We start from the raw sequence: 57671 nt of genomic DNA, 5'->3' as shown, positions 1-57671 counted from the left end.
AAAATAGGTGATATTATAGGACTTGATGCTTTAAAGTTGCTGAAAGATAAAAACTTCGCCATCTTTTTTATCTCATCTATTCTTATTTGTATTCCTCTTGCCTTTTATTATCAAAATGCACATCCATTTTTAACAGAAGCTGGAGTTGAAAATCCTACAGGAAAAATGGCAATCGGTCAAATATCGGAAGCCTTATTTTTATTATTGATTCCTGTATTTTTTACACGTTTCGGTTTCAAGAAAACGATCTTGGTTGGAATGTTAGCATGGGCAATTCGTTATGTTTTATTTGCCTATGGTAATGGAGGCGATTTAAGCTTCATGCTTATTATAGGTATTGCTTTACACGGTATTTGCTATGATTTCTTTTTTGTTTCGGGTCAAATTTATACTAATTCAAAAGCGGGAGAAAAATATAAAAGTGCTGCTCAAGGTCTAATCACATTAGCTACTTACGGAGTTGGTATGTTGATTGGTTTTGCAGTTGCAGGTTGGATAACAGACAATTATAAAATGTTAGATGGTGCTATAAATTGGGAAATGGTTTGGATTATTCCCGCCGGAATTGCTTTAGCAGTATTCTTGCTTTTTGCAGTTTTATTCAATGAAAAAAACAAAGTAGAAGAAACTTCTTCTGCTGCATAAAATATAAACAAATGAGTACTAATTTAAATAGAAGATCCGCAATAAAAGGATTACTTGCGACAACAGCTGCTTTTGGAATTCCTTCTGGATTTTCTGCTTTGGCTATGCCAAAAAATGAAACAGAAACACAATTGGGTATATTGAAAGGAAATATAAACCATTCTGTTTCCCGTTGGTGTTTTAGTGACATCGATTTAGATAAGTTATGCATCGAGTCCAAAAAAATGGGGATTACCGGGATTGATTTAGTTGGACCAAAAGATTGGCCTACTCTAAAAAAATATGATTTGGTTTCCACAATGTGTAATGGCGCAGAGATTAATTTAGTAGATGGTTTCAATGATATTAAATTTCATGAAACGCTCCTGAAAAATTACACTGAAATGATTCCGCTTGTCGCAAAAGCCGGTTATAAAAATCTAATTTGCTTTAGTGGAAGCCGAAGAGGTAAAACGGATGAAGAAGGTTGGAATAATTGTGTTATTGGTTTGCAAAAACTAATTCCTTTGGCCGAAAAGCACAATGTAATCCTTGTCATGGAATTGCTAAACAGCAAAATTGACCATAAAGATTATCAATGCGACAGAACCTCATGGGGAGTAGAATTAGCGAAACGATTAAATTCTGAAAACTTTAAGTTACTTTATGATATTTATCACATGCAAATTGATGAAGGTGATGTGATTAGAAATATAAGAGAGAACCATCAATATATTGCACATTACCATACTGCAGGTGTTCCTGGACGAAATGAAATTGACGGAACTCAGGAACTAAATTATTCTGCAATTATGAAAGCGATTGCGAAAACTAGTTTTAAGGGATTTGTTGGACAAGAATTTCTTCCCAAGAACCCAGATAAACTGGCCTCATTGAAACAGGCTATCACAATTTGCGATATTTAACTAATTCAAAAAATAACCCATGATAAAAAGAAGAGAATTTTTAATTAATGCTGGTTTAGCATTAGGCGCATTAGCCATTGCTCCTACATTTGCTTTTGATTCAAAAAAGAGAGCCATCGGAATTCAATTATGGACGCTCCGTGATACTTTACCAAAAGATGTAAAAGGAGTATTAGCTCTAGTTGGAAAAGCTGGATTTACAGAAGTAGAAACTTTTGGTTATTCGATAGACAAGGGCTTTTTTGGAACTTCAGTTCATGATTTTAAATCGATGCTTGATGATAATGGTTTGAAAGCTACGAGTAATCATTTCGATTTTAATTCTATGATTAAAGATGGTTCTACTGATCTTGTAAAATCATATATTGAAACAGCAAATCACCTTGGAAGTGAATATATAACAGTTCCATACATAGTTTCAGAATTGCGTGGAACAAGTGGGGATAATTATAAAAAACTAGCTTTACAGTTAAATAAAATTGGAGAAATTTGTAAAGCAGAAGGTTTAAAATTAGCCTATCACAATCATGATTTTGAATTCACAAAATTTGGACCAACGAATGGATATGAGATTTTATTGAATGAGACCGATAAAAACTTGGTTAATTTTGAAATGGATTTGTACTGGGTAGTTCGTTCAGGAAATGATCCATTGCAATTATTCAAAAAATATCCGGGACGTTTCCCAATGTGGCATGTAAAAGATAAGGATAAAGTTAATCCGGATTGGAATGCAGAAATAGGAACTGGAACAATAGATTTCAAATCGATTTTTGCTCAAGCTGAACTTTCTGGAATGAAACGTTTCTTTTTGGAACACGAATCAAACTATAAACCAAATCCAATAGAATCTGCTGTAAAAAGTTTTAATTACATTAAGAAAAACTTAATTTAATTATTTTTCTATCCTAATAACTTTTTTCTAGTTCGTTCTTGATCGATACCATTCAAGAAAAAGCAAAAAGGCTGTATCTCTTACTTTATTTAAGAAATACAGCCTTTTTTATTAGTTTAATTCTTTACAGTGTTATATTAAAACTGGCAACATAAAAGTTTTTGTCTATTTCCAGTTTTGAATTTTCAGTATTTGTTGGAACACTTTTCCATTCTGTTTCTGGTTGCAGTACTTCTTCTTTTCCATTCAGAGTTACTTTAACAGGCATATTAAAACCAGAAACACAATTCGTCCAGCGATAACCAACTTGATTATCTTTGAAAAAATATTCTAATGTTGGGATTCTGGTGTCTCTTAAATATTGATTGAAAACAGTTGATAAATTTATTCCAACTTCCTGACTTAAATAATCTTCAATTTGTTTCGTAGTTACCGTTTGGTGATAAAAAGTGCTATTTAAACCTCTTAATATTCCTCTCCATTTCTCATCATTATTTACAATTTGGCGTAAAGAATGCAACAAGTTCCCTCCTTTTGGATACATATCACCAGAACCTTCGCTATTAACATCGTAGTTCCCTATAATTGGTTTGTCATTGTTTATTCCTTTTCTTGTCCCTCTCACATATTCAAATCCGGCTTCTTTTCCATAGTAATATTCTACAAAAAGACTTTCTGAATAGTTTGTAAAACTCTCGTGAATCCACATATCAGCAATATCTTTATACGTGATATTATTGGCAAACCACTCATGACCTGATTCGTGTATAATGATAAAATCAAATTTTAATCCCCAACCTGTTCCGCTTAAATCTCTACCGCGATACCCATTTTGGTATCCATTACCATACGTCACACTGCTTTGATGTTCCATTCCTAAATACGGAGCTTCGATTAACTTGTAGCTGTCTTCATAAAATGGATACGGTCCAAACCAATGTTCAAAAGCTTTCAGCATTCTTGGAACATCTTGGAACTGTTTTTTGGCTTTCGCCAAATTGTCTCTTAAAACATAATAAGTACAATCTAAATCGCCTTTCTCGCCTTTATATTTTTCTGAAAAGGAAACATAATCACCAATATTGATATTTACACCATAATTATTGATTGGATTTGATACATACCAATTGTAAGTTTTAGTTCCATCTTTTAATTGTTTAACACTTTGCAGACGACCATTAGAAACATTCGTCAAATTTTTAGGAATATTAACGCTGATAAGCATAGTATCCACTTCGTCATACATATGATCTTTATTAGGCCACCAAACACTGGCACCCAATCCTTGACAAGAAGAAGCTATAAAATGATTGCCATTACTGTCTTTTTTCCAAGTGATTCCTCCGTCCCAAGGTGGATTTACTGCAACTTTTGGTTTTCCACCATAAAATACGGTAAGTTCTTTTATTGCACCTTTTGTTTGAGGAGCAATTAATTCAATAAAAAATGCATTTCCTTCTCTTCTATATTTTAAAACTTTTCCATCCTGAATGACTTTATTAATTTCCATCGGATTTTGCAAGTCAATTTGCATACTGTTGTATTCCTGAATTACTTGATATTTTATTGTATTTGAACCCGTAATAGTGCTGTCTGCAGGATTTACTTTAATGTCGAGATGATAGTATTTTGCGTCCCACCACGCTCTTTCTTTAGTGATGCTACCTCGCAAAGTATCTTGTCTGGTGAATATTTGCTCCGATTTTCCTAGTAAACCTTGTGCATTTACACCATTAAAAAATAGAAATGTGATAAAAATAATACTAAACTGGTTTTTCATAATTAATCATTTTGAACAAAAATAAACTTTATAATTTTATAAATAAATAGGACTCTAAAAAATTATTTTTCAGAATATACCTGAACATATTCTTGAATAAATTTATTTTCTTTTCCACGAATTTCCATAATCACTTTATTATTTTTAAAATCAAATTTTAATAGACCAAAGTTCAACTCTTTAACTACTTTTCCTTTCACATAAGGATTTTCTTCACTTGTGAAAGATGTGTAAATATGAGTCAGTCCACTTGAAGTAAAATCTACTAAGGGATAGGATAATCCAGTAACATTTTTTGAAGAGAAAGTAGCAATATGACGATCTCCAGATATTATAAAAGTGCCTTTCGCTTTGGTGGAAACGATCAATTTCTCTAATTTTTCTATTTCATGAGGAAAATTTCCCCAGGCTTCAAAACCATGCTTATCTGATAAAAATTGAATACTGCTGACAATCACATTAAATTGTGCATCGGATGATGTAAGTTCTTTTTCTAGCCATTTCCATTGCGCGGTGCCTAATACTGTACCTTCTCCATATTTATTAGGTTGAAAACGTTTTTTTGAATGTATGGCTTTAGTCAAGGATGTTCTAAAAAATCGCGAATCCAATACAAAAATTTTTATTTTATTCCCATTTACAACAATAATTTTAGCAGTATAAACGCCATCTCTTTTTCGCTCAGGAGCATTCGTTGAAGTGCCTAAAAAATCCAATAATAACTGTTGGCTTTCTCTTTTAAAAGGATATTCTTCACCTCCGTCATTTGCTCCATAATCGTGATCGTCCCATGTTCCTAATATGATTTTGTCTTCAATAAACCTGAGATAATCAGGGTCTTGTTTCTGAATTTCATAATTACTTTTAAGAAAACCCATAGTATTAGTATCCGAATATACATTGTCACCTCCCCAAATCCAAACTGAAGGATGATTGTTATCTATCGCTGACCACAGTTCATTTTTAATCTTCTGATTATCGCAGGAACCAAAAGCAATGGTATAATATTCATTTTGAACCGGTTTTTGAGATTCAATTAAACTAGTTGTATCGTATGTTTTACAACTGATTAATCCTAAAAAGCTAAAAATAAGAACTGTTTTTTTCATGTGAGAAAGAAGTGGAAACCGTTGTTTTTTTATAGAAAATTTCAACGAAGATATAAAAATATGCCAATTTAAAGTTTAAGTAAACTTTAAATAAAAAAGCGACTATCTCTATTGAAATAGTCGCTTTTTTATTTAATCCATTAAAAATTAATGCAGGTTGGTTACCTTAATTTGTTCTACTACAGCAGTAAAATCATTAACAAAACGATTCCCATAATCTTCTAATAGTTCTAAAACTCTTTCTTGATTATCTGATTTGACAATAAGTCCTGCATGATATTCTAAAGAAACTCTGAAACAAACTTCCGGATCTGAAAACGAAGATAAATTAGGATGCTGAAATTTTGATAAGGTCAAAACAATTCCGGCATATCCTTTTTTTACTTTTGGTAAAACGTATTTTGTTCCTTTTGCCAATGCGTCTTCAATAGCCGCCCATTCCTTCCATAGATTAATATTGGAAGCTTCGGCAACCATTTCAGCCAGATGCGCTCCTCCTACTCTTGAAGAAGTCTCCAGAAAATAAATTTGACCATCTTCATTGCTCTTGATGAATTCCGTATGAGCGGCACCATGTTTCAATCCAAAGCCTTTCATTACTTGCTCATTTAACTTTTTTATAGCTTTATCATCTTCTGAATTGTATTTAATAGTAGCCGAACGAAAAACACCGCCACTTTTGGAAATTTCCATTGGTGTGGCTAAATATTTTGAAGTCAAACTAAAGATTACTTTGCTATCCGAAATTAAACTATCACAATGATACACATCACCGGGCTTAAATTGTTCTAATAAATATTTGAATCTGTTATTTCCCATTTCATTGATATGGATCCACAAACTCTCTTTGTCATCTATTTTTATAATTCCTGCTGCCGAAGCTTCTGATCGTGGTTTCAAAACCCATGGAGCTTGAATCGTATCTGCAAAGGTATTGATGTCATGATCATTAAATAACGAACAAAAAGGCGGAATAGGAATCCCACAACTTTTTGCTCTCATGCGCATGGCAAGTTTGTCTCTAAAGTAACGTCCTGTAGTTTGTCCCATACCGTCAATACGGAGGTTTTCCCTGAGATACGTGGCTTTTTCAACATCATAATCATCCAAAGCAACGATAGCATCAACTTTAGTTGACTTCATAAAATTACCAACGCCTAACAACAGATGTTCTAAATTCCAATCGACATCTTGACCTTCCATATAAAAAATCTCATCAATATGTTGATGCGGCCATGGTTTGTCTCTCAGTTTTTCGCTCGTCACTAAATAGACTTTGTTGCCTAACTTTTTTAAATTAATTAAAAAATCGGCACCCTTGAAATAATTTGAAATACAAAGGAAGGTTTTAGAGTTTTCCATAGGTTATAAATTTTCAATAAATTTGGTTAATAAATGAACTCCATACCCGGTTGCATGTTTACTTTTAGCAAATTCATCATCGCCAAATGCTACACCTGCAACATCAAGATGCGCCCAAGCTTTATGTTCTTGGGTAAAATATTCTAAAAATTTAGCTGCGCTTATTGCTCCCGCAACTGGTTTTCCACTATAATTTTTTACATCTGCAATATCACTTTCAATATCTGATTTATAAACATCCCAAAGCGGTAAAGGCCACAAACGCTCTCCTATTGCATCTCCATTTTCTTGTAATTTCTTAGCCATTTCTGTATTATTGGTAAACAAAGCACCACATTCATACCCAAAAGTACCAACGCTACTTCCGGTAAGTGTAGCGATGTCAACAATATATTCCGGTTTGAAATTTTTAATTAAATACGACAATCCATCCGCTAAAACGAGTCTGCCCTCAGCATCTGTATCGATAATTTCTATCGAATGTCCGCTGTAACTGTGTATTACGTCGCTAGGTAAAAATGATTTGGCATCCACAGAATTTTCGGCACAAGGAACAATTGCGGTTACTTTTACAGGTAATTGTAAATCAGCAATCAATTGCATCGCCCCAAAAACAGCACCTCCACCAGCCATATCACACTTCATATGAAGCATTCCGGCTGTTTTAATATTTAATCCTCCGGTATCAAAGGTAATTCCTTTTCCTACCAATCCAACGTGTTTTATATGCTTCACCTGGGCTGCAGGAGTGTAATTCATAATGATAAATTGTGGCTCATTTTCACTTCCTTTTCCAACTGCCAAAAAAGCACCAAGTCCTACTATTTTTGAAGCATCATGGCCTAAAACTTCTACTTCAAATCCATATTTTTCACCCGTTTCTTTAGCCCAATTTGCGAGATATTTTGGATTAACAGTATTAGGTGGTAAATCAACTAAATTATGGATGGCCAGTTGCGCTTTGGCAATTTTAATTCCTTTTTTGGCTGTAGCCAAATAATCTTTTTCAGAAAGCAAATTCAAAGTAAAATCAGGGTCTAAAAAAGGATGTGCATTTTTCTCTGATTTGAAATGACCTAAATCATACGTTCCTAAAAGCAACCCAGAAACGATAGCTTCAATCTGATCCTCAATAAATTGTTCCGGTATAACTAAAGCAACATTTGAACTAAAATTTTCTTTTTGTTTTGATGAAATACGACGAAAAATAGTTTTCAATGATTTATAGTCTATCTCTTTTCCCAAGCCAATAAAAACGTATGTATTGTTATTTTTTTCGGCTAAATAATGAGTGTCTTTTTTTCCGGAAAAAACTTTTGATGTTACTTCTAATCCATTAAAAGTTATAGGAACAATACTTTTTGAATACGTTTCAAAAACCGGAATCAAAATTGTTCCTGAAAAATCAGTTAAGTTCTGTAATGTATTTGTTTTCATTTGTTCTTTTCTTTTTCCCTTATTAATTGAATATACTATAAATCTTGTAGCTACGTTTCTTTTGTATTAAAAAATAACCATTCTATTGCTTTAGGAAATTCATCACTCCAATAGGTTTCGCTATGTTTCCCTTGCCTGTTGATGCTTAGATTAATCTTTGATTTGTCTTTTACAAATTCGCTTGAAACCAAATTATCTTTGAAACTTTTTATGTGTTCAATCATCGTTTCGCTTTCATCTCCACCAGCATACAAATAGATTTTGGTATCGGCCGTATTGGCTTTTACAGCATTTATTTTTAGTTCTGGAACTACCCAAAGTGATGGTGAAAAAATCATCAATTTTCCATACACTTCAGGATTTCTCAATCCACTGAAAATACTGACTAACCCGCCCATCGAGCTTCCTCCTATTCCAGTAAATTCCCGTTCTTTTTTAGTTCGAAAATTACTGTCAACAAATGGTTTTAGCGTATCAGTTACAAATCGGATGTATTTCTTGCCTTGTCCTTTCCCTAATACTGTTTTCCCAACATTATATTCTTTTATGCGATCTTCTTCGGCGTGTTCTATGGCAATAATTATAATTTTTCCAATTTTATACTCTGACATAACAGCCAGTTTTTTGTCAATTTCCCAATTGCCAAATTCGGCTGATTCATTGAATAAATTCTGGGCATCCTGTAAATACATGACAGGATAACTTTCACTTGAATTGTCATAATCATGAGGCAACAAAGCCCAAATCTTTCTGGTTTTATTGAGTTGCGGGATTATAAATTCATCTGAAATTAACTGAACTTGTGGCAAAAAAGATTGTTTAAAAGGCAACCAATTTTTTCTCCATCTGGCAACATGTTCTTTTTGAATACCCGTATGATTAAGCGTTGAACGGTTCTCCGTACGAGTGCCGTCGCTGTCAATCTCTACTTCACTCCAATCTCCTTTCGTAAATTTATACAAAAGCTTGACAGGATAATCAAAATCATGTAAAAATTTATAATGGTATACGTTATTTCCAATTTTTTCCATCATAAACTCTTTGTCCTGAGTACGCCAATTATTGAAATTCCCTGAGATATAAACAGGTCTTGCATCGTCTTCGTCAGTTGTAAGGATTATATATAATCCCGTATTTAGTATTGGATCGTTTAATTCTTGTGTCAATGTGGTATTATCTAAATTCATCACTTGCATTGTAGTACTTTAATTTTAAAATAATAGTAAATATAGTGGATTGCTATTTGAAATAAAAGAAAAAAGAAAACCCAATAGTATATTATTTACTATTGGGTTTTCTTGCTGGAAAATGTTTAAAAGGAATTTCTATTTCTGACGACTTTTTAGGACTTCAACAACATCATTTAGCTTAAATCCTTTGGCTTGCAACAGAATAAGATAATGAAAAAGCAAATCAGCACTTTCGCTCAAAAATAAATCGTCATTGTCATCTTTCGCTTCAATAACAACTTCTATTGCTTCCTCGCCTACTTTCTGTGCAATTTTGTTCATCCCTAATTTAAATAAGGATGCCACATAACTTTTTTCAGAATCCGCATTTTCTCTTCGAAGTTGGATTGTATCTTCCAAATTTGAAATAAAGCCATAATCGGGTTTGTTTTCGCCGGCCCAACACGTATCAGTTCCTTTGTGACACGTTGGTCCTTGCGGTTTTACCTGTATCAATAAAGTGTCATTGTCACAGTCATTTTTGATGTCAATCAGATTCAGAAAATTGCCGCTTTCCTCTCCTTTTGTCCAAAGTCTTTGTTTCGTTCGACTATAAAAAGTCACTTTTTTAGTGTCAACCGTTTTTTGATACGCTTCAGCATTCATGAAACCCAACATCAAAACCGTTTTGGTTTCGCTATCTTGAATTATGGCAGGAATTAATCCGTCTGTGTTTTTTGAGAAATCTATATTCATATTTTGTCTAAAGTTTTAAAGTCGAATGTCATAAAGAAATCTAAATTCGTACTTCTATGTTATTGTTTTTCAGTTCTTTTTTCAATGTTTTGATTTCAATTTCCTTAAAATGAAATACACTTGCCGCTAATGCTGCATCCGCTTTCCCAACTACAAAGGTATCTACAAAATGTTGTATGTTTCCCGCGCCACCAGAAGCGATTATAGGAATATTTACTAAATCCGAAAGTTTAGCCAAAGCTTCATTAGCAAAACCGTTTTTAGTTCCGTCATTATCCATGGAGGTAAACAGAATTTCACCAGCGCCTCTTTGCTCCACTTCTTTAGCCCAATCAAATAAATTTAATTCTGTAGGCACTTTTCCACCCACTAAATGAACAATCCATTGTCCGTCAATTTGTTTAGCATCAATGGCTACAACGACACATTGACTCCCAAATTTCTGCGCCAAATCATTAATCAACTGGGGGTTTTTCACAGCCGATGAATTAATGGAAACCTTATCTGCTCCATTTTGCAACAATATTTCTACATCAGAAACGGATGAAATTCCACCACCAACGGTAAACGGAATATTAATAGTCGAGGCGACTTTTCGCACCAAATCAACCAACGTTTTTCTTCTTTCTTCCGTTGCCGAAATGTCCAAGAAAACCAGTTCATCAGCACCTTCATCCGAGTATATTTTTGCTAATTCCACAGGATCACCTGCGTCACGTAAGTCTACAAAATTAACACCTTTTACGGTTCTTCCGTTTTTTATATCGAGACAGGGAATAATTCTTTTTGTAAGCATTTTATTTATTTTTAAAAGTCTTTTTATTCAAATACAGGGCGCAAAAAGGTTCTTTCATAGCTCAATATGCATCTTGCATCTTCTGCAATTTTAAAAGCTTCTATACATTCTTGATCTTCCAAAATTAGTTTTCTGTAATTTTCATATTCGGATAAACTAGGAAATGAAAACATTGCAAATGCTATGTTGTTGGCTCCTTCAGAAGGCATAAAATAACCGTGATGCTGTCCTCCAAAACGATTAACTAATTTAATCCATCTTTTACCATAATCTTCAAAAACATCTAATTGAAAAGGATCGATAGTATATTTTAAATAACAAGTTATCATGTTTTATATTTTGAATTTAACTATTTGCTAATTATATAATTCTCCAATTGTTTCAACGAAATTCGTCCTTCATAAATTGCTTTTCCTATTATTGTTCCTTCACAACCCAATTCAGCTAGTTTTGGCAATTCGTCAAAAGTAGAAATTCCTCCCGAAGCAATCAATTTTATGCCATTGGCTTCCGCCAAAATTTTAGCGTATAAATCAAAAGATGGACCTTCAAGCATACCGTCTTTGGCAATATCTGTACAAATTACATGCTGGATTCCTTTACCTTGATACTTTTGGATAAATGGAATCAAATCTTCATTAGAGTCTTCTAACCAGCCGGAAACCGCTACTTTTTCATTGTTAGCGTCCGCTCCCAAAATAATTTTATCAGAGCCATATTCTGCAATCCATTTTTCGAATAATTCTCTGTTTTTAACGGCAATGCTTCCGCCGGTAATTTGGTTTGCACCACTTTCGAAAGCAATTTTTAAATCGGAATCCGATTTTAATCCACCACCAAAATCAATTTTCAACTTGGTTTGTGTCGCTATTTGTTCCAATATTTTATAATTAACAATTTGGCTTGACTTTGCACCGTCTAAATCAACCAAATGCAAGTATTCAATTCCGTGTGCTTCAAATGATTTAGCCACTTCAAGCGGATTTTCATTGTATATAATTTTGGTATTGTAATCGCCTTTTGACAAGCGAACACATTTTCCGTCTATGATATCTATTGCGGGTATTATTCTCATTTGTTTTTAATTTAAAGATTTAAAAATTGAATTATTTAAAGATTGGTAATATTGATTAAGAAGTATTTGATTCCTTAATTTTTTAATCTTTAAATTTTTCAATCATTTAATTTTAAGAAATTTCCTAAAATTTGTTCTCCAATATCCCCACTTTTCTCAGGATGAAATTGAGTTCCGTAGAAATTATCCTTCTGTAAAGCTGAGGCATACTCTACTTCATAATCCGTTGTAGCAATGGCTTCGGGACAACTGGGAGCATAAAAACTATGCACTAAATACATGTATTCATTTTCACTGATCCCTTCAAACAACGGAGATTTCAGATTGTATATTTGGTTCCAGCCCATTTGTGGCACTTTCACTTTTGGCGTGAATTTAATCACATCAACATCAAAAATCCCCAATCCTTTTGTATTCCCCTCTTCCGATTTGCTGCACATTAATTGCATGCCCAAACAGATTCCTAAAACGGGTTGTTTCAAGGTTGGAATTAGTGCATCCAAACCACTTTCTAAAAGCATTTTCATTGCTGAACTTGCCTCACCAACGCCGGGAAAGATTACTTTATCGGCGGCTTTAATTTCGTCAGGATTATTGCTCAAAACTGCTTTGAATCCCAATCTTTCTATGGCAAACATAATGCTTTGAATATTTCCTGCTCCGTAATTTATGATTACTATTTTCATTTATATTAGTCTTAAAGTTGTAAAGTCAATAGTCATAAAGTCAATACTAAAGTACTTTAAGACTTTAAGACTTTCGTCTTTCGACTTAATTAAAGCATTCCTTTTGTTGAAGGTAAAATCATTTTCTCCGTATCCCGTTTTACCGCTACTTTTATTGCTTTCGCAAAAGCTTTAAAGATGGCTTCAATCTTGTGATGTTCGTTTGTTCCTTCCGCTTTGATATTAATGTTTGCTTTCGCACCATCTGAGAATGATTTGAAGAAATGATAAAACATCTCCGTAGGCATTTTTCCTACCATCTCCCGTTTGAATTCGGTTTCCCAAACCAACCAATTTCTACCTCCAAAATCAATAGCAACCTGTGCTAAACAATCGTCCATTGGCAAACAAAAACCGTAGCGTTCTATACCTAATTTATTGCCTAATGCTTTTGCAAAAACTTCTCCAAGTGCAATTGCCGTATCTTCAATGGTGTGGTGTTCATCAACTTCCAAATCTCCTTTTACAAGAACTTCCAAGTCCATTTGTCCGTGACGCGCGATTTGGTCCAACATGTGGTCAAAAAAAGCAATTCCGGTATCGATTTTACTTTTCCCGGTTCCGTCAAGATTTAAATTGATTAAAATATCCGTTTCGTTTGTTTTCCTTTCTATCGAAGCGGAACGTTCTTCTAATTTCAAAAATTCATAAATTGTTTTCCAATCCGTAGTTTGTAAAGCAATAACCGAGTCAAGTTCTTCTCTTTTGGAAGCAATTTCATCACTACCCAAGGCTTCATCCGTATTGATGAAAATCGCTTTTGAGCCTAGGTTTTTGGCCAATTCAACGTCGGTTATTCTGTCTCCAATTACGAATGAATTTTCTAAATCATACTCCGGATTATCAATATATTTTGTCAATAAACCTAACGCAGGTTTGCGAGTTGGCGCATTTTCGTGCGGAAATGTTTTGTCAATTAATACTTCTTTGAAAACAACGCCTTCATTTTCAAAAGCTTTCATGATTAAATTATGTACTGGCCAAAAGTTAATTTCCGGATGAGAATCAGTTCCCAGACCATCTTGATTAGTAACCATCACGAGTTCAAAATCCAACTCTAAAGCAATTTTTCCTAGGTATTGAAACGCTTTTGGGTAAAATTCTAATTTTTCGAAACTGTCTAATTGATAATCATTTGGTTCCAAAACCATTGTTCCATCACGATCTATAAAAAGTATTTTTTTCATTATATAATTATTTAAACTAAGCGTTGAGGCTTTGTAATGCTGCTATTAATTTTTTATTTTCAATTTCGGTTCCAACGGTCAAACGCAAACAATTATCGCATAACGGCTGGGTTGTTCTGTTTCTAATTACGATTCCTTTTGCAATCAATTCATCGTATCTTTTATTGGCATCGTCCACTTTTATCAAAATAAAATTGGCTTCAGTCGGATATATTTTTTTTGCAAAATTAATATCAAGTAATGCTTTAAGTAACTCTTCTCTTTGCGCTATTATAGATTCAATTTCAAGTTTTATTTTATCTGAATTATCTAATCTGTCCAAAGCTCTTTTTTGAGTCAGTTCATTGACATTATACGGTGGTTTTATTTTGTTTAAAACCGAAATTACTTCCGCAGCTGCATAACAAATCCCTAATCGTATTCCGGCCAAACCATACGCTTTAGATAGCGTTTGCGTAATGACTAGATTTGGATATTCGTCTAATTCATTGATCCAACTTTCCTTTTTTGAGAAGTCAATATACGCTTCGTCAATCACAACCAAACCACTGAAGCTTTTCAACAAATAGGCCACGTTTTCATCCGAAAATGAATTACCGGAGGGGTTATTTGGAGAACATAAAAAGATGATTTTTGTGTTTTCATCCACAGCTTCCATTATTTTCTCAATTTGTGGTTGAAAATCCTCGGAAAGCAAGACTTCTTTATTTTCAACCGCATTGATATTGGCCAAAACACCATACATTCCGTAGGTTGGCGGCAAAGTGATTACATTGTCTGTTTTTGGTTCACAAAAAGCTCTGAATAATAAATCCAATACTTCATCACTTCCGTTTCCCAATAAAATTTGATTGGTTTTGACATTTTTTTGTTTTGCCAAAATTCCTTTTACACTCATTTGTTGTGGATCCGGATACCTGTTTACACCATTTTCAAACGGATTTTCATTGGCATCCAAAAAAATCATATTCGCAGTATCAAAATCTTCAAATTCATCACGAGCTGAGGAATATGGCTTCAATTGCTTTACGTTTTCTCTAACTAAATTATTTATATCGAAATTATTTTTCATTTTCAATCGCTTTTAATCGTAATGTAACTGCGTTTTTGTGCGCTTGCAATCCTTCCGCTTCAGCCATGATTTCTATCGCTTTACCTATATTTTGCAATCCTTTTGGTGATATTTTTTGAAAAGTCATTGCTTTAGTAAAACTATCCAGATTTACACCGCTATAATTTTTTGCATAACCGTTGGTTGGCAAGGTATGATTGGTTCCTGACGCATAATCACCGGCGCTTTCTGGAGTATAATTTCCTATGAATACAGAACCCGCATTTTGTACGCCATTGCTGTAAAAATCATCAAATTCAGAACAAATAATAAAGTGTTCCGGTCCGTATTCATTGATTAATTCCAAGGCAATTTTATCGTTTTCAACAAAAATCAATTTAGAATTGGTAATGGCTTTTTCGGCAATGGCTTTTCTTGGTAAAATTCCCATCTGTATTTGGATTTCTGTTTCTACAGCATCAATTAATTTTCTGGAAGTAGAAACTAAAATTACCTGACTGTCCGCTCCGTGTTCTGCTTGTGACAATAAATCAGAAGCTACAAAAGCAGGAACTGCAGTGTCATCAGCAACAATCAATAATTCTGATGGACCGGCTGGCATATCGATTGCCACACCAAATTGTGTTGCCAATTGTTTAGCCACAGTCACAAATTGATTGCCGGGACCTAAAATTTTATATACTTTCGGAATTGTTTCCGTTCCAAAAGTCATTCCTGCAATAGCTTGAATTCCACCTACTTTTAAAATTTTGGTTACACCACATAGATTTGCAGCATATAAAATAGCTGGATTTATAGCTCCATTTTTATCCGGAGGAGAGCATAAAACAATTTCGTTGCAACCTGCTATTTGTGCTGGTACAGCCAGCATCAAAACGGTAGAAAATAAAGGTGCGGTTCCACCTGGAATGTATAAACCAATTTTTTGAATGGGTCTTTTTTCCTGCCAGCACTTTACTCCTTCGATTGTTTCTACAGAAACTCTATTTGTTTTTTGAGCTGTATGGAATTTCTTGATGTTTGATTTTGCAAGTGAAATTGCTTCTTTTAACTCGATAGAAATGGATGCAATTGCTTGGTCAATTTCAGCTTTAGAAACTTCAATTGTATCGATTTTAGCACCATCAAAAAGCGACGTATACTTTGCAACAGCGCTATCCCCTTTTTTCTGAACTTCCTTAAAAATTTCTTTTACAGTAGCTTCGATATCATCTACCGTTTTTGTAGGTCTTTCTAAAATGGCAGACCAAGTTTCCGGTTTTGGATTGTATATTTTATTCATTGTTTTTAGTTTTAGTTAATCGTTAAAAATTATGAGTTTGGACGCATAACTCTTAACCCAGAACACTTAACTGTTCTATAATACCATTTTTTCAATTGGACAAACCAAAATTCCTTCGGCTCCAACTTCTTTCAACTGATCAATCACATCCCAGAAAGTATCTTTGTCAATTACGGAGTGTACGCTACTCCACCCTTCCTGTGCCAGTGGCAAAACGGTTAAACTTCTTAATACAGGAAGAATTTTTCCAACTGCATCAATTTTGTCATTTGGAATATTCATCAAGATATACTTCGATTTTCTTGCCCTTAAAACGGATTCGATTCTGAATTTTAATGTGTCGATTATTTTTTGAGATTCAGGACTTACTTTTGGAGAAACGGCCAAAACCGCTTCACTTTTAAAAATAACTTCGACCTCTTTTAGATTATTTTTAAACAAAGTACTCCCGCTAGATACAATATCAACAATAGCATCAGCTAAACCAATGTTTGGAGCTATTTCTACCGAACCTGATATCTGGTGAATATCAACTGTAACCCCTTTAGAATTAAAAAAATCAAGTACTGTTTTAGGATAAGAAGTTGCAATACGCATACCTTCTAAGTCTTGAACTGATTTATAATTAAATGCTTTCGGGACAGCCACAGATACTTTACATTTTGAAAAACCTAATTTTTGAATTACTTCAATATTGTTTCCTTTTTCAACTAATAAATTATCCCCAACAATAGCAATATCTACAACTCCATCTATTAGATATTGGGGAATATCCGAATTTCTTAAATATAAAACCTCTAATGGAAAATTTGATGCTTCGGCTTTTAATTGGTCGATACCGTTATCGATTGAAATACCTGCATCTTTAAGAATTTGAATGCTGTCTTCGTTTAAACGTCCTGATTTTTGAATTGCAATTTTTAATGTACTCATTTTGTCTTTTTTATTTTTTGTTTAAAATATTTTGATTGAGTACAAATAGTGGGTAATAAAAAACCCGTTTGATGTACTCAAACGGGTTTTTAGAATATGATGATTTACACACATACCATTAACACATCGCTTGAGAGCAATAATGAAAATGATGATGATGCAACTGATTTGTAAACATTTTTGTGTATTTTAGAATTAAATTCTTTTGCAAATATAAGAGATAAATTATTTAAAAAACTATTTTTATTTTAACTTAATAACGTAAAATTGTTATGATTTACTTTTTATTCAATTCTGTTTCAGCAGAATCTGTGTCATTTACAATTTTGGAGCTGCCATCTTCTCTAATTTCAGTATGACGAATTTCACCGCCAGAAGTTCCTACGTTTATTGAGATAATTCCAGCTAGTAAAGCCAGAACAAGCGTAATAAATGAAAATATTTTAGCCAGTCGAAATTTTTTCATAGAGGCTACGAATGAAATCAATGCAAAAACTCCCGTTACATAAAGTACTAAAGCAAATTTCTCTGCTAATTCTTCATGTTCATGGATAATTGCTTTACCAATATTTGGGAAATCTTCAACCATTTCCTCAGCTCCTTCACCAGTACCCATACTGAGTGCTCCAAAAATTGCTGCAACAATAAATAAAACATAAGAAGTGTTTTTTACGGAGTTATTATTTAAAAATACCCCTGTAATTAAAATCCCAATTCCAAAAATGGTTCCGATAATTGGAAAATGGTTTACTATTATGTGCAAATGAGCATCATTCATATATTTATATTTAAAGTTTAGTCTCTTTAGGTTTAATTTCTGGAAGTTTTGTGTAATTTACACCAAAATTATATTGATTCGCATTAAAAGTGGTTAAATCAGAATCTAAAGTATAAAATTATTCATTTATAATTAAACTCCACAATATGTGATAAATTATAAGTTATTAATATTTTTGACAAAATATTAAGCTATTCTTGAAAAATAACACTAAAAATTATTTATACTTTTACATATAAAAATACCCCTATGAATTTTCTCAAAAAGTCATCTCCTTTTTATTATTTATTGTTCTTCTACATTGCCGTAAGTTTCGTTTTAAGAGTTGTTCTTTTTTTTCATCCAATAACACAAATCTCATTTACTTGGACTGATTCGCTGTCTTTATTTGTTTTTGGGTTTATATCTGACTTTTTTATTTTTGTATTAATTAGTGGTTTTTTATGGTTATATCTCATTTTTATATCTAATTCAAAATACTTAAAACCATACGGTTACATCATTTTTGGTTTATTGACAGCCTTGTTAATCTATGTTTCATTTGGCAACACCATTCTTAATGAATATGGTAGTGCCTTACCTAAAATTGGCATTGCTTTTATAGCAATCAAAACAGTTTTATTTGGATTATTACTTTTCCTTCCAAAATACCGAAACCAAATCAGATTTTGGTTGTTCTCCTTTGTGATTTTTCTCTACGTGGTTTTATTTTTACAAAATGGAATCAGTGAATACTTTTTCTGGAATGAATTTGGCGTTAAATACAATTTTATAGCTGTAAATTATTTGATTTACACCAATGAAGTCATTGGAAATATCATGGAATCTTATCCTGTCATTCCTCTATTTTCCGGACTGTTTATCATTGCTGGAATTGTAACCTACCTAATTGTAAAAAAATCAAAAAACTATATAGAAAGTATTCCCGTATTTGTAGAAAAAATAAAATTGTCCGGAATTTATTTAGTGTTGTTTGGCCTTTCTTTATTGGCAATACCATTTTTATCCACTAAAGAAAACTCGCATAATATTTTTGCAAATGAACTTCAGGCCAACGGTATTTACAAATTCTACCTGGCATTTATGAATAGTGAATTGGATTATTTCAAATTTTACAAAACAGTTCCCAGTAGTGAAGCCTTTGCTCAATTAAAGCAACAAATTCCTTCAATTTCAGGAGAAACAACTTTGAGACAAATTAAAAATGAAGCTGCCGAAAATCATAAAAACGTGGTTTTGATAACTATTGAAAGTTACAGTGCGGAATTTATGAAAATGTATGGTAACGAGAAGAATATTACTCCGTTTTTAGACAGTTTGGCAACCAAAAGTTTAGTTTTCACAAACCTCTATGCCGTGGGAAACAGAACGGTCCGAGGGCTTGAAGCCGTTACTTTATGTTTTCCTCCTACTGCCGGCGAAAGTGTGGTAAAACGCAAAGACAATAAAAATAAATTCTCAACCGGAACGCTCTTTAAACAAAAAGGCTATGCAGTAAAATTCATGTACGGTGGCGATTCCTTTTTTGATAATATGGGAGATTTCTTTTCAGGAAATGAATATGAAATTGTAGACAAAAAAACATTTGCACCAGACGAAATCACTTTTGCTAATATTTGGGGCGTTTGCGATGAAGATATGTACAACAAAGCAATCAAGGAAATGAACAAAGAAGCGGCGGCAAATAAGCCGTTCTTCAATCACATTATGACCGTGAGCAATCACAGACCATTTACCTATCCAAATGGGAAAATTGATATTCCCGTAGATGTAAAATCTCGTGATGGCGGTGTAAAGTATACGGATTATGCCCTAAAAAAATTCTTTGAAATGGCTAAAAAACAGCCTTGGTTTACTAATACTGTTTTTGTCATTATTGCCGACCATTGTGCTTCCAGCGCAGGAAAAACAGAACTTCCGGCAGATAAATATAGGATTCCTGCCCTAATTTATAGTCCAGATTTTGTTGAGCCAAAGAAATATACTAATCTGATGTCTCAAATCGATATTATGCCAACGGTATTTGGACTATTGAATTTTGATTATCAAAGTAAATTTTACGGTCAGGATGTTTTAAAACCAGATTATAAACCTCGAGCTTTGATTGCAACATACCAGGATTTAGGACTGATTAAAGACAATGTTTTGACGATTATTTCACCAAAACAAAAAGTAAAGCAATTTCAACTGACTTTGAAACCCAACCAGAAAGTAGCTCGTGATTTCCAAATTTTTTACGATCAAATACCGTTGACACAAGAAAGAACGGATTTAGTAAATGAAACGATTTCATACTATCAAACTGCCTCGTATATGTTGAAGAAAAATAAATATCAAAAAATTAATTAGCATAAAAAAACGGGTGAAATTCTAGTCTCACCCGTTTTTTACTTTTGAATCTAATGTCTATTCTTTTTCATTTATTAAACCAAAAAGATTCCCTTTTTCAAAAGTTTTCAAATCCTTTTTTAAAGTTTTACTGTTCCGTTTTGTAAGTTCGGTAGCATCAAGATTGCTTAAATCCGGTTTTCCTGCATTTACCCAAGCCGTGTACCAAAAACTTGCTGTAGCTGTAATGGCTTTTTTCATTTGTTTTTCAACCATTCCATTCAACTCCGTATGGAATTTACCGGCATATTCATCAGAATATAACATTCCACCGTATTTGTTTTTCACAATATTTCCAGTTGCATCTGTTACATACATTTTGTTTTCAGCAGTTGCAGTTCTAAGTTTTTTATCAGCAGCTAATAAAGGCTCCACTAAACTGTGAGTGTCAAAAATGATATCCCAAGTTGCTTTATCCACATTCTCTAAATATTTTCCTTGCGCTACGTTTAATTTATAATCTTTAACAAATAATTCAGGCAAGCGGCTTTCCCACAACGAATGAATTCCTTTTTGATTGGTGTTTTGTCCATCGTGATTGTCTGATGTATGCAACGGCATGTGCGCATCCGCAATGTAATGCCCTAAATCAGCTGCAATAAATAATATTTCGTTCTTTCTTTTGTCCTTGAAAGCCTTAGTCAATTTGACCATCATATCTTGAATGTACCAAGGCAATATTCCGTTTTTAGTCAAAAACTTCTCATCGTATTTTAGTTTCGCTTCTTCCATGTTTTTAGGAAAAGTCTCCACAGCACCAAAATTCTCCATGTCAAAATAATGGCGAGGTGGCTCTGCTTTATCATTCAAAACATTTCTTCTCAAATCAGGAACCGTAGATTCTTGTGTAATAAAATCAATATGATTGTAAAAGAAAGTCTGCAATGGTTTAGGTAGTGCCATTACCGCCGCTCTATTGATTCGTTCATGTCCAATAACTCCCCATGACAAAAGAAAAAAAGCAACTCCAAGAGTAGATAACGCGATAAGTGTAGGTCTAATTTTAAAATTTTTCATTAAATTTATTTTTTTGAAGTACAAATGTATTTCTTTAAATCGTTATTAGAAAAAATTGGGTTTAAGATTCTGTTAATTAAAAAAGAAAACTACGAATATGTTTCGACATCAAGGAAAAAACAGAACTTTTATTCACAATCTTCGTTTAGCCACTTTATTGTCTTTTGTAGCCGGAATTGTAAATGTTACGGGAGTTTTATCGATACAAACATTAACAACCAATGTAACGGGTCATTTTGCCTATTTCGCCGAAGAAATCATGAAACGAGATTATGCAGCTGCAATTACCTTTTTTATATTCACTATTTTCTTTTTATTAGGCGCTTTTACCTCTAATTTTTTAGCGGAATTGATTTCGAAAAAACATCCAAATTTATCTCATGTCATTCCAATTTCACTGGAAATGGTTGTTTTGATTGGTGTTGGGATGTTCGGAGCACAATCAGCATTATCTAGCATTGAAGGAAAATGGATTGCTTTTTCGATGCTTTTTGCCATGGGAATACAAAACTCTTTGGTCACAAAAATTTCTCAATCTACAGTCAGAACAACCCATTTAACCGGGCTTTTTACCGATTTAGGAATCGAATTGTCTCAATTATTTTTCTACAAAAAACCAGAAGAAAAGAAAAAATTAAAAACAAGTATCTATCTGAGATTATCCATTATTACGTTCTTTTTTATCGGCTGTTTTTCAGGAGGTTTTCTTTATAATTTATTGGAAATGAAAACCCTTTTTGTTGCGGCAACTTTTTTATTAATTGCACTTTTGTATGATTACATCCGAATGCAATTTCATATTATCAAACGAAAAACCTTTCATCATAAAACTATTTTAAATAAATAATAGAGACCAAAGTAGCGATTGCTATGAATATCCAAAGCAAAATTCCCTGCGCAAGCGGTTTCAATCCCACCGATTTTAAAACAGTTCTATTTAATCCGGCTCCAATTAAAAACAAAGTTACCGTCAAACCTATTTTTGCAACTGAAACCAAGTGCGGTCCTATTCTCTCCATTTGTGGCAGATAGGTATTGGCAATCATTGCCAAGATAAACAATCCGATGAAATAAGGAATTTTTATTTTTCCAGATTTATTTTTAAAAATAAAAGCAGTAATCAATGCTACAGGAATAATCCATAACGCACGGGCTAATTTTACCGTTGTGGCAATTTGTAATGCTTCGGGACCATATTTACTGGCTGCTCCTACCACAGAACTGGTGTCATGAATGGCAATGGCGCACCATAATCCAAACTCTTTTTGTGATAAATCCAACCAATCACCCACGGCGGGAAACAAAAATAAAGCCACCGAATTCAGAATGAATATCACTCCCAAAGCAACTGATGTTTGTTTTTCATTGGATTTGATTACGGGAGCAATTGCAGCAATGGCACTTCCTCCACAAATTGCAGTTCCACAAGAAATTAAATGAGATGTTTTCTTATCGGTTTTAAACCATTTCCCCAGAAAAGTTCCTAAAACTATAGTACTGAAGATAGAAATCACAGTAAACAAGAAGCCTTCCTTTCCTGCAGAAACAGCACTGTGAACATTCATTCCAAAACCTAGTCCCACTACTGAAAATTGCAATAAATAATTAGTGGCTTTATGATTCAATTCTAAAAAAGGATGTCCAAAAAGGTTGGCGACAATCAATCCTAATACTAAAGCAATTGGCGGAGAAACAAAAATTGTTGTGCAGAACAATAGCAATGCAACAAAAATGAGTTGCTGTAATTTGGTATTTATTTTAAAAAAAATAAATGATTCTTTCTGAATTACTTTTTGATGCGTTTCCAATGTAAAGTTGTTGAATTATTACAGTACAAAGGTGGATAGATAAATCTATTTATGCCAATCGCAAATTATAATCTGCTATAACTTTAAACTATAATGATTCGAAATATTCTGGATGAACAAATCCGAAAGCGAATCGGTTTTTCCTTGCAACGTAATAATATAAAAGAAACGTTCTATAATCAGGTCTTTGATGTCTAATATAGCCAATTCATTGTTTTTAAGTTCTTTTTCTATCGCATGAATCGATATGAAAGCTACACAATCAGAGTTTATCAAATACGATTTTATACTTTCGGTACTTCCCAATTGCATTTCAATTTGTAGTTCTGATACTTTAATTTCAAATGGTTTCAACGCATGCTCAATAACTTCAAGTGTTCCTGAGCCTTGTTCCCGCATTAAAAAATGCATTCTTTTAAGATCCTCCTGAGTCACTTCGTCAAGACTTACTAATGGATTGGAACTCTTACAGACTAAAACCAATTCGTCTTTTAAAAACTCCGTATATTTAATGGATTTATTTTTTGATTGTCCTTCAACAATTCCTATTTCAATTTCCTGTTTTAATAAAGCGTTTTCAATTTGCTCCGTGTTTCCATTCAGTAAATTCACTTTTACATCCTGCATTTTTTGATGAAAACGAGCTAAAAGCGGCGGGATTATATACTGAGAAATAGTTGTACTGGCTCCTAATCGTAACAATCCGGAACGTTGATTAATCAACGTGCTCATATCAAAATCTATTTCGCGGTATACTTCAAAAATGTTTTTAGTGTGTTCTAATAATACTTCACCGGCAGTTGTCAGTGCGATTTTAGAACCATTTCTGTCAAACAATTTGATTTTATATTGTTCCTCTAATTCTTGAATATGCTTTGAAATCGCAGGTTGCGTAATAAATAATTCCGTTGCAGCTTTAGTGAAACTCAAACGATTGGCAACGGTATAAAACACTTTCAGTCTAAAGTCCATATTGTTTAATTGTATTTTATTACAGTAATCCGTTGTATTTTCGAACAAACCATTCGGTTGCCAGCAAAATTGAAATTAAAACCAATAACCAAATCCAATCAATCAAAGGCGTTTTTGTAACAATGTTCTTTTCTATCGCTTTGTATTCCTCATTTTCTAAAAGCGTTTTAATCAACACATCAACTTGATCAGGAAAATATGTTTTTCCTTGCGTTTGCGTGGCCAATTGTGTCAATTTTTCCACATCGGGATTGACAAATTGCTTTTCGATATTAAAATCAATAATTTCAAAACTACTGGAATATGTCGTTTTAGAATTCAATTCTTTTACAATAAACGCATAAGGGCCGGCTTTAAGTCCGTCAAGATTGACTTTATATGAATTATTTCCTTTCAATAAATCGTAGTTTTTCGTTTGCTTGGTTTTGGTATTTGTTACCGTAATAGTCAAACGGGCTTTTTCATCAAACTCATAGTTTTTATTGAAATATTGCGCAGTTATTTCAATGGCTTCACCTGAATTATAAAAACTCTCATGTTCAACCACTAATGATTTTTTAGAATTATTCGAAGCTAAAAATTGAATAATCTTATCCATGAAAATATCATATTTTTCAAAAGATTGATTGTTGACATGCGTTTGCAAGCGCCATTTCCAACTGTTTTCTCCCAAAAGATAAGCAGTCCGTCTGCCTTGATTTTCTGCAAAAGCCAGCAAAGGTGCATTCGTGTCTATAGTTCTAATTTTGGATGAAAGCAAAACAGAAACAGCTCCTTTTTTTGTTACTGTTCCAAAAGCATTTTGTAAAGGCGGTAAATTTTCAAACCCGATATTGTCAGCTGCAAACAAATTAAACTGCGCATTAAAAATCGACAAATAATCTTCTTTTTGCCCGCTCATTTTAAAGTTTAAATTATCCTGCTGCTGATTCAAAAAACTGAAATCGGTATTGTTTCCTGTAATAATAAACGTATTGATTCCAGTACTTTTATTACTATCGAAAATGGTTTTAAATTCAGTTGTCGGTTGGTATAAAATCAAAACATTAAAATCTTGTAATGTCCTAATATCATTTGGTTTAACAATAGTTACTTTACGTTGCACATTGGATTCAATGGCTCTTTTTAGCGCACCTAAATCAGGATGATTTATAGCTGATACAATAGCAATATTTGTTTTTTGGTCAATAACTTCAACCGCAAAATTCTTGGTATTATTATACGTATTTTTTTCTTTTTCTTTCGATGAAATAGTAGCTTTAAAAATCTGTAATCCAATTTTATCAGCCGGTAAAAGTACGCTTACAGTTGCCGTTTTCTTGGATGGAGAAAAGGTAATAGATTGTTTACTGAATACTGAATTTCCTTGTGAAATAATAAAATCGGCCGTTATGCTTTTAGTTCCTGAATACTGAAAGAAAGCTTCTACAGGAAATTTATTCTTGTGAAAAGCGTATTTATTAACGTTCAGTTGATTGATTTTGAAATCTAAAAAAGTCGTTGTATCGCCTACAATTACTGGATATACTTTATTCACAGCATCAAAACTGTAGACATAATCATTCCCGGAAGTTTGATTTCCATCCGTAATTAAAACCGTTGGATAGATTGCGTTTTTATAAATGCTTTTTAGATTTTTGGCAACAACATCAATATTAGTTTGGGTTCCTTTAAAATCAAATGTTTTTATAGGTTCAAAATCATCTGAAAACTGATACGATTGTACATCGAATTTCTCTTGTAAATTCGAGTTTGATTTTATTTTATTATACAATTCCAATGCTTTTTCATTCGCATTCAAAAAAGAAATGGAACTCGAATTATCAACAACAATCGGCAAAGGTGTTTTTACGGTTTCAAGCGTATTTTTGGTTAGTATTGGATTAATCAACAATAACAAAATTCCAAAAATGGATGAAAAACGCAAAAAAGCCAAAAACCAACCAATATTCGATTTGTTTTTGGCTTTATAGATATATTGAAAAAATGACAAACCGCCAGCTATTAGTAAAGAAAGAAGTAATAATAGTAGCGTGTTTATTGTCATTTATTTTTGATTAAAATATTTAAAAATTGAAAGATTAAAAAATTAATAAGTAGTTCAAAAATCTTTAAATCTTTGAATTCTTCAATCTTTAAATTAAATATTAAGTAAGCATTCCTCCACAAACATTCATAACTTGTCCCGTTACATAAGCACTCATATCTGAAGCAAAGAAAAGACACGCATTGGCAACATCTTCAGTCGTTCCACCACGTTTCAACGGAATTCCGTCTCTCCATCCTTTTACAACATCTTCGTTTAATTTAGCTGTCATTTCTGTTTCTATAAATCCTGGAGCAATTACATTACAACGAATGTTACGAGATCCTAATTCCAATGCTACTGATTTTGAAAACCCTATAACTCCCGCTTTAGAAGCAGCATAATTAGTCTGTCCTGCATTTCCTTTCACTCCTACTACTGAACTCATATTGATTATAGAACCAGAACGTTGTTTCAGGAAAGTACGTTGAATCGCTTTGGTCATATTAAAAACGGATTTCAAATTGACATCAATCACTTTATCAAAATCTTCTTCGGACATACGCATCAAAAGGTTGTCTTTAGTAATTCCGGCGTTGTTTATTAGAATATCAACCGTTCCGAATTCAGCCAAAACAGCATCAACAAAAGTTTGCGCTTCATTAAAATCGGCAGCATTTGATTGATATCCTTTGGCTTTAATTCCAAGAGCGTTCAATTCATTTTCTAATGCCAATGCTGATTCTACAGATGAACTGTAGGTGAATGCAACATTTGCACCATGTTTTGCAAAAACTTCAGCAATTCCTTTTCCAATTCCGCGACTCGCACCTGTAATTATGGCTACTTTTCCTTCTAGTAATTTCATATTCTATCGTTCGTTTGTATTTTTTTTATAAGACAAATATAACAATTCAATTCAAAAATTTTATGCCAAAAGCTTAAACTTTCAAAAATCTATTTATCAATTTATCCCAAAAATTACTGTAAATGGCAATTAAAGTAACTAAAAATAAAAATAAGAGATACCAAGCATTACTGATTAAATCTAAGAAATTCAGTTTACCATTGGCAAAACTTAAAATCAACAAAACTTGCGCGCCATAAGGCAAAATTCCCTGAACAATACAAGCAAAAATATCCAGTAAAGTTGCCGTTTTTTTGGAGCTTAAATTATATTCATCATTAATTTCTTTGGCAATGGCTCCTGTGATAACAATGGAAACGGTATTATTGGCGATAGCCATATTAGTAAAACTCACTAAGGTTCCAATTCCCATTTGAGCCGATTTCTTGTTTTTTATTCTGGATTTAATTTTGTGAATGACAAAATCAATTCCACCTGCTTTTTCTACCAATGCCGCTAAACCACCAGTAAGCATGGATAACAAGAATATATCGGTCATGCTCGTAAACCCTTCGTATATTTTTTGTGCAAATACTAAAATGGTAAAATCAGCACCAACAATTCCAATAATCCCTGCTACCACAATTCCGATTATTAAAGTAGTGAAAACATTAATTCCAATTATGGCAAGGACAATCACTAACAAATAGGGTAAAATAGTGATTAGTTCGTAGCTCGATTTTGGAATAGCGACAGCCGTAACTTCCGAATTTAATCCTAAATAGAAAAGTAAAAAAATGGTAATTACCGAAGCCGGAAAAGCGATAAACAGGTTTGTTTTAAATTTATCTTTCATTTCGCATCCCAAAGACTGAGTAGCCGCAATGGTTGTATCTGAAATCATCGATAGATTATCGCCTAACATGGCGCCTCCCAATAAAGAACCTGCAATTAATGCGAGTGGAGAACCGCTTTTTTCAGCTAGACTTACCGCAATTGGTCCTAATGCCACAATAGCCCCAACCGAAGTTCCTGTAGCAGTCGAAAGAAAAGAAGCAATCAGGAAAATTCCTAATGGGAAATAAGCTACATCAATATTGTTGATTCCTAAATTCACCACCGAATCAACTCCTCCCATTGCTTTAGTGACAGTGGCAAAAGCGCCTGCAAGCAAATAAATTAAACACATGGTTATTATTTTGCTTTCGCCACAACCGGAAATCAAAGTATTTACTTTGTCTTCTGTTGATTGTTTGAAAAGTAAAAAAGCAGCAATAATCCCTAATAAAACTGCTACTGGAGAAGGGAATGCATAAAAATCATTAAGCCAAATTCCAGCTCCTAAAAAAGTTAAAATAAAAATGAATAACGGAAGTAATGCCAATGCATTCCCTTTTTGTTGAATTTTCTTTGTCATAAATAATGGTATAAAATGAATCCATTACCACGACTAACAAATAAACCAAAATATAAAAATGATTAAAACAACATTTTTTCCAAAGGATTTGGCTTATCGTTTTAGCACCTTGCTTGTTGTTGCAGGTTGCTATCCTATTAAAGGATTCGTGATAACGGGTGCAAAAGTAATTAATTATTTATGAAATAATTTGAATTTCATTCAAAATAATAATAATTCAAAAAAAAGCGTCACATAAAAATGTGACGCAATTATAACTAAGATGTTGGAAAACAGACTTTAAATAATTAAAAAGCTACATTCCATTTTGGCAGTCTTCCATTTTCGTCAAGGAAATTTTGTAAAACTTGTCCTTCTACAAATGTTGGAATCACTTTTGTCTTATCGTTGAATGTCTCATACCAAACCACTTCAAGTGTGCTGATATCTTCGATTTTCATTTGTGCAGGCCAAGAATATTTTCTTCCAGTTTTAGCAAATTGATGTCCTTCAACAATTTTGTCTTTAAGACCACCATTTTTAATTTTCAAAGTTCCGTCATTTTGAACGGTTCCAGTAGAACCAACCATAATCAACTCTTTTCCCTCCCCTACTGAATACACTAAAAATACTCCAGATCCTTCTGAAGCATTACAAACTTCTGCTAGACTATCCTCTGTGGTAAATGAAAACTGATTGGTAACTTTGAATTTTTTTAACTCTTTGTACATGTTATTTTATTTTTATTTGAATTGGCTTCGACAAAAAAATACCCCACAAAATCGTGAGGCCCATTAGAAACCATTCGTTTATGTTTGCTCTTATTAGGATTACATCTGAAAAACAGCTGCATTTAATAAAGTGCAAAGATATTTCTTTAATTCAATTTATAATAAAAAAGCCCCACAAATTGTGAGGCTTTTAAAATATTTAATCAAAGCTTAGATTAACCTAAAACTTCTTTTACTTTTTTACCAATTTCAGCTGGAGAATCTACTACGTGAATACCACATTCTCTCATGATTTGTTTTTTAGCTTCAGCAGTATCATCTGATCCACCAACGATAGCACCTGCATGTCCCATTGTACGTCCTACTGGAGCGGTAACTCCTGCAATGAATCCTACAACTGGTTTACGGTTACCATCCGCTTTGATCCAATGAGCTGCATCCGCTTCTAATTGTCCACCAATTTCACCTATCATTACGATACATTCTGTTTCTGGGTCATTCATCAATAATTCAACTGCTTCTTTTGTAGTAGTTCCGATTATTGGGTCTCCACCAATACCAATTGCAGTAGTGATTCCTAATCCTTGTTTTACCACTTGGTCAGCTGCTTCGTACGTTAATGTTCCAGATTTAGAAACAATACCAACAGTTCCTTTTTTGAAAACAAAACCTGGCATAATACCAACTTTAGCTTCACCCGGAGTAATTATTCCTGGGCAGTTAGGTCCTATCAATCTAGCATTTCTTTCTTTAACATAACTATTTGCTTTTATCATGTCAGCAACAGGAATTCCTTCAGTAATTGCAATAATTACTTTAATTCCAGCATCTGCAGCTTCCATAATCGCATCAGCAGCAAAAGCTGGTGGAACAAAAATGATAGTCGTATCAGCTCCTGCTTGTTCTACAGCATCTTTTACAGTGTTAAAAACTGGTCTGTCTAAGTGAGTTGTTCCCCCTTTTCCTGGAGTTACACCACCAACGACGTTAGTACCGTACTCAATCATTTGAGAAGCATGGAAAGTTCCTTCGCTTCCTGTAAAACCTTGAACAATTATTTTGGAATCTTTATTGACTAAAACACTCATGATATATTTTTTATGTAGTTTTTAAAATTGTTATGCAAAAGTATAAAATAGTAATCAGTAATCAGTATTCAGTATTCAGTTTTTTGATACTAAATTATGATAATTGACTCATTTGATACCCTCGAAATAGTTTATTGTCTTTTATTTGCCAAATAACCATAAAATGCGCCAATAACATTTCTTCCCTTGGATTCTCAATCGTTTTCACAAAATGAGAGTATCGTACCGAAATGGTATCATTTTCACTAACAATATGACTAATTCTAACTTTAGATCGAACGTATGCTTTACTTAAATCATTAGATAGATTTAATAAAGAATCGTAATTCAATTGAATCAATCCCTTACTGCTTTTCCATTCAACGATTACTTCAGGATGTAAAAAATCTTTTATGATTTCGCTATCTATAAGAGCATCTGATTTGTAAAATTTCTGAACGATTTCTTTAGCAGACATATTATTTTAGTTTATTTAGAATTTCTGGTATCTTCTTGATATTAGCCAGTTGTTTCAATTTTTCTCTTGATTCTTCAATTGGAGTACCAAAATAAGACTTTCCTCCTTCTACTGATTTTGTAACTCCGGTTTGACCAAGAATAACTGCCTTTGCTCCTATCGTGATTCCGCTGGTGGTCCCTACTTGTCCCCAAATAGTAACTTCGTCTTCAATAATGACACAGCCTGCAATTCCTGTTTGTGAAGCAATTAAACATTTTTTTCCAATAACAGTGTCATGGCCTACATGCACTTGATTATCAATTTTTGTGCCTTCGCCAATAGTTGTATCGCCAGTAACTCCTTTATCAATCGTACAAAGAGCTCCAATTCCAACATTGTCTTTAATAACCACTCTTCCACCTGAAAGTAACTGATCGTAACCTTCGGGACGTTTTTTATAATAAAAAGCATCGGCACCAAGAATGGTTCCCGCGTGAATCATTACATTATCGCCAATTACGGTGTAGTCATAAATCGAAACATTAGAATGAATCAAACAATTCTTTCCAATAACAACATGATTACCGATAAATGTATTTGGCTGTATTACAGTTCCTTCACCTATAGAAGCTGAAGTAGCTATTGAAACATTCGAAAATTGAAATGGCTTGAAATAGTTTGTTAATTTATTAAAATCTCTAAAAGGATCATCTGAAATCAACAACGCTTTTCCATCCGGACAAGCTACATTTTTGTTAATTAAAACAATAGTTGCTGCTGAATTTAATGCTTTGTCATAATACTTAGGATGATCTACAAAAACAATATCGCCTGATTCAACAACATGAATTTCATTCATTCCAGTCACTGGAAATTTTTTATCACCAACATATTCACAGTCGATGATACTTGCAATTTCTTCTAAGCTATGTGTTTTTTGGAATTTCATTTATTTTGTGTTCAGTGTTTAGCAATCAATGTCCAGTATATCTCATTACTGAGCACTGATTACTGTCAGCTATTCCTTAACTCGTTCCATATAAGAACCTGATGCAGTATCAATTTTAATTTTATCACCTTCATTAATAAACAAAGGGACATTTACAGTTGCACCCGTTTCAACAGTTGCTGATTTTGTTGCATTTGTAGCAGTATTTCCTTTAATTCCTGGTTCTGCGTAAGTCACTTCAAGAATAACAGATGCTGGCATATCTACAGAAAGAGGTAAATCAGTCTCTGTATTGATACTTACCATTACATTTTCTCCTTCTTTCAATAAATCTGGCGAATCTAAAATATTTTTATTTAAAGTAATTTGTTCGAAAGTTTCTGTATTCATAAAATGAAAATCATCTCCTTCTGGATATAAAAACTGAAATTTATGGTTTTCCACTCTAACTTCTTCAATTTTATGACCAGCTGAAAAAGTGTTGTCCAATACTTTTCCGTTAGTCAAACTTCTCAATTTAGTTCTAACAAAAGCAGGACCTTTTCCTGGTTTTACGTGAAGAAATTCAATAATTTTGTAAATATCGTTGTTGTATTTAATACACAATCCGTTTTTAATATCTGATGTAGATGCCATTTTTTTGTTTATTTGTTGATTCGTTTATTTGCTAATTTGATTAACGACTTATTCTTAATAATTTCCAGAATATCCTTTCATTACTCCTCTTGATGAATTTCGAATAAAATCAATGATTTCATCTCTTTCCGGTGTCGCTTCCATCTCTGCTTCAATAATACCCAAAGCTTGGGTTGTATTGTAATTTTTTTGATACAAAATTCTATAAATATCTTGAATTTCTTTGATCTTTTCAGTTGTAAAACCGCGTCTTCTTAATCCAACAGAGTTAATACCAACATACGACAAAGGCTCTTTTGCTGCTTTTGTGAAAGGCGGAACATCTTTTCTTACCAAAGATCCGCCTGATATCATGGCGTGATCTCCAATGTGGATAAATTGATGAATTGCTGCCAATCCGCCAATAACCGCAAATTTACCTACGGTAACGTGACCAGCCAAAGCTACTCCGTTTACAATAATAGCATTATCGCCAATGTGACAATCGTGAGCTATATGTGCTGTTGCCATTACCAAACAATTATTACCTAAAGTAGTTTGTCCGGATGCAATTGTCCCTCTATTGATCGTTACACATTCTCTAATCGTACAATTGTCTCCAATTATTGCCAAAGAATCTTCTCCTCCAAATTTTAAATCCTGTGGAACCGCCGAAATAACTGCACCAGGGAATATATTACAATTTTTTCCAATTCTCGCGCCTTCCATAATGGTAACATTCGAACCTATCCAAGTTCCGTCCCCAATAACTACGTTATTGTGAATGGTTGTAAATGGTTCTATGACAACATTTTTGGCGATTTTGGCGCCTGGATGAACATAGGCTAGTGGTTGATTCATCAGCTATTTTTTATTTTTATATTTATCAGAATACAAACGTCAATCTCATTTTTTCAAATGGAGGATTTTAGTTTTAATCTAAATCTATTGTTTTTTGGCAATTTGAGCCATTAATTCTGCTTCAGCAACTAGTTTTCCATTTGCGTAAGCATTTGCTTGCATGTGACAAATTCCTCTTCTGATAGGGGTAATTAAATCACACTTAAAAATTAAAGTATCACCAGGTAACACTTTATGTTTGAATTTGACATTGTCTATTTTCATAAAATAAGTCAAATAATTTTCTGGATCAGGAACGGTACTTAATACCAGAATCCCTCCTGTTTGTGCCATGGCTTCTACAATTAAAACACCTGGCATAACCGGAGCTTCAGGAAAATGACCAACAAAGAAATTTTCATTCATTGTTACATTTTTCATCCCCACAACATGAGTTTCTGACATTTCGATGATTCTGTCAATCAATAAAAACGGTGGTCTATGAGGAAGAACCGCCATAATTTTATGAATATCCATTAAAGGCTCTTGATGCAAATCATAAGCAGGAACATGATTTCTTTGTTCTATTTTTATGATTTTAGCCATTTTTTTGGCAAACTGTGTATTCACAAAATGACCTGGTTTATTGGCAATTACCTTCCCTTGAATTCTTGTTCCAATTAAAGCTAAATCACCGACCACATCAAGCAGTTTGTGTCTTGCCGCTTCATTTGGGTAATGCAACGTAAGGTTATCTAAAATACCATTTGGTTTAACGGTTATTTCGTCTTTTCCAAAAGCTACTTTTAAACTCTCCATGGTTGATGCAGAAATTTCTTTGTCTACATAAACAATGGCATTATTTAAATCGCCTCCTTTTATCAAACCGTTTTCTAACAACGATTCTAGTTCATGTAAAAAACTGAAGGTTCTTGACTCAGATATTTCAGTTTTAAAGTCAGCAATACTTTTCATTGTAGCATTTTGAGTACCTAGTATTTTAGTACCAAAATCCACCATTGCAGTAACTGAATAATAATCGTTTGGCATTACCAATATTTCACTGCCAGAAGCTTCATCTGTAAAAGAAATAACTTCTTTTACTACATATACATTTCTTTTAGCGTTCTGTTCTTCTATTTCTGCTTTTTCAAGCGCTTCAACAAAATATTTTGAAGAACCATCCATAATAGGAAGTTCAGAAGCATTCAATTCAATGATTACATTATCTAAATCACAACCAATTAGTGCTGCTAAAACATGTTCAGGCGTTTGAATTTTTACGCCTAATTTTTCTAAATTGGTTCCTCTTTGCGTGTTTACAACATAATTCGCATCTGCTTCAATAATAGGCTGTCCTTCCAGATCTACTCGAACAAAAGTAAAACCATTATTCACTGGAGCAGGTTTAAAAGTCATTTTTACTTCTTTTCCTGTGTGTAATCCAACTCCAGTTAGCGAAATTTCTGTTTTGATGGTCTTCTGTTTAACCATTGTTTCCATTTTTTTGGTTTAATATTTGTTTTTTTAATTCTTCTATTTCTGCAACAATTTTAGGCAAATTCTTGAAATGAACATATGATTTACTGAAATCATTGTATCCAAATGTAGGGCTTCCTTGCAAGATTTCATTATCTTTTATATTTCGTCCCACACCTGATTGCGCTTGGATTCGAACATTATTACCAATAGTTAAATGTCCTGAGATTCCAACTTGTCCGCCAATCATGCCACTTTTTCCAATTTTTGTAGAACCTGCAACACCCGTTTGAGCGGCAATTACGGTGTTCTCACCAATTTCAACATTATGCCCAATCTGAATTTGATTGTCAAGCTTCACTCCTTTTCTGATAATGGTAGAACCCATTGTAGCCCTATCAATAGTTGTACAAGAGCCTATATCTACATTATCTTCAATAATTACATTCCCTATTTGTGGAATTTTAGTATACGTTCCGTCAGGATTTGGTGCAAAACCAAAGCCATCCGCACCTATTATAGCTCCAGAATGAATGGTGCAATTATTCCCGATTACGGTCTCCGAATAGATTTTTGCGCCAGCGAATAATATTACATTATCCCCTATTATGACATTATCTCCAACAAAACAATTAGGATATATTTTTACATTTTCACCCAAAACTACATTCTGTCCGACATAACTAAAGCTACCAAGATATAAATTATCTCCGTATTTTACACTTTGTGACAGGAAAGAAGGTTGCTCTATTCCACTTTTATTCAATTTCACCTGATTATAAAACTCTAATAATTTAGAAAATGCCGCATACGCATCTTGCACTTTTATTAATGTGGTAGTTAAAGGTGATTCCGGTACAAAAGTCTCATTAACAATTGTTACTGAGGCTTTTGTGGAATATATATAATTAAGATATTTAGGATTTGATAAAAAAGTAAGCGATCCCTCAGTGCCTTCTTCGATTTTTGACAATCTAAAAACTTCTGTCATGGGATTCCCAACAACTTCTCCTTCTAAAATCCCTGCTATTTGTTCTGCTGTAAATTTCATCGCGACAAAAATATAAAAAAATAGATTTTAAATGGTGTTTTTATAGTAGTTGTTTTGGGAAACAGATGTAATACTTGGTAACCAATTTAGATAATGATTTTAAATTCAGCTGATCAGAAGATTCAATTACGTCCTCAATGGTACAGTCTTTTTTCAAAATCCGTATGGGTTCTGCCTCTTTACTGTAAGCTTGATTTTTTATTTTGCCTTTAAAAATAAAATAATTGGTTTCTAATAATGAAATATTATTTTCCAATGCAAAACGTTCTTTTAGTGGCTGTAATTCCTCAATCGCTACTTTTTCACTGGTTAATTTAATTTTTAATAAATCTCGGTTTACAATCATTTTACTCAATGAGGACAATATAAAATCATCATGTTTTTGCCACGATTTTAATGCTCCAATAATATCAAAATCATCTAATTGAGCAAATAAATCCAACGTTTCTGCGTCAAATGTATCTATGGTGACTTTGTTTTGCATGAAAAACAATAATGGTTCACTACAAGGCAACTGCACTCCTTTTAGCGTTAATTCTTTGGCGCGTTTTAAGATTTTCATCAAAATTAACTCTGCCACTAAACTCGTTTTGTGTAAATATGCCTGCCAATACATCAATCGTCTGGACATCAAAAACTTTTCTACGGAATAAATCCCTTTTTCTTCAATTACTAAATAATCGTCTACCACATTCATCATTTGAATCAGTCGTTCTGAGTTGACATTCCCTTCTGCCACTCCCGAGTAAAAACTGTCACGTTTCAAATAATCCATTCGATCCATATCCAATTGACTGGAAATCAATTGCAGCATGAATTTTCTATTGTATTCTCCTTTAAAAACCTGAATTGCTAAACTTAACTGACCGTTAAATTCTACATTCAATTGGTTCATAAATAATAGAGATATTTCTTCATGATGCACATCTTCAACAATACTTTTTTCCATAGCATGTGAAAAAGGCCCATGACCTATATCATGCAATAAAATAGCAATGTACAACGCATTTTCTTCCTCAGGAGATATTAAAACCCCTTTGAAACGCAATACATCGACTGCTTTTTGCATCAAATGCATACAACCTAAGGCATGATGAAAACGGGTGTGATTTGCGCCAGGATATACTAAATACGACAATCCCATTTGGGAAATTCGGCGCAAACGTTGAAAATAAGGATGCTGAACTAAATCGTAAATTAAGGCATTTGGAATCGTAATAAACCCATAAATGGGATCATTGAATATTTTTAGCTTATTGATTTGACTCACTATTAAGTTTTTTTTTTAGGTCAACAAATATAAGTAAATTAGATTCCAAAACAGAAACGTTCCTGATTGTGATTTGGAGCCAAAAAAAAACGGAGCGTTTTTAGCGCTCCGTTTCTATGCTTTTTTAAAGTTTTCTTATCCAAATATTCCTGAATTGGTTTTTTGAATCATGATCTTGAAGCGAAATAACATCATCGCCATGAGACGTAGGGTAATTATGCAAACCAATGTAAAGTGTCAACCCATTTATGGTAGTATTATTTTGCACTAAAACACCATTCAAAAACACAGTGATTCTGGCCGGAGCATCAATTCTGCCATCAGCTTTGAATCGAGGAGCAGTATAAATCGCATCATAAGTATTCCATTCTAATGGAGTCTTTACAGCGTTTACCAATGGCGGATGATCTTTATAAATACTTCCTGCCTGGCCATTGTTATACGTTCTGTTATTGTAGGAATCCAATATTTGCAATTCGTATCTGTTTTGGAAAAATACACCACTGTTTCCTCTTGCCTGTCCACCATCTAAAACGACATCCGGTGCACTCCATTCCAGATGTAACTGACAATCACCAAAGGTCATTTTGGTTTGAATGGCTCCAGAACCTGGAACAACTTCCATATAGTCTTTATCAACAATTTTCCATCCTGCAGGCTTATTTACATCTTTTTGACTTACCCATTGCTCTAAGTTTTTACCGTCAAATAAAATAATGGCATCTGAAGGTGCGTTTCCAAGGGTTTTAGCAGGCGTGATTGCTTTTACTTCCGGTTCCCAAATTTCCGTCATTTCGGGTTTCATTGGCATTGGAGAAACCTCCGGTGGAGTGTTCTCATATTTGTGTTGCGCCATAGCTACCGTAGCAGAAAATAAGGCAATTATTAAAAAAGAATTCTTCAAGTTTTTAGATTTCATAATTAAATTAATTTGGTTTGATAAGATATAAACAGATGGTAATTATTGACTTTTCAATATTAAGCATTTTTTTATCACGAACTAACTTTTAATTTAAATAGAACTAATTGATGGCTAAACTTTAGATTTTAAACAAAAACCAAATAGTAAAACCTAGAGAAACAGTTTGTTGAAAAAATTAACACAAATTTAAGTTCGTTTAGTTCGGTAAATTTCGAACTAACTGTAATTTTGCAAAAAAAATCATGGCTGCAATACAAAAAGAGAGAGAAGAACTTATCGAAATGTTCGGAATTCATTTTGAGTTACTATACAATATACCGCCATTATGTTCCAGAATTCTTGCATTACTTATAATTGATGGCTGCAAGACCGGATTAACTTTTGAACAAATAGTCGAAAAACTGGGTGCCAGTAAAAGCTCTATTTCAACCAACTTGAATCTGCTTCTAAAAATGGATAAAATAAATTACTACACTTTATCCGGTGACCGAAAAAAATATTTCAAGCCTTCTCCATTCAGTGAAAGATTGACAAATTATATCAAAATACTTGATTTTGAAAAAAAAATAATAGACAAATTAATCATTTACAGAGAGAAAACAGTCTCGTGTGCTGAAGAACAATGCAATATGGAAAATGTCAAAGCCTATAAATCCCATGTTTGCGAAGTGGAAGAACTTTTGATGAAAACGATCGAAAAATTCAAAGAAATAGAAAGAAATAACACCTAAATATAAATCCAAAAACCCAATTATAAAAATGAGAAAACTTTCAATATTTTCAATATTTGTTTTGCTAATTTTAGCATCATGTGGCAAAAAAGAAGAACAGCAAATGCCTTCTATAGTGGCTGCTCCTTTTCCAGTTCAAACTGTTACCTTACAAGATGCAATTGTTTATCAAGAATATACCGCCAACCTTGAAGGGCAGCAAAATGTAGAAATCCGTCCAAAAGTAAATGGATTTATCCAAAAAATCTATGTTGATGAAGGTCAGCTTGTGAGAAAAGGACAATTGCTTTTCAAATTAGAAACACAAACTTTAAACCAAGATGCCTCAGCTGCAAAAGCAATGGTGAAAGCAGCTCAGGTTGAAGTTGACCGATTAAAACCTTTAGTAGACAGAAAAATAATCAGTAATGTTCAGCTAGAAACTGCTAAAGCAAAATTAGCTCAGGCCAGAAGTGCATATGGTAGTATTGCTGCAAACATTGGTTTTGGAACTATCGTTTCTCCCGTAAATGGAGTTATCGGAAGTTTGCCTTTCCGCGAAGGAAGTTTAGTGAGTTCAACCAGCGAAATGCCGCTGACCACGGTTTCTGACACAAAAATTGTTCGTGCTTATTTTTCGATGAATGAAAAACAATTGCTGCTTTTTAATAAGACTTTCAAAGGGGCAACAACTGCACAAAAATTAAAGGCGGCTCCAGAAGTTTCCATGCTTTTAGTTGACAATTCCGAATACGATCAAAAAGGAAAAATCGCAACAATCAACGGTCTGGTAAATCCAACAACAGGAACTACGCAGTTCAGAGCAGAATTTAAAAATCCTGAAGGAGTACTAAGAAGCGGTAGCAGCGGGATTATCCGTTTACCAATTATTCAAAAAGAAGTAATTCTGGTTCCCCAAAATGCCGTTTTTGAAGTACAAGGAAAACAACTGATTTATGTTGTAGGTCAAGGAAATAAGGTAAAATCCAGAATTGTTACTACAAACGGAACATCTGATTTGAATTTCATTGTAACAGAAGGTCTTGTGGAAGGCGATGTTGTGGTAATTGAAGGCGCATCAAAATTAAAAGATGATATCGTAATTGTTCCTCAACAAACAAAAAATGAAATTCAACTAACAGCAACATCAACTCCAGCTAAATAATAATTCACAAGATGCTAAAAACTTTTATTGAAAGACCTGTTCTTTCGACTGTAATTTCGATTCTAATAACCATTTTGGGGGTTTTGGGATTGATGTCATTACCTATTGAACAATACCCCGAAATCGCACCTCCAACAGTTCAAGTCAGTGCTATGTATACCGGAGCAAATGCAGAAACTGTATTGAATAGTGTCGTGATTCCATTGGAAGAAGAAATCAATGGTGTGGAAGGAATGACATACATGACTTCCTCTGCAGCAAATGATGGTTCTGCTAAAATCTCCGTTTATTTTGAACTTGGTGTTGACCCGGATATTGCTGCGGTAAACGTTCAAAACAAAGTTGCCCGTGCTATCAGTAAATTGCCTCAAGCAGTGGTACAAACAGGAGTTACAACCCTGAAAAGCCAGACTAGTGCCTTGATGTTCTTTGCTTTATATTCCAATAACAAAGACTTTGACGAGACTTATATCCAGAATTACGCCAAAATAAATCTAGTACCAAAATTACAACGTGTAAAAGGTGTTGGACAAGTTAATGTTTTTGGAGCCAAAGATTACTCGATGCGAATTTGGATAGATCCTGCAAAAATGGCTACGTATAATGTTTCTCCAAAAGAAATTCAAGCTGCTTTACAAGAACAAAATGTAGAAGCTGCTCCAGGGAAATTTGGTGAAAATGCCGAAGGTGTTTATGAATATGTAATCAAATATAAAGGACGACTTTCTGAAATAAAAGATTACGAAAACATTGTTATAAAATCTACCGGAAATGGAAATTTCCTTCACCTGAAAGATGTTGCCACTGTAGAATTGGGAGGTTTCAATTATGGAACCAAGAATATCGCAATGGGTAAACAAGGTGTTGCTGTTGGAGTATTTCAAACTTCAGGTTCAAACGCACAAGATATTATTGAAGAAGTAATGACCATCTTGGAAGATACAAAACCAGACTTCCCAAAAGGAGTTGACTATGTAATTCCATTTAATACCAAAACATTTCTGGATGCTTCTATCGATAAAGTAATCACAACATTAATTGAAGCTTTTATTCTGGTATTTATTGTAGTATACATCTTCTTGCAAGATTTTCGTTCTACTTTAATTCCTGCGATTGCAGTTCCGGTGGCTATTGTAGGTACATTTTTCTTCCTGCAATTATTTGGATTCTCTATCAATATGTTGACTTTGTTCGCTATGATTCTCGCCATTGGGATTGTCGTCGATGATGCCATTGTCGTCGTCGAGGCGGTGCACGCCAAACTAGATGAAGGAGCAAAATCAGGAAAAGAAGCAACCATCTCAGCAATGAGTGAAATCACAGGTGCGATTATTTCCATCACAATGGTAATGGCCGCAGTATTTATCCCGGTGTCGTTCTTGAGTGGACCTTCGGGAGTATTTTACCAGCAGTTTGCTATTACATTGGCAATTGCGATTTTAATTTCTGCAATTAATGCTTTGACGCTGAGCCCTGCATTGTGTGCCTTATTCTTAAAACCACATGCAGATTCTGATCATCATAATGCAAATTTGAAAGATCGATTTTTCTTGGCTTTCAATACCAGTTTTGATCGAATGAATAATAGATATGTTAAGTCTCTGGGATTCTTGGCAAGAAAAAAATGGATTATAGTGGTTGCTTTAATCGTATTTTCTGGAATCACTTTTATATTATTCCAAACGACGCCTTCCGGATTTATTCCAAATGAGGACCGCGGAATTATCATGGCCGATTTAACACTTCCTCCAGGAACGACATTGGAGAAAACTCAAAAAGCAGTAAAAGAATTGGATACTATTTTAGGTTCAATGGATATTGTTGAAGCCAGAATGAGTGTTGTAGGTTTCAGTTTATTGAATAGTGTAAATGGAGGTTCTTATGCCTTTACAGTAATCAAATTGAAAGACTGGAAATACCGTAAGGAAGCCAATCAATCAGTAGATGCAGTGGTGAAAGAGTTGTTCGGAAGAACCGCTCACTTCAAAGATGCAAGAGCCTTGTTTTTTACACCTCCAAGTGTTCAGGGTTTTGGTTCAGCTGATGGTTTCGAATTAAAAATCCAAGATAAAGGTGATGATGATTGGGCTACAGTGAGTAAAGTGAGTAATGAATTTTTGGGAGAATTAATGAAAAGACCCGAAATTCAATATGCGCAGACCAATTTTAATCCAACGTTCCCACAATTCCAAATGGATATTAATGTGGAAAGAGCCAAAGATGCCGGAGTATCAATTTCGGATATTTTCAATACGATGCAAGGCTATTATGGAGGATTGTATACCACGGATTTTAATAAATTTGGTAAACAATACCGTGTGATGATTCAGGCAAAACCGTCTGATAGAGCGACCGAAGCTTCCATCAATAATATTTATGTGAAAAATGCTGCCGGACAACAAGTTGCAATTAGCCAGTTTATAGATTTAAAAAGAATCTACGGACCTGAAGCTGTTGCCCGATTTAATATGTTGAAAGCGGTAAACGTAAACGGAAAAGCAAATCCAGGTTACAGTACTGGCGATGCCATTAAGGCCATTCAGGAAGTTGCCGAAAAGCATTTACCAAAGACGTATAGTTATGAATTCTCGGGGATGACCCGTGAAGAAATTCTGGCTGGAACTCAAGCAATTTGGGTGTTCTTACTAAGTTTAATATTTGTTTATTTCTTATTAAGTGCACAGTATGAAAGTTATTTAGTTCCATTATCGGTATTGCTTTCACTACCTGTGGGTATTGCCGGAGCGATTGGTTTTGTGAAATTGGCAGGATTGGAAAACAATATTTATTTCCAGGTTGCACTGATAATGCTTATAGGACTATTAGCGAAAAATGCCATTCTGATAGTTGAGTTTGCTATCCAGCGACGACGACAAGGAATGGATATTACACAAGCCGCTATTGAAGGAGCAAAAGCACGTTTACGTCCTATTTTAATGACCTCATTGGCCTTCATATTTGGTCTGTTACCTTTGGCTTTGGCTACTGGTGTTGGAGCTGTTGGTAATCGTTCTATCGGTATGGGAGCAGTTGGCGGAATGTTAGTTGGAACAATTTTAGGGGTATTTGTAATCCCTATTTTGTTCATCATCTTCCAAGGATTACAGGAAAGAATTACTGGAAAACCATTCGGAGAAAAAGAATCTGATGTTATACTTTTAAACGAAGAAAATGAAGAATAACTTAAATAAAATAGCAGTACTTGTTGTAACAGCAATGGTAATGCAATCCTGTTTTGTAGCCAAAGATTACAAACGACCGGAATTAAAAACGGAAAATTCATACCGAAATGAAATCATTTCAACTGATACCATTTCACTTGCCAATGTGGCTTGGGAAAACGTTTTCACGGATCCGCTTTTACAGGGTTATATCAAAAAAGGGTTAGAAAATAACCTTGATATCAAAATTGCCATGCAAAATATTGCAGCGGCAGAAGCAACTATGAAACAAGGAAAAGCGGGGTACTTCCCCACTCTTTCTGCAGGTGCCGATTGGACACATCAACAGCTTTCTAAAAACAGTCAGTTTGGTGCTCTGTTGCAAGACAGAAGCACCAATCAATATCAGTTGACTGGAAGTCTTTCGTGGGAAGCTGATATTTGGGGGAAAATAAGAAGCAACAAGCGTGCTGCAAATGCCGCTTATCTGCAAACAACAGCTGCAAAGCAAGCGGTAAAAACGCAATTGATTGCTAACATTGCAGCAACGTATTATCAATTACTTTCGGTTGATGCGCAAATAAAACTAGCAGAGAAAACGTTGGTTAACAGAAACCAAAGTATCGAAACTATTATTGCATTAAAAGATGCCGGTAATGTAACCGAAGTTGGCGTGAAGCAAACCGAAGCTCAAAAATATGGTACCGAAATTATCATTGCCGATTTAAAAAATAGCATCATCATTCTTGAAAATACCATGAGTATTCTCATGGGTGAAGGTTCTGCAAAAATTGAAAGAAACACTTTTGAGTCACAATCCATGCAACCTACAATTACGCTTGGTGTTCCTGCAACTTTGTTACGAAACAGACCTGACGTAATCGCAGCGGAATACAACTTGATTTCAAATTTTGAACAGACTAATGTGGCCAAAAGTAATTTTTATCCAATATTAAAACTTACTGCTACCGGTGGACTTCAAAGTATTGATTTGAAAGAATGGTTTAGTGTCAATTCGATTTTTGCAAACGTGATTACGGGATTGACTCAGCCTATTTTTAATCAAAGACAAATTAAAACGAAGTTTGAAATTGCAAAAGCCAATCAGGAAAAAGCTTATCTTCAGTTTGAGCAGTCGTTATTGACCGCCGGAAAAGAAGTTTCGGATGCTTTGGCTCAGTACAATAATGAAACGTATAAACTCACCGTTAGAGAAAAACAAGTGGATGCGTTGAATAAAGCCACTGATTATTCGGATGAATTATTGACGTACGGGTTGGCCAATTATTTAGAAGTTTTGACTGTAAAAGACAATGCTTTGAATGCAGAACTAAGCTTGATAGACAATAAATTCCAACAATATAAAGCCATAATTCAATTGTACAGAGCCCTTGGCGGTGGCTGGCAATAGTGAGATTGCTTGACTAATTATTATTGATTCCTGTTTGTTCAAAACCACTGCTTATTGTACCGGCAGTGGTTTTGTCATTTATAACTATCGTGTTTTTGATAAATAATCAGGAATCCAAATTTCCTCTTCGGAACTGGGATCGTTATTCTTGTATTTTTCTCCCAATAATTCAAAATGGAATCTGCCATCCAAAACATATTCAGAGTTGGGCAACCAAGTTTCAAAAATATGCTGAAATGTTTTTGAAGCTGTCGATACATCGCCTTTGTGAACAAAAACTGCATACAATCCTCCAGCCAAAATAATCGGTTCCATTGCTTCTGGAATTTCATTGAAATCAGTTACAGCAACGGCTGCCCATTTTTCGAATTCAGTATTGGGATTAAAAGTATTAAAATACGAAGCTTCATATTTTTGCATGGAATACAAATCTGTACCTCTGGGATTCATATAAATGTTTTTTGCTTTTCACTTCTAAAAGATCATTTAATCTAACTTATTAGGAGCTTAAAATCGGGAGATTTTGTCTTTATTTTGTATTAGGTGAAAAAGAATAACCCGATTAATCTTTTGATGAGAAAAAATAAAATCCGGCTATTCCATTTTTTTGAGATAGGATTTCAATCAGAATTCATTTTTGTTGATGTAAGGATACGTCCAAAGAATTACAGTAAGCGTTACGGCTTTAAACCAAGCGGAATACATTGCTTCCACAGTTTCGATATTGTGTCCCTTTTTAGTTAAAAATCCTTTGATAGTTGCAGTAATTGGAAAAATAAATGCTACCATATAACGGTAGTGGATAATAGGAACGGTGTCCACATTGTCCGTTTTGTTTTTCTTACTGCTGTGATGCCTCAAAGCAATTTCGTGTTGATAGTTCAGCCAAGTTTGGTCATATGGTTTGTTGCATAAGTCCATAATCCATTGTTCAAACCTAGCTCTAACAGCTGTGAGATAGTCCATATTGGGCTGTCCGTTTTTAGAAAAATAATGAACCAGGTGTTCGTTACCGCCAACAAAACCATACCAAAGGTCAAGTATCTCATTTGTTTGGTCTTTTAATACTTCGCCTGCAAGACGTAGATTTTTTTCATCTTCTTCTGTAAATAATACCGTTTTTTTAAGGAGCTCTAAATCGGCAATGCTTACAGGTGATTGCCCCACTTGCCCGTAGGCATAACCTTTGATGTCTTTTTCCATTTTTTTAAATTTAATTAATGAAACAAGATATAAAGTTAGTAAATAAATTTATGAATTTTGCTGGAAATAGTATTGTTAATGTCTGAAAACCAATTATTTAATACTGTTTTATTTTATAAAGTAAGGGCAATGGTTCAAAATGTATTGGGTTCATCATTGATTTTGTGACCAAAACTGCAGCACAAACACATCATAATAAAAATTAACCATGAATCCACACAAATAAAAGAACTAACAAAATCAATTCACACGAATTTTATTTAGAAATTAAAAAAATTCATGCTAATTAGTGATACCGAATCCTCGGGACGTGGCGAAAATAGATGTTTTATTTTTTGAGTTGGATTGGAATCCAAATTTCCTCTTCAGAACTGGGATCGTTATTCTTGTATTTTTCTCCCAATAATTCAAAATGCATTCTATCATCCAAAATATATTCAGAGTTGGGTAACCAAGTTTCAAAAATATACTGAAATGTTTTTGAAGCTGTCGATGCATCTCCTTTATGAATAAAAACGGCATACAATCCTCCAGTCAAAGTAATCGGTTCCATTGCCTCTGGAATTTCATTGAAATCAGTAACAGCAACGGCTGCCCATTTTTCGAATTCAGCATTTGGATTGAAAGTATTAAAATACGAAGCATCGTATTTTTGCATGGAATACAAATCGGTACCAATACTATTTTGGATTTCCTTTCGCCTTGGCATAAAGCTTTTCCAAAGTTCTGCTGTTTTATTATTGGATAACGAAAGTGTTATTCGTCTACCAACAAACTTTTTCTCAGGTAGCGTTTCAATTCTTGGGATCATATAAAAGTTACTTTTTTTAGCATGAGCGAATGATTAATCGGTTGCTAAAATAGCGTAACCGTAATTATCGGACCAGCCGGATGATAAGGGCAATAATTTTCGGGAGTGGGCTTCTCTTGTCATTCCCGTTTTTTCCAAAACATTGATAGAACCAATGTTTCCCAACGCACAACCCGCTTCAATCCGATGAAGATTAAGTTCATTGAAACCAAAACGAAGTATTTCTTTCAAAGATTCCGTTGCGTAGCCTTTGTTCCAATGGTCTTTATGGAGTTTAAACCAAACTTCGGCATTTTTATATTTTACTTTCCCCAAATTGATTCCAATTAATCCAATAATTTGATTTCCAGTATTCAATTCGACCGCAAAAGTAAAATGGGTCGTAAGCGTTTTGTTATTTTCAAAAATCCACTTTTCTAAAAGTAGTTTTGTTTCTTCGATAGTTGCCGGAATTCCTAACGTATTGAATTCATCCGTTTCTTTCAAAGAATGCAATTCGTGAATATAATCTAAATCCAATAGTGTAATTGGCCTTAGAATTAATCGTTCCGTTTTGAGGATTATGGTGTTCATTTTTTGTTTTTAATGATTTTATCGTTTTCAAAAGTCTCTTGATATTCTACTTCGTCGTTTCTGTCATACCGAATAAAAGAACCGTTTTTCTTGCTATTTTTGAAATTTCCAATTTGCCAAAGTTGCCCGGTCTCCCGATAAAACAGCCACTCTCCTTCCATCAGTCCATTGATAAAAGTGCCTTTTGCTTTTACTTTTCCATTTTTGAAAAAATAAGTCAATTGGTCCCCAACTAACTCATGGGCAATTTGTCCGTTTACGTAGTACTTTTTATCTAACATTTGAATTTAATTATATTTTTAGATGAGAATTGATCCTATTTAGAAACACGTAAGGCATTTTTACTATTGAATCGAAAGATATATCCGAGATTTAATAATGCGAAAATAAATTAACGATGTTGGTCAATCAAAATAACATTTCCGTCCGGATCAGTTACCATAAAACCAGCGGGTCCAGAAGTTTTCTCATCCACTTCAGGGTCTATTTTGAGACCTTTACTTTTTAGTTTCCGTTGAATTTCTCTAACGTCGTCAAACTTTGCTATGTTGTTAGCATTTTCATCCCAACCTGGGTTAAAAGTCAAAATATTATTCTCAAACATTCCTTGAAAAAGCCCGATTAGTGAATTCTCATTTTTCATTATGAGATAATTTTTTTCTAAACTACCTGCAAACACTGAAAACCCCAGATTCTCATAAAATTGTTTTGATACTTGAATGTCCTTGACATTAAGACTTACTGAAAACGCTCCTAATTTCATATTTTCCTCTTTTTTTATATTGTTTTTATTATTTGATTGCTTAATCTCACTCTTGTTGTCGTTTTTGTTTGAAACCAAAGTATTCACGTAGAAACCAAGTCCAAACGAGATTAGAAATCCAAAAATAAACAATGTTGTCTTTTTCATTTCATACTATTTTTAATGTTAATAGTTTTATTTTTTTGTTTTTAATTAATAGTGTCTGACCGTGCTCATTTGCAATCCGTACCCATAAACACAAGTGCATTTATAAATATTTAGCATTCAAATTGCCAACCAATCTTTGTGGGCACGGAAAGAATTTCTACGTTATCGAAGTGTTAACTTATCCCAGCGATTATGCAATAATAATTATTAATATTCACATACATGATAATTAAACAACATTTAACTGATATTGTGTAACTTAATTGATAATAAGTTAGTTACATTTGTTTCTTGACAATAAAGTCACAACATAAAACAAAAAAAATGAAAAAAAACAAATTATTCCCAATCATAGCAGTACTATTGGTTGTTTTAATGTCTAGTTGTGATCAAAATAATGATATTGTTACTCCTTCTGGAACTTCTGCTGCTTCAACTCCTAAAATGTCATCTAACCATACTGCAGTTGGTAAATCAGTTGGTACTTCCGCAAAAGTTAGTTCATTGAATGCCGTCAATCTTGGAATTGCAGGGGATTTTGCAATTCTTTCAAAATCAGGAATTACAAATGTTTACAAATCAACTATTACTGGTGACATTGGATCAAGTCCAATTACTGGTGGTGCTGTTTTAGTTGAATGCAACGAAGTTGTAGGGACAATATACACAGTTGATGCTGCGGGACCACTTCCATGTAGTATCACTAACGCTACAAGATTAACAGTTGCTATTGGAGATATGGAAACTGCATACAAAGATGCTGCCGGAAGATCTAATCCTGATTTTTTAAATTTGGGTGCTGGGGATATTGGAGGAAAAACACTTACTCCTGGATTATATAAATGGTCAACTGCACTAATCATACCTACAGATATTACTATTTCTGGTAGTTCAACAGATGTTTTTATTTTCCAAGTTGCAGAAACTCTTAAATTGAGCTCCGGGGTTAGAATTACTTTAACTGGAGGTGCACAAGCCAAAAATATTTTTTGGGTAGTTGCAGATGCGGTTACATGCGGAACTACTAGCCATTTTGAAGGAACGATATTAGGAATGACGGGGATTAATTTGCAAACTGGCGCAACAATAAACGGAAGAATGTTGGCACAAACTGCCGTAACTTTACAAAAGAATACTGTTACACAACCTCAATAAGTAAACGAATAAATATATTTTATTAGAAGCTGTCCAAAGTAATTTTGGGCAGTTTTTTTATTCAATAAAATGGTACTAAAGAAAAGGAATAGAAGAAAAATCATTACTGTTTAATGAATATAAACTTGAGATACATACCCTACCTAAATCCTTCATTATTGTTGGGTTAATTTAATTTTTATAAGCCATCAAATAATAAATTTATAGGTATAGGCGCTTTAATCGTACTTGTTAGTTGTTGATTTTACTGAAATTACTTTGTAATTAACCATCTTTCTTATTAACACTTCGGATATTGTTTCCATATTTAACCTTCTATTATATCTAAAATGATATTCTTTCAAATAATCCTGCATATGTTCTTTGCTACAATGATGATGTATTCCTCTAAGCCATCCTTTAATATTCATTATGTGAATATGTAACTCTTTAAAGTTTTTTCCGTCATCCCAGTCTACTTGTTTCAGGTTAAAAAAATCTTTTTTCAACGGACTATAACATCTCCATTTATCAGTAAATATTGTAACTTCTTTTAAGTATATTTATTTAAAATAGTCCCTTTCTATTGCCTAAGAATGTTCTTTGACTTCATAAGCACGTCCAACACCGTCCTCTAAAATTTCTAAGGCAAGAACAACCAACTTCTTCAATCCTCTACTTCTCCCTTTCTTATTTACTTCTGGGCCCCAACCATAAACTCATCAACATGAATAACTCCTGTTAATGGGTGGCTCAAGCTACTTTTCATTGCTTGTTACATTTTTGACTTGAAAGACCAACATGTCTTTTGACGAAGTTCAAACTCTGAACTTAATTCTAAAAATGACAACCTTTCTTCTTAGTACTAATTTTAAAAACAATATAGAATGCGATCAAAAGCGAAAATTTAAATTTCACAACCAAAAGCATTCGTTTTCTAAGTAAGCTATTTAAAAAAATCTGTTAAAAAATCATATTCATAATTCTTTTCTTCTATAATTTTTAACTCCATTTTAATAATTATTTTTTCCTTCCTTAACTTTTTTAAAATAATATTTTAAAATTATTAGGGTATAACTTATTTTAAAACTAAATAAATGTTAAAGTTTTAAAATAAAAAAATGCTTTTTTAATTAAAAATTACACTTCAACGAGTATTTAGGTTACTGGTAGAAAAAAAAAATCAATCTTGCTAATTCTTTGTAATTTTGATTGTATATAATAAAAGTCTGTTAAACATCTAAAAAACAGATAATTGCTTTACGAGGAAAAGATTCTTTAACCCCAAAAAAGAAAGCTTTCATCCCTGAAAAAAATTTAGAAATACACCTAAATTTTTAGACCTAAATTTTGAAATATAAATCTGGAACTGATTCAAAAAAATTAAAAAATAGACTTTTTAATTTTTCAAATTCGATGAAAAAATCAAGCAATACTATTTACTCGCAAAATTCTTGCCGTTTGACAAATCATTGCATTTTTAACTAAAATAGTTGAGTATCATGAAAAAAACTTACTCCAAAACAAAAACCAGGTAGTTCAGCTTGCTCCTATTCTAATTTCCAAACCAAAACGCCCCCCTCTATAGTCAATAATATTAGATGATATTAAATATTTCTATACATTATAATTAAGACTAAAAAACAATACCACAATCGTCAGTTTTATAAATAATAAATTAAAATTTGATTGTATGAATTCAAAAATTACTTTCCTTTTACTAGCTTTCTTCATGTTTGTTGGTAATCTAAATTCTCAATTCGACGCACAAAAGCATTGCAATAACCTAATATCCATTTTAGGATTTCAATCAAGAAAAGTTTTCTATTGCAGTCAACTAATGAGTTACTTGAGAGCATATTCAATGTACATTATTTCTGATTTTTTTAGGTATGAAAGTTCAACAAGAACTATTTATCCATCAAATTGTACAACAATTTTCAAATATGAATTTTGCTATGTATAATCATTTCACTTTCTAACGATTTAAAACAAATCAATATGAAATCAACTTTTACTAATTCGACAAGGCTATTTGCTATTTTTTTATTAACTTTTTTAAGCTTTCCATTGGTCACACTTGCGCAAATTGGTCCAGGTATTGCTCCCGTTAATTCCCCAAGTGGAGGATTTAATGTTGATGGAACGCTTATTGCAAATTCAGCCACGGGAGATTGGACGGACGGGACGGGTTCTGGCGGTTTTATACTTAATAATTCAGGAGGCGCTTTAAATACCGGAACTTCTTATCACCTGTATGACCTGTATAACGCTTCTGCTGATAACATTTTTGGTGGAGGAGATAAAGTAGGCGACAATCCAAACAGTTGGACATCGACATCCGGTACAGCCAATGATAAAACTGACATGAATAACGCATTGATCCATTTAACTACTGATTCAAATGGAAATGTATGGGTTATTTTTGCAGCTGATCGTCTAAGTAACAATGGAAACGCTTATGTTGATTTTGAATTTCTTCAAACGCCTATGACTAAAACAACTACTGGTTTCGCTACTTCGGCACCAGCTTCAACCGGCGGAAGAACATTGGGTGATTTTTTATTAACAGTATATTTTGAAAGTGGTATTGCTAAATTTGACATTCAAAGATGGGAACTTAATGGAAGTACATGGGAATATAAAACCTATTTTTCAGCTCTACCGCTTAACTCCGTATTTGCGGCAGGAAATACAAGTAATATTCCTGTACCTTATCAAGCATTTGGGGTTAATAATTACCCTCAAAACACATTTATTGAATCAGCAGTAAATTTAACAGCAGTATTAGGAGCAATTGATCCATGTACAAGTCTAAAAATAAAAACTGTTTTTGTTAAATCTAAAACTTCTACATCATCTACTGCAGCGATTAAAGACTTTTTTAATCCAGTTGCTATTGATAACCTTACCCTAGGAAGTGCTGATGCAGGAGATGATGCTACTGTTTGTTCAGGATTGCCATATACGCTTCAAGGATCAGCAGTTCCTAGCAATGGGTATCAAGTTATATCCAAAACTTGGTCAGTTTTAAGTGGTTCCGCTACCATAAATGACCCAACAAATCTCAATTCAAATGTTAGCATCACTGGAACTGCAGCAACATTCCGACTTACAGTTGTTACTGGTCCTATATCTGGTCCAGGATCACAATGTACAGTAACGGATGATGTAACTATAACCGTTAATCAGCCACCCACCTGCTCTATATCAGGTTCAGATGGTCCATTATGTCCTTCATCTTCTTCTAATATTTATTTAGCTTCAGTCAGTGCTTCTTATGCATGGAGTATTTCAGGAAACGGGTCAATAATTGGAAGTACAAATTCTCAATCGGTTTCAGTAACTACTGGTTCCGGTTGTAATGCAACTTTCTTGTTATCATTAATAATTACTGATGCCAATGGATGTACCTCAACTTGTACAAAAACTGTTACAATAGTAGATAATACAGCACCTATTATAAGTACTACTGCTGCATCCCTAAATCAAACACTACAATGCAACAATACAGCTGGTATAACTGCTGCTTTAGCGTTATCTCCTGCAGCTACAGATAATTGTACTCTTGCTCCAACTAAGGTTTTAGTAAGTGATACTACAACAGCTGATCCGAATTGTAACAATGCTTATGTAAGAGTGCGTACTTGGAACTTTACTGATGGTTGTGGAAATACTTCTGCTAATTTTATACAAACCATTACAGTGATTGACAATACCATTCCAGTAGTAAGTACGACTGTTGCTTCGCTAAATCAAACACTGCAATGCAACAATACTGCAGGTATAACTGCTGCATTAGCGTTATCTCCTGCTGCTACAGATAATTGTACTCTTGCTCCAACTAAGGTCTTAGTAAGTGATACTACAACAGCTGATCCGAATTGTACCAATGCTTACGTGAGGGTGCGTACTTGGAACTTTACTGATGGTTGTGGAAATACTTCTGCTAATTTTGTTCAAACTATTACAGTGATTGACAATACAGCTCCCATTCTAAGTACAACTGTTGCTTCGCTAAATCAAACATTAGAATGCAACAATACTGTCGGTATAACTGCTGCATTAGCGCTATCTCCTGGTGCTACAGATAATTGTACTCTTGCTCCAACTAAGGTCTTAGTAAGTGATACTACAACTGCTGATCCTAATTGTAGCAATGCTTATGTGAGAGTGCGTACTTGGAACTTTACTGATGGTTGTGGAAATACTTCTGCTAATTTTGTTCAAACTATTACAGTGATTGACAATACAGCTCCCGTTCTAAGTACAACTGTTGCTTCGCTAAATCAAACATTACAATGCAACAATACTGCCGGTATAACTGCTGCATTAGCGTTATCTCCTGGTGCTACAGATAATTGTACTCTTACTCCAACTAAGGTCTTAGTAAGTGATACTACAACTGCTGATCCTAATTGTACCAATGCTTATGTAAGAATCCGTACTTGGAACTTTACTGATGGTTGTGGAAATACTTCTGCTAATTTTGTTCAAACTATTACAGTAATTGACAATACAGCTCCAACTTTTAATGAATCATTACCATCTAACATAACCGTAGAATGTAAAGCTATTCCAGTTGTAAAAACATTGACAGCTACAGACAATTGTGGTATTGCAACAATTAATTTTTCTGAAACAGAAACCCCTGGAAATTGTCCTGGTTCTTCTACTATTTTAAGAACTTGGATAGCTACTGATTCTTGTAATAATAAAACTACGCATACTCAAACAATAAAAGTTCAGGATACAACAGCTCCAACTTTTGCAACCCCTGCAAACATAACACTTTCAAGTGATGCAAATTGTCTTGCTGACATTAGTACTAATTCAACTGGAACAGTAACAAATATTCAAGATAATTGCGATTCTAATCCATTAGCTACCTTTGTTGATTCTGAATGTTTTGGAAGTTCGGATGAACAAGAAATAAATGCTGGAAATGGAAATTATTTTCCTTTCACCATATCTGGTTTTGACAATTTAACGGCCGCTAATATTGAAAAAATTAGTTTGGCATTCGAAACAAATCAAGGGAAAGGTAGAGCTGAATTTATTTTAGTTGCTCCAAATGGTCAAGCAGTTAAATTAGTTGGACCTTATTGTGAAGGAGGAGAATGTGATAATGCATCATCAAATACTCAAGAACTATATCTACCTGTTTTTTATCCTAATAATTCAGGTTATACAAAATGGAATAATAACGATTTTATTCAAGATGGGATTAGTCAAAACTTAATACCAAATGGAGAAACTACTTCTTCAAATAGTATTCTTGGAGTATCTTCTTTTGTTTCTAGTTTTGAAGAATTTACAGGGTCTATGAACGGCACTTGGTTTATATATTCAAAAAAACAAGCTAATGTAAATGGTAGTGTTAAATTTAAAAGTGTTTGTTTGAAACCCACTAGTCTTTGTGTAGGAAATAAAGTGATTTTTAGAACTTGGACAGTAACCGATACCTGTGGAAATAAAGCTAATTCAACTCAAACTATTAAAATTATTGATACTAATTCTCCAACTTGGATTACTGTAACAGATGCTCTAAACACCTCACTCGAATGCAATAATACGGAAGCTTTGGCAATTGCCCAGTCTCTTAATCCAATAGCAAAAGACAATTGTGATACGGATGTTTCCAATATCACTAAAGTAAGCGGTGCGTTTGTAGCTTCTTCTGAATGTGCCAATGCAGGAACCTATACCAACACTTGGACTGTAAATGACGATTGTGGAAACACTTCAGCTGTATTTACTCAAGTAATTACTATTCAAGATACTACTGTTCCAACTTGGTCTACTCAAGCAATGGTTTTAAATACTACTGTAGAATGTAGCAACACGGAAGCTTTGGCAACTGCTCAAGCGGCATTCCCTACTGCATCTGATTTATGTGATGCGGATGTTTCCAATATCACTAAAGTAAGCGGTGACTTTGTAGCTTCTTCAGAATGTGCCAATTCCGGAACGTATACCAACACTTGGACTGTAAATGACGATTGTGGAAACACTTCTCCTGTATTTACTCAAGTAATTACTATTCAAGACAAAACGGCTCCAACTATTAATGTCATTGCTTCAAATATAACTGTTGAATGTGATGGACAAGGGAATCAAAATTCCATAAGCAATTGGTTAGCAAATAATGGTGGAGCAACAGCTATAGACGATTGTTCCGATGTAACTTGGACTAATAACTTTAATACACTTTCTAACGACTGTTCATCTGCAGTAACTGTAATATTTACCGTTAAAGATGCATGTGGAAATAGCTCTTCAACATCAGCTACGTTTAGTGTAATAGATACGACTGTTCCTATAGCTCCTGAAGCTCCAGCAACTATAACCGTGGCTTGTGCCACAGACGTTCCTGCAATAACATCACTTACAGCAACTGATAATTGCAATAGTGAAATCACTGCTGAAGGAATTGATGTAATTGTTCAAGGTGACTGCCCGAACTCATTTGTTATTACAAGAACTTGGAGATTTACTGATGCTTGTAGCAACTCATCTTCTACTTCACAAATCATTAATGTAATTGATACTGTAGCACCCGTAATTAATCCACTGCCTGAGGCAACAACTATTTCTTGTCCTACTTTGCCTGTATTCGTTACGGCTACTGCAACTGATAATTGTGGTTCGACTGTAGCATTAGCTTTTGAAGATAAAACTATAAATGGTCAATGTGCTGGTTCTTATTCTGTAACTAGAACTTGGACTGCAACAGACGCTTGTGGAAATGCTGCTACGGCTTCACAAACCATAAATGTTCAAGATACAGCTGCTCCAATTATTACTGCTTTACCGGAGGTGTCAACTATTTCTTGTCCTGCAACGCCTGCATTTACTCAAGCAACTGCAACTGACGGATGTGGTTCGACTGTAACTTTGACTTTTGCGGATGTAACTACAAATGGTCAATGTGCTGGTTCTCATTCTGTAACTAGAACTTGGACCGCTACTGATGCTTGTGGAAATGCTGCTACGGCTTCACAAACCATAAATATTCAAGACACAACTGCTCCAGTTATTGCTGCATTACCGGGAGTTTCAACTATCTCTTGTCCTGCAACGCCTGTATTCGCTCAAGCCACTGCAACTGACGGATGTGGTTCGACTCTTACTTTGACTTTTGAAGATGCAACTGCAAATGGTCAATGTGCTGGTTCTTATTCTGTAACTAGAACTTGGACTGCTACGGATTCCTGTGGAAATGCTGCTACGGCTTCGCAAACCATTAATGTTCAAGATACAACTGCTCCAGTTATTGCTACATTACCGGGAGTATCAACTATCTCTTGTCCTGCAACGCCTGTATTCGCCCAAGCCACTGCAACTGACGGATGTGGTTCGACTCTTACTTTGACTTTCTCAGATGTGACTACAAATGGTCAATGTGCTGGTTCCTATTCTGTAACTAGAACTTGGGCTGCTACTGACACATGTGGAAATACTGTTACGGCTTCACAAACCATAAATGTTCAAGATACTGTTGGCCCAACAACCGCCTCTCAGTTCAGTTCAACTATTAATGTGAATTGTGATGTAATTCCTGCTAAACCTGAACTTGTATTTGTAGACAATTGTTCTACAGTTTCTCCGGCTATTTTTACTGAAAACATCATAAACAGAACCGAAAATTCTTATTCGATCGTAAGAAAATGGTCTGTATCTGATGCTTGTGGAAATGCATCAGAGTTTATTCAAATCATCAATGTTACTATTCCTAATAGTATTGTCACTATAAACAGCTCAATTTGTAATGATGGAGAAATCACAACAACCAATCTAAACGATTTATTACCTGTGGGCACTCCTACAAACGGAACTTGGATTGATGTAAATAATTCTGGCGGTTTACAAGGAAGTATTCTTAATGCTTCTGGTCTTTCAGCAAGAGATTATATTTTTGAATATAAAATTAATGACGCAACTTGCCCTAGAACGATAAGAGTTACAATGACTGTGAATACTGGTTGTGGTGGTATTGTATTAGCTTGTGGAACGGTATTAGTTCACAACGCTTTTTCTCCAAATGGAGATGGAATCAATGAGGTATTTGTAATCGACAATATTGATGATACCGTATGTTATCCTGATAATACTGTTGAAATTTATAACCGTTGGGGTGTATTGGTTTTTGAAACCAAAGGATATAACAATACCGATAAAGCCTTTAAAGGGTTCTCTGAAGGTAGAGCAACTATTAGTAAATCATCAGGATTACCTGCCGGTACTTACTTTTACATCTTAAATTATACTTCGGTTGATAATGATGGAAAAATTATACTGAATAAAAAAGACGGGTATTTATACCTTACTAAATAATCAAATTTTATGCCTGAGGACTTTTTGTTCTCAGGTATAATAACAACAACTGCAATAGCCCTATTTCAACTAACTGATAACAGTTATCAAATTTATCAATTGATCTGCCGGATTCTTACAAATCAGTTTGATAGATAATTTAAAATAATAAACAGCTACTATGAAAACAAAACTATTCTCTTTCGTTTTGATGTTTACAGCCATTGTAAGTTTTGCGCAACAAGATGCGCAATTTACGCAATACATGTACAACACAATAAATGTTAATCCCGCTTATGCTGGGTCTAGAGGCGCCTTAAGTATTTTTGCCTTACATCGTACGCAATGGGTAGGATTAGATGGTGCTCCGGTGACTAATGCCGTGTCTGTAAATACCCCCCTTAACGCAACTAATTTAGGATTGGGGGTATCGATTATAAATGATAAAATTGGGCCAACTACTGAAAATACAATATCGGCTGATGTATCTTACACCGTTCCAACTTCTGAAACTTTTAAGCTATCTTTTGGTA

General features: G+C 33.9%; 50 protein-coding genes and 1 riboswitch (1 of these 51 running past the window's edge). Of the genes, 12 read left to right on the top strand and 38 right to left on the bottom strand.

Annotated features, from left to right (window positions below):
- The 3 genes in view from E0I61_RS14290 to E0I61_RS14280 are tightly spaced (at most 19 nt apart) and all read left to right on the top strand, a layout consistent with a single transcriptional unit that may run on beyond the window.
- Positions 1–645, top strand: partial view of a nucleoside permease gene (locus tag E0I61_RS14290; protein WP_132072228.1) — the 3' portion only. The gene continues 594 nt to the left of window position 1, outside the view; only the last 645 of its 1239 coding nucleotides appear in the window; its start codon lies off the left edge, out of view; it ends in the stop codon at positions 643–645.
- Positions 646–656: 11 nt separating this feature from the next.
- Positions 657–1550 (top strand): hydroxypyruvate isomerase family protein, encoded by an 894-nt coding sequence (locus tag E0I61_RS14285; protein WP_132072226.1) that lies wholly within the window; start codon positions 657–659, stop codon positions 1548–1550.
- A gap of 19 nt (positions 1551–1569) precedes the next feature.
- Positions 1570–2445 (top strand): sugar phosphate isomerase/epimerase family protein, encoded by an 876-nt coding sequence (locus tag E0I61_RS14280; RefSeq protein ID WP_132072224.1) that lies wholly within the window; start codon positions 1570–1572, stop codon positions 2443–2445.
- 124 nt (positions 2446–2569) lie between these two features.
- Here E0I61_RS14280 and E0I61_RS14275 read toward each other — a convergent pair whose 3' ends face one another.
- From E0I61_RS14275 to E0I61_RS14205, 15 genes are all read right to left on the bottom strand, one after another.
- On the bottom strand, positions 2570–4225 hold the full coding sequence (locus E0I61_RS14275) for a M1 family metallopeptidase (RefSeq protein WP_132072222.1): 1656 nt from the start codon (positions 4223–4225) through the stop codon (positions 2570–2572).
- A gap of 62 nt (positions 4226–4287) precedes the next feature.
- A complete protein-coding gene (locus tag E0I61_RS14270; RefSeq protein ID WP_131997734.1) occupies positions 4288–5334 on the bottom strand; it encodes an alkaline phosphatase D family protein in 1047 nt (348 codons plus the stop codon).
- Between the two features lie 147 nt (positions 5335–5481).
- Positions 5482–6696 carry an ATP-grasp domain-containing protein gene (locus tag E0I61_RS14265; protein WP_132072220.1) on the bottom strand — a complete coding sequence of 405 codons (1215 nt, stop codon included), beginning with the start codon at positions 6694–6696 and terminating at the stop codon, positions 5482–5484.
- 3 nt (positions 6697–6699) lie between these two features.
- Positions 6700–8133, bottom strand: a complete 1434-nt coding sequence (locus E0I61_RS14260) for a leucyl aminopeptidase family protein (RefSeq protein WP_132072218.1) — start codon at positions 8131–8133, stop codon at positions 6700–6702.
- A 50-nt stretch (positions 8134–8183) separates the two neighbouring features.
- Positions 8184–9320, bottom strand: a complete 1137-nt coding sequence (locus E0I61_RS14255; RefSeq protein WP_132072216.1) for an alpha/beta hydrolase — start codon at positions 9318–9320, stop codon at positions 8184–8186.
- 138 nt (positions 9321–9458) lie between these two features.
- Positions 9459–10058 (bottom strand): bifunctional phosphoribosyl-AMP cyclohydrolase/phosphoribosyl-ATP diphosphatase HisIE, encoded by a 600-nt coding sequence (hisIE, locus tag E0I61_RS14250; RefSeq protein ID WP_131997746.1) that lies wholly within the window; start codon positions 10056–10058, stop codon positions 9459–9461.
- 40 nt (positions 10059–10098) lie between these two features.
- Positions 10099–10854, bottom strand: coding sequence for an imidazole glycerol phosphate synthase subunit HisF (gene hisF, locus E0I61_RS14245; protein WP_131997749.1), 756 nt, complete (start codon positions 10852–10854; stop codon positions 10099–10101).
- 23 nt (positions 10855–10877) lie between these two features.
- Positions 10878–11183 (bottom strand): NIPSNAP family protein, encoded by a 306-nt coding sequence (locus E0I61_RS14240; RefSeq protein ID WP_132072214.1) that lies wholly within the window; start codon positions 11181–11183, stop codon positions 10878–10880.
- Between the two features lie 20 nt (positions 11184–11203).
- Positions 11204–11929, bottom strand: a complete 726-nt coding sequence (gene hisA / locus E0I61_RS14235; RefSeq protein ID WP_132072212.1) for a 1-(5-phosphoribosyl)-5-[(5-phosphoribosylamino)methylideneamino]imidazole-4-carboxamide isomerase — start codon at positions 11927–11929, stop codon at positions 11204–11206.
- A gap of 98 nt (positions 11930–12027) precedes the next feature.
- A complete protein-coding gene (hisH, locus tag E0I61_RS14230) occupies positions 12028–12615 on the bottom strand; it encodes an imidazole glycerol phosphate synthase subunit HisH (protein WP_131997757.1) in 588 nt (195 codons plus the stop codon).
- 89 nt (positions 12616–12704) lie between these two features.
- Positions 12705–13841, bottom strand: coding sequence for a bifunctional histidinol-phosphatase/imidazoleglycerol-phosphate dehydratase HisB (gene hisB, locus E0I61_RS14225; protein ID WP_132072210.1), 1137 nt, complete (start codon positions 13839–13841; stop codon positions 12705–12707).
- A gap of 16 nt (positions 13842–13857) precedes the next feature.
- Positions 13858–14913, bottom strand: a complete 1056-nt coding sequence (gene hisC / locus E0I61_RS14220) for a histidinol-phosphate transaminase (RefSeq protein ID WP_131997763.1) — start codon at positions 14911–14913, stop codon at positions 13858–13860.
- Entirely contained in the window at positions 14903–16195 is a 1293-nt protein-coding gene (hisD, locus tag E0I61_RS14215; protein WP_132072208.1) for a histidinol dehydrogenase, read from the bottom strand. The genes hisC and hisD overlap by 11 nt, the downstream gene beginning before the upstream one ends.
- 75 nt (positions 16196–16270) lie before the next feature.
- On the bottom strand, positions 16271–17128 hold the full coding sequence (gene hisG / locus E0I61_RS14210) for an ATP phosphoribosyltransferase (RefSeq protein ID WP_131997769.1): 858 nt from the start codon (positions 17126–17128) through the stop codon (positions 16271–16273).
- Positions 17129–17405: 277 nt separating this feature from the next.
- Entirely contained in the window at positions 17406–17906 is a 501-nt protein-coding gene (locus tag E0I61_RS14205) for a hypothetical protein (RefSeq protein WP_131997772.1), read from the bottom strand.
- 249 nt (positions 17907–18155) lie between these two features.
- Here E0I61_RS14205 and E0I61_RS14200 point away from each other — a divergent pair, with 249 nt between their 5' ends.
- Entirely contained in the window at positions 18156–20255 is a 2100-nt protein-coding gene (locus E0I61_RS14200) for an LTA synthase family protein (RefSeq protein ID WP_132072206.1), read from the top strand.
- A 57-nt stretch (positions 20256–20312) separates the two neighbouring features.
- Here the strand turns inward: E0I61_RS14200 and E0I61_RS14195 are convergent, their stop codons facing one another.
- Positions 20313–21311, bottom strand: coding sequence for a zinc dependent phospholipase C family protein (locus E0I61_RS14195; protein WP_132072204.1), 999 nt, complete (start codon positions 21309–21311; stop codon positions 20313–20315).
- A 97-nt stretch (positions 21312–21408) separates the two neighbouring features.
- On the opposite strand from E0I61_RS14195, the gene E0I61_RS14190 reads away from it, so the two are divergent.
- The gene (locus tag E0I61_RS14190) at positions 21409–22158 is read left to right on the top strand and encodes a YoaK family protein (protein WP_132072202.1); all 750 of its coding nucleotides are present in this window, start codon (positions 21409–21411) and stop codon (positions 22156–22158) included.
- Here the strand turns inward: E0I61_RS14190 and E0I61_RS14185 are convergent.
- From E0I61_RS14185 to E0I61_RS14115, 15 genes are all read right to left on the bottom strand, one after another.
- Positions 22142–23068: a YeiH family protein gene (locus E0I61_RS14185; RefSeq protein WP_394346070.1), complete on the bottom strand. Its 927-nt coding sequence runs from the start codon at positions 23066–23068 to the stop codon at positions 22142–22144. The genes E0I61_RS14190 and E0I61_RS14185 overlap by 17 nt on opposite strands.
- A 126-nt stretch (positions 23069–23194) precedes the next feature.
- Entirely contained in the window at positions 23195–24091 is an 897-nt protein-coding gene (locus E0I61_RS14180; RefSeq protein ID WP_132072200.1) for a LysR family transcriptional regulator, read from the bottom strand.
- 19 nt (positions 24092–24110) lie between these two features.
- Complete coding sequence (locus tag E0I61_RS14175) at positions 24111–26138, bottom strand: hypothetical protein (RefSeq protein ID WP_132072198.1); 2028 nt, start codon at positions 26136–26138, stop codon at positions 24111–24113.
- Between the two features lie 100 nt (positions 26139–26238).
- Positions 26239–26985, bottom strand: coding sequence for a 3-oxoacyl-[acyl-carrier-protein] reductase (fabG, locus tag E0I61_RS14170; RefSeq protein WP_131997790.1), 747 nt, complete (start codon positions 26983–26985; stop codon positions 26239–26241).
- 73 nt (positions 26986–27058) lie between these two features.
- Positions 27059–28381, bottom strand: coding sequence for a Na+/H+ antiporter NhaC family protein (locus E0I61_RS14165; protein ID WP_132072196.1), 1323 nt, complete (start codon positions 28379–28381; stop codon positions 27059–27061).
- A gap of 63 nt (positions 28382–28444) precedes the next feature.
- A riboswitch (SAM-I-IV-variant riboswitch) is annotated at positions 28445–28541 on the bottom strand.
- A gap of 127 nt (positions 28542–28668) precedes the next feature.
- Positions 28669–29091 carry a hypothetical protein gene (locus E0I61_RS14160; RefSeq protein WP_132072194.1) on the bottom strand — a complete coding sequence of 141 codons (423 nt, stop codon included), beginning with the start codon at positions 29089–29091 and terminating at the stop codon, positions 28669–28671.
- A gap of 215 nt (positions 29092–29306) precedes the next feature.
- Positions 29307–30179, bottom strand: coding sequence for a succinate--CoA ligase subunit alpha (gene sucD, locus E0I61_RS14155; protein ID WP_126451553.1), 873 nt, complete (start codon positions 30177–30179; stop codon positions 29307–29309).
- A gap of 94 nt (positions 30180–30273) precedes the next feature.
- Positions 30274–30636 carry a nuclear transport factor 2 family protein gene (locus tag E0I61_RS14150; RefSeq protein WP_131997799.1) on the bottom strand — a complete coding sequence of 121 codons (363 nt, stop codon included), beginning with the start codon at positions 30634–30636 and terminating at the stop codon, positions 30274–30276.
- Between the two features lies 1 nt (position 30637).
- Positions 30638–31567 (bottom strand): UDP-3-O-(3-hydroxymyristoyl)glucosamine N-acyltransferase, encoded by a 930-nt coding sequence (locus E0I61_RS14145; protein WP_131997802.1) that lies wholly within the window; start codon positions 31565–31567, stop codon positions 30638–30640.
- Between the two features lie 69 nt (positions 31568–31636).
- On the bottom strand, positions 31637–32203 hold the full coding sequence (gene efp / locus E0I61_RS14140; protein WP_113665730.1) for an elongation factor P: 567 nt from the start codon (positions 32201–32203) through the stop codon (positions 31637–31639).
- Positions 32204–32257: 54 nt separating this feature from the next.
- Positions 32258–33043, bottom strand: a complete 786-nt coding sequence (gene lpxA, locus E0I61_RS14135; protein ID WP_131997804.1) for an acyl-ACP--UDP-N-acetylglucosamine O-acyltransferase — start codon at positions 33041–33043, stop codon at positions 32258–32260.
- A gap of 84 nt (positions 33044–33127) precedes the next feature.
- Complete coding sequence (locus tag E0I61_RS14130; protein WP_131997857.1) at positions 33128–34516, bottom strand: bifunctional UDP-3-O-[3-hydroxymyristoyl] N-acetylglucosamine deacetylase/3-hydroxyacyl-ACP dehydratase; 1389 nt, start codon at positions 34514–34516, stop codon at positions 33128–33130.
- On the bottom strand, positions 34509–35552 hold the full coding sequence (gene lpxD / locus E0I61_RS14125; protein ID WP_131997807.1) for a UDP-3-O-(3-hydroxymyristoyl)glucosamine N-acyltransferase: 1044 nt from the start codon (positions 35550–35552) through the stop codon (positions 34509–34511). The genes E0I61_RS14130 and lpxD overlap by 8 nt, the downstream gene beginning before the upstream one ends.
- 40 nt (positions 35553–35592) lie before the next feature.
- Entirely contained in the window at positions 35593–36822 is a 1230-nt protein-coding gene (locus E0I61_RS14120) for an HD domain-containing protein (protein ID WP_132072192.1), read from the bottom strand.
- A gap of 124 nt (positions 36823–36946) precedes the next feature.
- Positions 36947–37741, bottom strand: a complete 795-nt coding sequence (locus E0I61_RS14115; RefSeq protein ID WP_132072190.1) for a 3-keto-disaccharide hydrolase — start codon at positions 37739–37741, stop codon at positions 36947–36949.
- 245 nt (positions 37742–37986) lie between these two features.
- Here E0I61_RS14115 and E0I61_RS14110 point away from each other — a divergent pair, with 245 nt between their 5' ends.
- The 4 genes from E0I61_RS14110 to E0I61_RS14095 are packed head-to-tail and all read left to right on the top strand — an operon-like array spanning position 37987 to position 44191.
- Positions 37987–38475: a GbsR/MarR family transcriptional regulator gene (locus E0I61_RS14110; RefSeq protein ID WP_131997815.1), complete on the top strand. Its 489-nt coding sequence runs from the start codon at positions 37987–37989 to the stop codon at positions 38473–38475.
- 28 nt (positions 38476–38503) lie between these two features.
- Positions 38504–39619 (top strand): efflux RND transporter periplasmic adaptor subunit, encoded by a 1116-nt coding sequence (locus E0I61_RS14105; RefSeq protein ID WP_132072188.1) that lies wholly within the window; start codon positions 38504–38506, stop codon positions 39617–39619.
- An 11-nt stretch (positions 39620–39630) separates the two neighbouring features.
- Entirely contained in the window at positions 39631–42801 is a 3171-nt protein-coding gene (locus E0I61_RS14100; protein WP_132072186.1) for an efflux RND transporter permease subunit, read from the top strand.
- The gene (locus E0I61_RS14095) at positions 42791–44191 is read left to right on the top strand and encodes an efflux transporter outer membrane subunit (RefSeq protein ID WP_132072184.1); all 1401 of its coding nucleotides are present in this window, start codon (positions 42791–42793) and stop codon (positions 44189–44191) included. The genes E0I61_RS14100 and E0I61_RS14095 overlap by 11 nt, the downstream gene beginning before the upstream one ends.
- An 84-nt stretch (positions 44192–44275) precedes the next feature.
- Here the strand turns inward: E0I61_RS14095 and E0I61_RS14090 are convergent, their stop codons facing one another.
- From E0I61_RS14090 to E0I61_RS14060, 6 genes are all read right to left on the bottom strand, one after another.
- Entirely contained in the window at positions 44276–44641 is a 366-nt protein-coding gene (locus tag E0I61_RS14090) for a GyrI-like domain-containing protein (protein WP_132072182.1), read from the bottom strand.
- A gap of 174 nt (positions 44642–44815) precedes the next feature.
- Positions 44816–45394: a protoglobin domain-containing protein gene (locus tag E0I61_RS14085; RefSeq protein WP_132072180.1), complete on the bottom strand. Its 579-nt coding sequence runs from the start codon at positions 45392–45394 to the stop codon at positions 44816–44818.
- Between the two features lie 328 nt (positions 45395–45722).
- A complete protein-coding gene (locus E0I61_RS14080; RefSeq protein WP_132072178.1) occupies positions 45723–46205 on the bottom strand; it encodes a GyrI-like domain-containing protein in 483 nt (160 codons plus the stop codon).
- Positions 46206–46238: 33 nt separating this feature from the next.
- Positions 46239–46778, bottom strand: coding sequence for a GNAT family N-acetyltransferase (locus E0I61_RS14075; protein WP_131997836.1), 540 nt, complete (start codon positions 46776–46778; stop codon positions 46239–46241).
- Complete coding sequence (locus E0I61_RS16340) at positions 46775–47059, bottom strand: toxin-antitoxin system YwqK family antitoxin (RefSeq protein ID WP_165930234.1); 285 nt, start codon at positions 47057–47059, stop codon at positions 46775–46777. The genes E0I61_RS14075 and E0I61_RS16340 overlap by 4 nt, the downstream gene beginning before the upstream one ends.
- A 110-nt stretch (positions 47060–47169) precedes the next feature.
- The gene (locus tag E0I61_RS14060; RefSeq protein WP_131997864.1) at positions 47170–47541 is read right to left on the bottom strand and encodes a VOC family protein; all 372 of its coding nucleotides are present in this window, start codon (positions 47539–47541) and stop codon (positions 47170–47172) included.
- A 471-nt stretch (positions 47542–48012) separates the two neighbouring features.
- Between E0I61_RS14060 and E0I61_RS14055 the strand changes: the two genes are divergently transcribed.
- A complete protein-coding gene (locus E0I61_RS14055; RefSeq protein ID WP_132072176.1) occupies positions 48013–48843 on the top strand; it encodes an ice-binding protein in 831 nt (276 codons plus the stop codon).
- A 218-nt stretch (positions 48844–49061) separates the two neighbouring features.
- Here the strand turns inward: E0I61_RS14055 and E0I61_RS16610 are convergent, their stop codons facing one another.
- Entirely contained in the window at positions 49062–49364 is a 303-nt protein-coding gene (locus tag E0I61_RS16610) for a transposase (protein WP_394346069.1), read from the bottom strand.
- Between the two features lie 1459 nt (positions 49365–50823).
- Between E0I61_RS16610 and E0I61_RS14045 the strand changes: the two genes are divergently transcribed.
- Positions 50824–57159 carry a gliding motility-associated C-terminal domain-containing protein gene (locus tag E0I61_RS14045; protein WP_132072174.1) on the top strand — a complete coding sequence of 2112 codons (6336 nt, stop codon included), beginning with the start codon at positions 50824–50826 and terminating at the stop codon, positions 57157–57159.
- A 160-nt stretch (positions 57160–57319) separates the two neighbouring features.
- On the top strand, positions 57320–57671 hold a 352-nt coding region (locus E0I61_RS14040), incomplete at its 3' end, for a PorP/SprF family type IX secretion system membrane protein (protein ID WP_131997845.1).

The sequence above is a fragment of the Flavobacterium ranwuense genome (assembly GCF_004349315.1).
Taxonomy (GTDB): Bacteria; Bacteroidota; Bacteroidia; order Flavobacteriales; family Flavobacteriaceae; genus Flavobacterium; species Flavobacterium ranwuense.
The sequence above is the reverse complement of the archived record's forward strand: the minus strand, read 5'-3'. Positions and strand labels throughout refer to the sequence as shown.

What these genes read in the sequence shown, in the direction of transcription:
- E0I61_RS14280 (WP_132072224.1), top strand. Translation starts at nt 1,570, where the DNA reads ATGATAAAAAGAAGAGAATTTTTAATTAATGCTGGTTTAGCATTAGGC.
- E0I61_RS14090 (WP_132072182.1), bottom strand. Translation starts at nt 44,641, where the DNA reads ATGAATCCCAGAGGTACAGATTTGTATTCCATGCAAAAATATGAAGCT.
- hisB (WP_132072210.1), bottom strand. Translation starts at nt 13,841, where the DNA reads ATGAAAAAAATACTTTTTATAGATCGTGATGGAACAATGGTTTTGGAA.
- E0I61_RS14130 (WP_131997857.1), bottom strand. Translation starts at nt 34,516, where the DNA reads ATGGTTAAACAGAAGACCATCAAAACAGAAATTTCGCTAACTGGAGTT.
- E0I61_RS14150 (WP_131997799.1), bottom strand. Translation starts at nt 30,636, where the DNA reads ATGTCTGCTAAAGAAATCGTTCAGAAATTTTACAAATCAGATGCTCTT.
- E0I61_RS14165 (WP_132072196.1), bottom strand. Translation starts at nt 28,381, where the DNA reads ATGACAAAGAAAATTCAACAAAAAGGGAATGCATTGGCATTACTTCCG.
- E0I61_RS14075 (WP_131997836.1), bottom strand. Translation starts at nt 46,778, where the DNA reads ATGAACACCATAATCCTCAAAACGGAACGATTAATTCTAAGGCCAATT.
- E0I61_RS14270 (WP_131997734.1), bottom strand. Translation starts at nt 5,334, where the DNA reads ATGAAAAAAACAGTTCTTATTTTTAGCTTTTTAGGATTAATCAGTTGT.
- lpxA (WP_131997804.1), bottom strand. Translation starts at nt 33,043, where the DNA reads ATGAATCAACCACTAGCCTATGTTCATCCAGGCGCCAAAATCGCCAAA.
- E0I61_RS14190 (WP_132072202.1), top strand. Translation starts at nt 21,409, where the DNA reads ATGTTTCGACATCAAGGAAAAAACAGAACTTTTATTCACAATCTTCGT.
- E0I61_RS14145 (WP_131997802.1), bottom strand. Translation starts at nt 31,567, where the DNA reads ATGAAATTCCAAAAAACACATAGCTTAGAAGAAATTGCAAGTATCATC.
- E0I61_RS14260 (WP_132072218.1), bottom strand. Translation starts at nt 8,133, where the DNA reads ATGAAAACAAATACATTACAGAACTTAACTGATTTTTCAGGAACAATT.
- hisD (WP_132072208.1), bottom strand. Translation starts at nt 16,195, where the DNA reads ATGAATAAAATATACAATCCAAAACCGGAAACTTGGTCTGCCATTTTA.
- E0I61_RS14195 (WP_132072204.1), bottom strand. Translation starts at nt 21,311, where the DNA reads ATGAAAAATTTTAAAATTAGACCTACACTTATCGCGTTATCTACTCTT.
- E0I61_RS14200 (WP_132072206.1), top strand. Translation starts at nt 18,156, where the DNA reads ATGAATTTTCTCAAAAAGTCATCTCCTTTTTATTATTTATTGTTCTTC.
- hisG (WP_131997769.1), bottom strand. Translation starts at nt 17,128, where the DNA reads ATGAGTACATTAAAAATTGCAATTCAAAAATCAGGACGTTTAAACGAA.
- E0I61_RS14265 (WP_132072220.1), bottom strand. Translation starts at nt 6,696, where the DNA reads ATGGAAAACTCTAAAACCTTCCTTTGTATTTCAAATTATTTCAAGGGT.
- E0I61_RS14115 (WP_132072190.1), bottom strand. Translation starts at nt 37,741, where the DNA reads ATGAAATCTAAAAACTTGAAGAATTCTTTTTTAATAATTGCCTTATTT.
- E0I61_RS16340 (WP_165930234.1), bottom strand. Translation starts at nt 47,059, where the DNA reads ATGTTAGATAAAAAGTACTACGTAAACGGACAAATTGCCCATGAGTTA.
- E0I61_RS14175 (WP_132072198.1), bottom strand. Translation starts at nt 26,138, where the DNA reads ATGACAATAAACACGCTACTATTATTACTTCTTTCTTTACTAATAGCT.
- E0I61_RS14045 (WP_132072174.1), top strand. Translation starts at nt 50,824, where the DNA reads ATGAAATCAACTTTTACTAATTCGACAAGGCTATTTGCTATTTTTTTA.
- hisA (WP_132072212.1), bottom strand. Translation starts at nt 11,929, where the DNA reads ATGAGAATAATACCCGCAATAGATATCATAGACGGAAAATGTGTTCGC.
- E0I61_RS14240 (WP_132072214.1), bottom strand. Translation starts at nt 11,183, where the DNA reads ATGATAACTTGTTATTTAAAATATACTATCGATCCTTTTCAATTAGAT.
- sucD (WP_126451553.1), bottom strand. Translation starts at nt 30,179, where the DNA reads ATGAGTGTTTTAGTCAATAAAGATTCCAAAATAATTGTTCAAGGTTTT.
- hisF (WP_131997749.1), bottom strand. Translation starts at nt 10,854, where the DNA reads ATGCTTACAAAAAGAATTATTCCCTGTCTCGATATAAAAAACGGAAGA.
- efp (WP_113665730.1), bottom strand. Translation starts at nt 32,203, where the DNA reads ATGGCATCTACATCAGATATTAAAAACGGATTGTGTATTAAATACAAC.
- hisIE (WP_131997746.1), bottom strand. Translation starts at nt 10,058, where the DNA reads ATGAATATAGATTTCTCAAAAAACACAGACGGATTAATTCCTGCCATA.
- E0I61_RS14095 (WP_132072184.1), top strand. Translation starts at nt 42,791, where the DNA reads ATGAAGAATAACTTAAATAAAATAGCAGTACTTGTTGTAACAGCAATG.
- E0I61_RS14055 (WP_132072176.1), top strand. Translation starts at nt 48,013, where the DNA reads ATGAAAAAAAACAAATTATTCCCAATCATAGCAGTACTATTGGTTGTT.
- E0I61_RS14275 (WP_132072222.1), bottom strand. Translation starts at nt 4,225, where the DNA reads ATGAAAAACCAGTTTAGTATTATTTTTATCACATTTCTATTTTTTAAT.
- E0I61_RS14080 (WP_132072178.1), bottom strand. Translation starts at nt 46,205, where the DNA reads ATGATCCCAAGAATTGAAACGCTACCTGAGAAAAAGTTTGTTGGTAGA.
- E0I61_RS14100 (WP_132072186.1), top strand. Translation starts at nt 39,631, where the DNA reads ATGCTAAAAACTTTTATTGAAAGACCTGTTCTTTCGACTGTAATTTCG.
- E0I61_RS14255 (WP_132072216.1), bottom strand. Translation starts at nt 9,320, where the DNA reads ATGAATTTAGATAATACCACATTGACACAAGAATTAAACGATCCAATA.
- hisH (WP_131997757.1), bottom strand. Translation starts at nt 12,615, where the DNA reads ATGAAAATAGTAATCATAAATTACGGAGCAGGAAATATTCAAAGCATT.
- E0I61_RS14060 (WP_131997864.1), bottom strand. Translation starts at nt 47,541, where the DNA reads ATGAAATTAGGAGCGTTTTCAGTAAGTCTTAATGTCAAGGACATTCAA.
- lpxD (WP_131997807.1), bottom strand. Translation starts at nt 35,552, where the DNA reads ATGAAATTTACAGCAGAACAAATAGCAGGGATTTTAGAAGGAGAAGTT.
- E0I61_RS14285 (WP_132072226.1), top strand. Translation starts at nt 657, where the DNA reads ATGAGTACTAATTTAAATAGAAGATCCGCAATAAAAGGATTACTTGCG.
- E0I61_RS14105 (WP_132072188.1), top strand. Translation starts at nt 38,504, where the DNA reads ATGAGAAAACTTTCAATATTTTCAATATTTGTTTTGCTAATTTTAGCA.
- E0I61_RS14205 (WP_131997772.1), bottom strand. Translation starts at nt 17,906, where the DNA reads ATGAATGATGCTCATTTGCACATAATAGTAAACCATTTTCCAATTATC.
- fabG (WP_131997790.1), bottom strand. Translation starts at nt 26,985, where the DNA reads ATGAAATTACTAGAAGGAAAAGTAGCCATAATTACAGGTGCGAGTCGC.
- E0I61_RS14085 (WP_132072180.1), bottom strand. Translation starts at nt 45,394, where the DNA reads ATGGAAAAAGACATCAAAGGTTATGCCTACGGGCAAGTGGGGCAATCA.
- E0I61_RS14110 (WP_131997815.1), top strand. Translation starts at nt 37,987, where the DNA reads ATGGCTGCAATACAAAAAGAGAGAGAAGAACTTATCGAAATGTTCGGA.
- E0I61_RS14180 (WP_132072200.1), bottom strand. Translation starts at nt 24,091, where the DNA reads ATGGACTTTAGACTGAAAGTGTTTTATACCGTTGCCAATCGTTTGAGT.
- E0I61_RS14160 (WP_132072194.1), bottom strand. Translation starts at nt 29,091, where the DNA reads ATGTACAAAGAGTTAAAAAAATTCAAAGTTACCAATCAGTTTTCATTT.
- hisC (WP_131997763.1), bottom strand. Translation starts at nt 14,913, where the DNA reads ATGAAAAATAATTTCGATATAAATAATTTAGTTAGAGAAAACGTAAAG.